This window comes from Amycolatopsis sp. CA-128772 (assembly GCF_002904295.1).
In the GTDB taxonomy this organism is placed as follows: domain Bacteria; phylum Actinomycetota; class Actinomycetes; order Mycobacteriales; family Pseudonocardiaceae; genus Amycolatopsis.
In genome coordinates this window covers 1-57671 of sequence record NZ_PPHG01000087.1, presented here as the reverse complement: position 1 = coordinate 57671, position 57671 = coordinate 1, and the positions used below count along the sequence as shown (strand labels likewise).

The window sequence follows — 57671 nt, the reverse complement described above, 5'->3', positions numbered from 1 at the left end:
CACGCGGGTGAAGGTCCGCGGCCTGCAGGCGCTCGGCGAACCCCGCGAGCGGGTCGGCGCGGTGGCCCGGGTGGCGGTGAACCTGCGCGGCACCGCGCGCGGCGACGTCCGCCGCGGGGACGTCCTGCTCACCCCCGGCCGCTGGCGCACCACGGCGGAGTTCGACGTCCGGCTGCGCGGCGCGGCCGCCGGGGACCTGCACCGCGAACTCGTCCTGCACCTGGGCACGGTGGCCGTGCCGGTCCGGGTCCGTCCGTTGGGGACGGACACCGCGCGGCTCGTCACGGCCACCGCGCTGCCGCTGCGCGTCGGGGACCGCGGCTTGGTGCGCGACCCGGGCGAGCACCGGATCGCCGCCGGGTTCGACGTCCTCGACGTCGACCCGCCGTCGCTGTCCCGCCGAGGCGCGGCGCGCGCCCGGGGACGCGAGCTGACCGAACCCGGCCTGGCGCGGACCTACCTGCGCCGCAAGGGTTTCGTGCGCGCGGGGGACTTCACGGCGATGGGGTTGCCGGAGACGGGGGAGCGGCTGGGCGAGTGGTGCGCGGACCACGGACGGTTCGCCGCGTTGCGGGCGCAGGCGGCCGAGATCGTCGGCGCGTGGGACGCCACGGCCGCGGGCGTGCCGGTGGAGGCGCTGCGGCAGCGGCTCGGCCTGCCCGTCCCGGAGCTGGTCGTGCCCGTCCTCGCGGGAACGGGGTTCGAGGTCGCGGGCGGGCTCGTCCGCCGTCCCGGCGCCGGGCTCGCGCCGGCGGTGGAGAAGGCACTGGAGACGGTACTGAAGCGGCTCGCGGAGGACCCGTTCCGCGCGCCCGAAGCCGACGAGCTGCGAGCGCTGGGCCTCGGCCGCCGGGAGCTGGCGGCCGCCGTCCGCCTCGGGCGCCTGACGGCGATCGCCGAAGGGATCGTGCTCGGCCCGCACGCGGAGGACCGAGCGGCGGACGAGCTGCAGCGGTTGCCGCAGCCGTTCACGGTTTCCGAGGCGCGCCGGGCCCTGGGCAGCACCCGCCGCGTGATGATCCCGCTGCTGGAACGCCTGGATGCGAGCGGCCGGACCGAGCCACTGGGCGATGGCACCCGGCGCATGCCGGGCTAACGCTGTTCCTCGACGAGCGGGTGGATCCCGGTAACGCCCAGCAGTGCCGGCCGGTTGTCCTGGTACCGCCGTTCCCAGGAAAACCCGGCCCCTTCCTGAGCACGCGCGGCGCGCCGATAGTCGGGAGGAGACCGAAAGGAACCCCATGAAGCAGCTCGCCCTCGTCACCGGCGCCACCTCCGGCATCGGCCGCGCCTTCGCCGAACGGCTCGCCGCCGACGGCTATGCCCTGATCGTCACCGGCCGCCGTGAAGACCGGCTCGCGGAGTTCGCCGCCGCGCATCCCGGTACCGAGGTCCGCACGGTGGCCGCCGACCTGTCCACCGGCGCCGGTGTCGACGCGGTGGCCGCGATCTGCGCCGCCGAGCCGCTGACGATGCTCGTCAACAACGCCGGCGTCGCCCACTACATGCCGCTGGCCGAGCTGCCCGCGGACAAGGCCCGCGAGCTCGTCCACGTCAAGGTCACCGCGCCGACCATGCTGACCCGCGCCGCGGTCGCGGGCATGCGGGAACGGGGCGCGGGGCGGATCGTCAACGTGGCCGGGATGATCGCGTTCAGCGGCCCCGCGGACGCCGCCGTCCTGCCTCGCCGGGCGGTGTACGCCGGCTCGCTCGCCTACCTGGTTGCGCTGTCGCAGACGCTGAACGCCGAGCTCGAGGGCACCGGCGTCCGGGTGCAGGTGCTGTGCCCGGGTGTCGTCGCCACGGAGTTCCACGAGCGGCAGGGGCTGGACCTGAGCGCCGTGCCCCGGATGTCCGCGGCCGACGTCGTCACCGCCGGCCTGCGCGGCTTCGAGCTCGGCGAGGTGGTCACCGCCCCCGGCGTCGAGGACGCGAGCCTGCTGGCCGCCGTCTTCCGGGCCGACCTGGCCGCCTTCGGGGGCCAGCGGCCGGAACTCGCGTCCCGCTACCGCTGAAGGCCGCCGAAGAACGCGGCGAGTGCGGCGGCGAGGGCTTCGGGATTCTCCTCGGCCACGTGGTGCCCGGACTTGATGGCGTGCCCGCGCAGGTCGGTCGCCCACGGGCGCCAGACGGCCAGGACGTCGCCGTAGAGGTCTTCCAGGTCGTCGTCGCTCGACCAGAGGACCAGGGCGGGGCAGGTGATCCGCCGCCCGGCGGCTTGGTCGGCGTCGTCGTGGGCGCGGTCGACGCCCAGGCCGGCGCGGTAGTCCTCGAGCATCGCGGTGACCGTGGCGGGGTCGTGGATGGCGCGGTGGAAGTCGGCGAAGTTCTCTTCGCCGAGGCGTTCGGGTGTGTTCTTCGCCTCGACTTCGTACCAGGCGTCGGGGTCGGCGGTGATCGCCCGCTCCGGTTTCCCGGGCTGGGCGAAGAAGAACCAGTGGAACCACTCGCGCGCGAACCGCGCGTCGCAGCGGGCGAGGGCTTCGCCGATCGGGACGGCGTCGAGGATCGCGGCGCCGAGGATCACCTGCGGGTGGTCGAGCGCCAGCCGGGTCGCCACGTACGCACCGCGGTCGTGACCGGCCACGAAGAACCGGTCGTGCCCGAGGTGCCGCATCAACGCGATGCAGTCCGCCGCCATGGCGCGTTTGCTGTAGGGGGTGTGGGCTTCGTCGGTCGGCGGCTTGGTCGACTCGCCGTAGCCGCGGGTGTCGGCGCACACCACGGTGAACCGCTCCGCGAGCCGCGGGGCCACCCGGTGCCACGTCGTGTGCGTGCGCGGGTGGCCGTGCACCAGCAGCAGCGGGGGTCCCGAGCCGCCGTGGCGCACCCGGAGCGTCACCTCGCCGACGTCGACGCGGTCCAGCGTGAAGCCCTCGAACACCTGCTGCCCTCCCGGAAAGAGTGCTGCCGCACCCCGGAAGCCGGGGTGCGGCAGCGGAAAAACCAGGTCAGTCCTTGTCGGTGACGCCCTTGACGGCGTCCTTGACCTTCTCACCGGCCTGCTTGAGCGAGCCCTTGGCCTGGTCCGCCTTGCCCTCGGCCTGCCACTGCTCGTTGCCCGTGGCGTCGCCGACGGCTTCCTTGGCCCGGCCCTTGAACTCTTCGCCCTTGTTTTCCAGCTTGTCGTTCATCGAGTGCACCTTCCGTCGCGGCGACATTTCCGGATCGGCCAGTCGCCAAAAGGGCCTTGCCGTAGGGTTACCCACTGGTTCGCGGCTTACACATCGGCCGGCAGATGACCGCCCATCCGCTCGATCCGCTGGATCGCCGGCTCGGCGAGAACACCGTGGACGATCACCGAAACGGCGATGGCCAGCGCGCCGACCCGCCACAGCACGTCCTGCTGCGGGACCGGTTGCCGGTCGAGGGCGTAGGCCAGGTAGAACAGCGTGCCGATGCCGCGCACGCCGAAGAACGCGATCGCCGCCGTCGCCGGCCGTCCGGGCGACGGCGCGCCGAGCAGGGAGAGCCAGCCCACCAGCGGCCGGACCACCAGGACCGCGACGACCGCGAGCACCACCTCCAGGGGACGCAGGCCGCGCAGCAGGCCGTCGCCGAGCGCCAGGCCCAGCCCGAGCAGCGCGATCGGGACGAACAGCCGTTCCAGCTGGTGGCCGAACGCGTGCAGGACGCCGTGGTAATCGTGCTCGCGTTCCTGCGTGCGCACCGCGACGGCGGCGACGAACACGGCCACGAACCCGTTGCCGTGGGCCGCTTCCGCGAGCGCGTAGGGCACGAAGGCGAGCGCGAGCAGGACCAGCCCGTCGGCGTACTCGGCCAGCCGCAGCCGGTCCGACGGCGTCCGGAAGATCGCCCAGCCCAGCACCCGGCCGGTGACCAGGCCGGCGACGACGCCGATGACCAGCGGCAGCAGGAGGTCCACCAGGACCCAGGTCAGGTCCAGGCTCGGCTCGCTGCCCACCATGGCCAGGCCGAGCAGGACGAACGGCATGGTCAGGCCGTCGTTGAGCCCGGCCTCGGTGGTCAGGGTGAAGCGGATCTCGTTGTTCCGGGCCAGGTCCGGCTCGACGTCGGGGTGCGGGACGCCGATGTCGCCCGCCAGCACCGGGTCCGTCGGCGCCAGGGCCGCGGCCAGCAGCAGCGCCACCCCGGGCGCCAGGGCGAGCCACCAGTACCCGAGCACGGCGATGGCCAGGATGGACACCGGCATGGTCAGGGCCAGCAACCGCCAGGTCGAGCCCCACCGGCGCAGCCCGAACGGACGGTCGACGGACAAGCCCGCGCCGGCGAGCGCGACCAGGATGCCCAGCTGCGCGAACGACTCCACGCCGTGCAGGTGGGCGGCCGGGTCGCTCCAGCCGTCACCGTAGGGCGCGGGCAGCGGCAGCAGGCCGAGCACGATCCCGGCCGCGAGCATCACCAGCGGCACCGAGAACGGCCGGTCGGCGACCAGCTTCGGCACGATCGCCGCGGCGAGCGCGAGCAGGCCCGCCACCCCGAACAACACCGTCAACGACGACAAAACTCTCCTCCTGATCGCTCATCCCGCCGCACCGGGATCGGCCGGCTGCCCGGAAGCCGGGTAGCGTGGCCGGGGAGAGGCGCGCCGCGGCCCGGATTCCCGGCGCGCGAGCGGCGAAACCGAGGAGGCCGCGGTGACGGCGACGAACGGCGCGGGCGCACCGTGCCGGTTCTGCGGCAGGCGGCGCGACCCCCGGGTCCCCGGCCGGAACGGGCCGATCTGCGTGGACTGCGCCCGCGCCGGCCTGCGGGTGGTGCGCGACGGCGCGGACCGGGAGACCCCGGTGGGGGACGTGCTGGCCGCGGTGACGTCGCCGCTGGCCGCGGTCTGCGACTTCTGCGGCCGCCGCGAGCGCCGGACGTTCCTCGGGCTCCGCCGCCCGCTGCTGCGGGTGGACTGCGCTGCGCGGGACGCGGTGATCTGTGTGGACTGCCTGGACCACGCCGGCGACGTGCTGAACGTCGCCCTGCGCGGCTGAGGGGCGTTTCGGGCTGATCAGCGCGGGTAGCCGGGCACCATGACGTCCACTCGGGAGCATCGCACGCGACCGGAGACCGCTTCGGTGGCTGAAACCCTGCGCGTCGCGGTCCAGGTGGCGCTGCCCACTTTGGCCCGTGGGGTGATCAAGCGCCGCCCGGCGGCGATGGCGGTGGCCGGGAAGCTGCAGTTCGACCGCCCGGCCGTGCGCCTGCTGCGTCACCTGCGTGACCGCCACTACGGCCGCCCGCTCCGGTTGCGCGTGCCCGGCCGGACGGTCGAGCTCGCTCTGTCCGGTGCGGACGTGAAGCGCGTGCTGGCCGGCGCGCCGACGCCGTTCAGTCCACAGTGGAGAAGCGGGCGGCGCTGAGCCACTTCCAGCCGCACGGCGTGCTGATCTCCGACGCGGCCGGCCGCCCGGCCCGCCGGGCGTTCACCGAGGCCGTCCTGCAGCCGGGCCGTCCGCTGCACGAGCTGGCGGCCCCGTTCGCCCGGGTGATCGCCGAGGAGGCGGCCGGCTTGCCGTCCGCCGCAACGCTCGACTGGGACACGTTCAACGTCACCTGGTGGCGCGTGGTCCGGCGCGTCGTGCTCGGCTCGGCCGCCCGGGACGACACGACGCTGACCGACCAGCTCGAACGCCTGCGGCTCGACGCGAACTGGGCGTACGCGCACCCGAAGCGCAAGCAGCTGCGCGAGGAGTTCCGGCGCCGGCTGACCGGGCACCTGGACCGCGCCGAGCCGGGCAGCCTGGCCGCGGTGATCGCCGCGACCGACGCGGTGGACGCGCCCGACCAGGTGGCGCACTGGCTGTTCGCGTTCGACGCGGCGGGCATGGCCACCTACCGGACGCTGGCCCTGCTGGCGAGCCACCCGGCGGAGCAGGACCGCGCCCGTTCGGAGATCGACGGGACGGAACCGGCGCAGCTGAGCTACCTGCGCGCGTGCGTCCTGGAGTCGGTGCGCCTGTGGCCGACGACACCGATGATCCTCCGCGAGACGACGGAAGAGACGGCGTGGGGCCCGGCGGGAACGACGGTGCTGATCTTCACGCCGTTCTTCCACCGCGACCCGGGCCTGCCCTACGCGGACCGCTTCGAGCCGGACCTCTGGCTCGACGGCCGGGCGGCGGAGAACCCGGCGCTGGTCCCGTTCAGCGCGGGCCCGGCGATCTGCCCGGGCCGCGACCTGGTCCAGTTCTGCGCGAGCACGATGCTGGCCGCCCTGCTGCGTGACCACGGGTACGAGCAGGCGTCGGGCCCGGTCCTGTCTCCCGAACGCCCGCTCCCGGCGACCCTGGACAACTTCCACCTGAAGCTCAAGCCGGTCGGCTGAGCCGCCTCCGCCGCACCCGGAGGGCCGCGATCACCATCGCGGAACCCGACAGCACCAGCACGATCGCACCCGGAGGCGGCGTCACCCCGCGCGTCGCCCCCGGAACGGCCGCGCACCAGCGGAAACCGGCCGCGCCGAGCACCAGCGCGAGCGCCCGCAGGTTGACCACGAAGGCGTTCACACGGCCGTTCGACGCCCCGGCGCTTACGCTGGAATCGACGGCGAGGCCGATACGGGGGTTTGACATCGATGTCAGTGCTCTGGGGCGTGTCCTTCGACGCCACTCCGCTGTCCGGGGTCGTGGTCGAGTTCCTCAAGACGGCGCGCCGCTTCGCCGCCCGCGGGCACCGCGTCCACCTGGACCTCGGGTACGACGTCAAGGCCGACAAGGGCGCCTTCTTCCGCCCCTACCGCGACGAAGGGCAGCTGCTGCCGGACTGGGTCACGCTCGACCGCGTCGAACGCGTCGACGAGATCCGCGGCTACGACCGGGAGTTCGTCGAACGCGTCCTGCGCGGAGTCGTGCAGGGCGGCGACAACACCCTGCGGCCCGAGATCGACCGGATCGCCGGCGAGCTGGCGGACCGGATCGTGGCCACCTGGGAACGCCTCGGTGTCACGATGGTGATGGTGGAGAACGGCACCCTGCCCGAGAACATCGCCTACACCGAAGGGCTGTACCGGGCGATCGACCGCTACGGCGCCCGCCACCGGCTCGGCCGGTTCGTGTTCTGGCGCGACCACGACCTGATGTGGCAGAGCGAACCGGGGATCGCCAAGTACGGCCGCTTCCCGTACCCCGGCGTCCCGGCGCCGCGCAACTCCCCGCACATCCACTACTTCGCCCTCCACGAACAGGCGAAGGCACGGACCCTGGAATGGGTGCCGGAGCTGGCGAACATCGACGTCCTGCCCAACAGCTTCGCCATCGCCCCCGCGCGGATCGACGAACGCAACGCGGCCTTCCGGCGTGACCACTCCATTCCCGACGGCGTCCCGCTGCTGGCCCGGATCACGCGGATCATCCCGCAGAAGCGCATCGACCGCGATCTCCACCTCCTCGCGTTGCTGCCGGACGCGTGGCTGTTCGTCGCCGGCGACGTCGGCGAGACGCCCACCGAGCACGCCCGGCTGGCCGGCCTCGCGACGCGCCTCGGCGTGCGCGAGCGGGTCGTGTTCGGCGGCTGGCTGACCCCGTACGACACGACGGTCCCCGGCCGGTACTCCGTGCGCGACCTGCTCGCGCACGCGACCGTCGTGTCGTTCCTGACCTCCTACGACTACGAGAGCTACGGCAACCCGGTCAGCGAGGCGATCGCCTCCGGGACGCCGTACATCACCAGCGGGTACGAGCTGTACGACGTCGTCTACGGCCGGTTCCGGGCCCCGGTGCTGGACATCCGGGCCCGCGACCTGCCGGACGCGGCGTTCGCCCGCGAAGTCGCCGAGCTGATCACCGACGAACGAAAGCGGGCCGAAGTGGTGCGGGTGAACTCGGAACTCGGGCAGGCGCGGTTCGGCGCGCGGGTGGTCGACGACCTGGTCGACCGGCTGTACCCGCCGCCGATGGGCGCGGCGACGCGGCTGAGCGTCGTGCTGCCGGTGTACAACGAAGCCGCGAACCTGCCGGAGGTGCTGCGGACGCTGCACGACCAGCGCGACGGCGACGCGCCCCTGGACAAAGGCCGGTACGAGGTCGTGCTCGTCGACAACAACTCCACCGACGACACCGTGGCCGTCGCCCGGGCCTTCGCGGCCGCGCACCCGGACCTGGCCCTGCACGTCATCCACGAGCCGGAGCAGGGCGTCTCGTGCGCGCGGCGGGCCGGGATGGACTTCGCCGCGGCCCGCAGCCGGAACCGGCCCGAGTCCGACCCGGGGGAGCGGTTCTACCTCGTCTCCGCCGACGCCGACTGCCGCGTCGACCCGCACTGGCTGAGCGAGCTGTTCGCCGCGATGGAGTCGAGCAAGGCCGCGATCGGCGTCTGCGACTACTACTACAACGCCGGCCACTTCACCGGACGGCCGCGGCTGTGGGACGCGATCCAGCGGACCCTGCGCTGCCGCGCGGTCACCTTCGCGCTCTTCGGCGGCTTTCCCGACGGCAAGGGCTTCGCCGTCGAGCGCGACGCCTACGAGCGCGCCGGCGGCATCGAGATCTTCTACCAGCTGCAGGACGGGAAGTTCGTCAACCACCTCTCCGACGACTGGGACTTCGGGATCAGGGTCGCCAGCGGCGGCGACGCGATCACCTACGCCCCGCGTTCGCGCGTCGAGATCAACCCGCGGCGCGTCGACCACGCCATCGACGAGGTCATCGCCGGGCGCGCCTACGGTTCGGACGGCATCATCGTCATGCGCGACATCCGCCCGTCGGGGCCGTCCGCGCCGGCCGACCTCACCGAAGCCGAGGCGCGGCAGGCGTGGGAGTTCTCCATCAAGGACTTCACGCCGAAGAACACGCTCCTGCCGGTGCTGCTGACCCCGGCGCTGCTGGAGGACGACGCCGTCATCGCGTTCTTCGGCGCCGGCCTGGCCGCGCGGCTGGCCCGGCGGATCGCCGAGATCCGGCACGAAATGCGCGTCGTCGACTTCACCCCGATCCACGCCTACAAGACGCCGTCGTACCGGCTGTACTTCGAGTTCGCCGACGAGCTGTTCGCCTGCCTGCGCCGGCACGTCGGCGAGGACATCGGGCACCCGCCGCCGCTGCCGCCGTGCCTGGCGGAGGTCCCGGCCGCGCGGTTCGCCGAGTTCGTCCGCTACTACTGCGAAGACCGCGAGTCCGGCGAGGCCCACAACTACTTCGGCAACGGAGGGGTGTTCTGATGTCCCTGGGCTACGAAGAGGCGATCGGCTCGCTGCACACGATCGACCCCGGGTGGCCGCGGCCCGCGGTGCTCGACGTCCTCGAAGCGCCCGAAAACCGCCACCTGCTGGACTTCGTGCAGGAAGACCCGTTCGGCGCGCACGTCTTCCCGGGCAACGTCCCCGGTACCCCGGAGGACTTCCTGCGTGACCTGGACGCGCAGCTGGCCTCGTCCGGGCCGATCCACCTGTGGTCCTACATCCCGACGTGTGCCTACCGCTGCCGGTTCTGCCAGTACCCGGTGGTGCTGGTCAAGGGCAACCCCGAAGTGGCGTACGAAAAGGCGAAGTCCTGGGTCGACCTCAACATCGCCGAGGCGCGGCTGTGGCTCGACGCCGTGCCCCGCCTGGCCGGTGCCGAGGTGGGGGAGTTCAACGTCTTCGGCGGCACGCCGTCGCTGCTGCCGGAGCCGGAGATCCGCCGCCTGCTGGAGTTCTACCGGTCGAACTTCGGGTTCACGCCGTCGACGACGATCCGGTTCGAGGGCGACCCCAGCACGTTCACCCCGGCCAAGCTCGACCTCCTGCGGGAGCTGGGCTGCACCAAGCTGTCCAGCGGCGTCCAGTCGTTCGACGACCACGTGCTGCGGCTGTGCGGGCGGGAGCACACGGCGTCGATGTGCGTGGACTTCGTCCGCAACGCGACGGCGGCGGGTTTCGAGTGGGTCAGCATCGACCTGATGTACGGCCTGCTCGATCAGAACCTCGACAGCGTCCGCCGCGACCTGGACGTCGTGCTGGAGAACGAGGTCACGGCGGTGGTCTGCACGAAGCTGCACCTGGCCTCCTACAGCGACACCCGCACCGGCGTCACCGGCGAGAAGCCGGCGGCGTGGCAGCTGCCGTCCTACCGGGACAAGCTGGTGCGCGACGGCCACCGCTGGCCCACCCTCGGCGAGCAGTACCAGATGCGGGAGCTGCTCACCGAGGGCCTGCGGGCGGCCGGGTACACCGAGCACCCGACGATGTACTTCGCGCGCGACGGCCGCGGGCCGGAGAAGTGGAAGTCCATCATGGTCGACCAGGACAAGCAGGAAGCCGAGGTGGCGATCGGGCTGGGCGGCAGCTCGAGCTGCCGCGCGTCCGAGGCGATCACCGACGTGAACTCCCGCCGCTACCCCGAAACCGTGCTGGCCGGCCGGATCCCGCTGGGGTCGGCGACGCGGTTCACGCCCGAGGCGCAGGAGGCCCGGGCCGTCAAGATGGCGCTGACGACGTTGCAGCCGCTGCGCGATTCCCTGCACCGGGACCGGTTCCCGGGCCGCTCGCTGTTCGCGGAGCCGTGGCTGGGCCGGTTCCGGTCGCTGGCCGCGCGCGGGCTCGTCGAGCTGCGTCCCGCGGACGGCGTGGTCGCGCTGACGCCGCCGGGGGAGACGCTCGTGGAGGCGATCATCACCACCGAACTCTGATCACTACATCGGGTGACATGACGCTCGCGGGGAGCGACGCGGGCAGGCACCATGGATCTCGGACGTGCCAGGACCGAGATCGGAGCGTGGATGAGCCGAACCGTTGCCGGACACGACGAACCCCGGCGGTGGCGAGCCTGGCTCGCCGGCGTGCTGGCCGTGCTCGCACCGGTGGTCGCGCCCCCGCCCGCGTCGGCCGCGCCCGACTACTCGCTGGCCGCGGCGAACTTCGCCGGCACGCAGATCGCGCGGCACGAAGGCGTGCACGGGACACCTCGCGCCGAAGCGCCCGAACAGACGCTCGGGCACGACGTCAGCGGGCACCAGGGCCCGGTCGACTGGACCGCGGCGGCCGGCGCGGGGGCGAAGTTCACCTACGTCAAGGCGACCGAGGGCACCGGGTTCGTCAACCCGCAGTTCGGCCAGCAGTACGACGGCGCGCACGCGGCCGGCCTCATCCGCGGGGCGTACCACTTCGGCCGCCCGGACATTTCCGGCGGCGCCGAGCAGGCGGAGTACTTCATCGCGAACGGCGGCGGCTGGCGGGGGGACGGCACCACCCTGCCCGGCGCCCTGGACATCGAATACAACCCGTACGGCGACGTCTGCTACGGCAAGAACCCGGCGGACATGACGACGTGGATCGCCGACTTCACGCGCACGTACCTGGCGAAGGTCAAGCGCAGCGCGCTGATCTACACGAGCACGGCGTGGTGGAAGCAGTGCACGGGCAACACCGGCCGCTTCGGTGAGACGGACCCGCTGTGGCTCGCGCGCTACGGCCCGGAGGTCGGCGAGCTCCCGGCGGGCTGGGACAAGCACAGCATCTGGCAGTTCGCCCGGGGCGGCGGCCTGCCGGGCGACCAGAACTACTACAACGGCCCGATCGGCCGCGTCCAGGCGCTGGCGAAGGGTTAGTGCCGCCGGCGCAGGTCGGGCCACGGCGGCCGGTGCACCATGGCGATGCCGGCGAGGGTGGCGGCGACGAGCCCGACACCGACCCCCAGCAGGGCGACGCGCGTGGCGTCGACCGCCGGCGCCCACTGGGCCTGGCCCTCGCGGACGGCGAACACCCCGACCGGCCGGTGGACCGGAACCACCGTGGTCCCGTCCGGGGTCTCGTACGGATCGCCGAAGAGGCGTGGTTCGGTCATGCCGCCATCGAATCGGAATCCGCCGCCGCTGACAAGATCGGACAAAACCTTGTCGCCCGCGTGACCGCCTGCCTACGATCAGCCGGGAGCTGTTCGTCGTTCGTCCTTTGTGGACTCGGGAGGCGCCGTGCGCAGGTTCGCCCTTCTCGCTGCGGTTTCCGTGGCCGCGGCCGTCGTCGTCTCCGCACCGGGGGCCGCCGGGGCCGGGCGGGCGTGGTTCACGTCGTGGGCGCAGTCGCAGGACGGCCGGGCCGACGCCGCGGTGAGCGGGCAGTCCCTGCGGATGCTCACCCACCTCAGCTAGGGCGGCGACGCGGTTCGCGTCCGGTTCCAGAACACCTTCGGCACCGGCCCGCTGACCATCGGGCACGCCACCGCCGGGCCGGGCGCGGGCGGCGCGGCCGTCTCCTACGCGCGTGAGCTGACCTTCGCCGGCCGTCCGGCGGTGACGATTCCCGCCGGTGGCGAGGTCTGGAGCGACGAGACCCGGCTCGCGACGCGCCCGGACTCCGACCTCGCGGTCAGCATGTCGGTCGAGGGCACCGCCGTCCCCGGCCGCCACGGCGCGGCGTTGCGGGACAACTACCTGACGCCGCCGGGCTCGGGCGACCACACCGGCGACGTCTCGGGCGGCGCCTTCACCTCGACGGTCGGGTCGACGTACGTGGTCAGCGCCGTCGACGTGCACAACACGGCGCTGAACGGTGTCGTCGTCCCGTACGGCAGCTCGGTCGTCGACGGCATCGGCAGCACGAACTGCGGTCCCGGCTGCACCCGGCCGGGCGCCAACCGGCGGTGGACCGACGACCTGGCGCGGCGGATCGTCGCGTCGCCGGTCCCGCTCGCGGTGGCCAACGCCGGCGTGTCGGGGACGACCAGCGCGCGGTCGTGCCCGGGGATGCCGCCGTCGGTGGCGGGCCTGGACGCGTCGAGCCGGCTGGACCGGGACGTCCTGGCGCTGCACGGCGTCACGGCCGTCATCTATTACTACGGCACGAACGACCTGGCGTACGGCTGCGACGCGGCGACGATCCTCGACAGCTACCGCTCGGTGTTCGCGCGGCTGCGGGCGGCCGGGATCCCGGTCTACGTCACACCGAGCACGCCCCGGCCGGGCTACGGCGACCAGGCGAACCTGGACCGGCACGAGATCGCGCTGTTCGTGAAACGCTGGAACACCTGCGGCGGCACGTGTTCCGGCGTGGTGGACTTCGACACGGTGCTGGCGGACCCGCTGAAGCCGAACAGCATCCTGCCGGCGTACGACAACGGCGACGGCATCCACGCGAACGCCGCCGGCCAGCAGGCGCTCGCGGACTTCGTCTCGCTGCCGATGCTCGCCCGATCCGGGCCGGTTTTCCACACGATGGGGTGACCGGGCGCGTCGGAACGGCGGACTTGTGCCCGCGGGTCCGCAGAGTACGCCGGGTGATGAACGAGTCGATGGACGACGCCGGGTGCTGCCTGCTGTCGGTGGCCTGGAACGTCGCCCCGCTGGCCGAAGGGGCGCCGGGTTCCCGCCGGGCCGACCTCCGCCGGACGGTGGCGTCGGTGTGCCGGACGGCCGGCCACGGCGCCCGCGACTGGGCGGCGCGGCACGGGACGGGCACGGAGACCGAGTACCGGCCGTTCCTGCAGCTCGCCGACGTCGCCTACGAGATCGCCACGCTCCTGTTGCTGGTGGAGGACTTCCTGGTGCCGGACGTGGAGCGGGAGCACCGCCGCTGGGCCGAGATCGAGGAGCTGACCGGCCGGCTGACGGAGCTGGCCGGCTGGACGTCGGCGTTCCTCTTGTCAGGCGCTCCCTTACGTTTGTAGTGCTGCATGGGGCTTCCGCCCGACCCCGGCGTAGAGGCCGTCCGCTTCGGGATCGACCACGGCGGCGAGCCGATCGGGCCGCCAGTTCGCGGAGGTGGTCAGCCCGGGCTCGACGAGCTCGAAGCCGTCGAAGAGGGCAAGCACCTCGTCTTTCGTGCGCGGGTAGATGTTGTCCTGGGTGCTGCGCATGGTCTCGGCGACGCGAGGGTCGCTGAGGACGGCGAAGTCGTTGGTGAGGTGGGTGAGCGCGAGGTAGCTGCCGGGCGCGAGAGCGTCCCGGTAGGCCGCGAAGACCCCGCGAACCTCGGGCAGGTAGTGCCCGAGGGTGATGGCGAGCAGCCCGATGGGCCGGCTCAGGTCGAGCAGTTCGGTGACCGGCGCCGACTTGAGGACGGCGCCGGTATCGGTGGCATCGGCTTCGACGGCTGCGGCGTGCGGGTTGCCCTTGAGCAGCATGACGCTGTGGGCGACGGCAACGGGTTCGTAGTCGACGTAGACGACTTTGGCCTCGGGATCGACCTCCTGGGCAACCTCGTGCACGTTGCCGACGGTGGGGATGCCGGAGCCGAGGTCGAGGAACTGCCGGACGCCCTGCTCGAGCAGGAACCGCACCACCCGCCTGAGGAACGCACGGTTGCGTCTGGCCACACCGGCAACTTGCGGCTGGATGGCCTCGAGCCTCCGGGCGACTTCCCGATCGGGGGCGAGGTTGTGCGCCCCGCCGAGCAGGTAGTCGTAGATCCGAGCGGCACTGGGTCGCGAGAGATCAGCCCCGGCCGGAATCCAGTCGGCATCGGTTTCTTCGTTCACGCAGCCTCCCACCCTCGACGACGGCGAACACCTTAGCGGTTCGCGGGCCGCTCCCGGTTGAGCCGGACGGGCGTACCCCCGGTCTCCAGGACGGGGGGCGGGTTTTCCCCATTCAGTTCGCTGCCGAAGGACCCCGGTGTTCGCAATGTGGTTGGCCCTTACGAGAACCGGGTACAGGCAGAGGCGTGCGATCACCCACGATCGCCCGCAACCTGGAGGGGAACCCGTGAACTTCACTCGCCGCCGCTCGCCCCGAAGACTTGCCGGCGCGGTTGCGCTCGTCGCGACCGCAACCACCACGCTGCTGCCCGCGGCCGCGCCGGCGTCGGCAGCGACCGGTTCACCGGCATACAGCTACACCAGCGAGGTCGGCGACTACCTCGGCCAAGGAAACGCCGAGCACTACAGCACCGCCACCGCGGATTTCGTGCTGGAGAACTACTGGGGCAACACGGCCGTTCGCTTCAACGTCCTCGAACCTCGCCACGGCGGGCCGTACGCCGGCACGTACTGGGCGGTCTACCTGAGCCCGCCCAGCGGACAGCGGCTGCACGCCGGCCACTACACCAACGCAACCAGCTACCCCGGCGCCACGGCGACCGCCCCCGGGCTGAGGGTCGACGGTGAAGGCCGCGGATGCGGCACCACCTACGGCGAGTTCACCGTCCGCAGCATCAGTTTCGATGCGGCGGGTGAACCGACGCACCTCGACGCCACCGTGATCGCCCGCTGCGACTCGACAAGCGCACCGGCCTACACCGCGACGCTGAACTACTGAACACAGGCGCACCCTGCGAGCCCACTTCCGCCCGCAGGGTGCCTTCGGCTCGCCGATCACTGTCTTCACCCGGCCTCGTCCCGTACGCCAAGCCCGGACAACGGAGAAGCGAACCAGGCGGAAGATCAACTTTCCTGGGGCGAGGAAGTCAACACAAAGGGCCCGTGAGCGGTGGATGCTCACGGGCCCTGCAAGTGCGTCCGTCGGGCTGACAGGATTTGAACCTGCGACCCCTTGACCCCCAGTCAAGTGCGCTACCAAACTGCGCCACAGCCCGGACCCGCACTGCCTGAGTGCGTGAAAGTACTTTAGCGTGCCCCTCAACCCCCCGTGCAACCAGGGTGCCCAGTCGTCCTGACCTGCGAAAACAGGCCAAGGTCACCCCTGATTGCGGGGCGCGCGTCCAGCCCGCTGGATACGGTGATCCAGCGGGCTGAACGACTACCTCAGCCGAGCCCGGCGCTCACCGCGTTCATCAACGCGCCGGTGTCGCCCGACATCTCCCACGCCATTACGCCGAGCAGGCCGCGCGACTTCAGCCACGTTGTCTTCAGCCCGATGGACCAGGCGTCGTCGTACGTCCACCACTGGCCGCCGTTGCCGGTGTAGCACGATGTTGCCACCGCGGCCGTGTCGTGGTGGACCGTGCAGTTGGGGACGCTGGCCAGCAGGTTCGCGTAGCCGCGGGTGCCCGCTTCCTCGGCGAACTGGCCCGGGGCCGCGCCGGTGGCCGACTGCCATTCGCCGCTCTTGCCGCCGTCGGTGACGCCCTGCCAGCCGCGGCCGTAGAACGCCAGGCCGAGCGTCAGGCGCCGGGGGTCGACGCCGGCGTTCGTGTACGCGTTGATCGCGCTTTCCGCACTGAAGTGGAAGTTGTACGGGTCGTCCGCGTCGGCGTACAGGTTGCCCTGGTGACCGGTGCGGTTCGGCTCCCACGAGTTGTCGCTGCCCGAACCGTGGAAGTCGTACCCCTGCACGTTCGCCACGTCCAGGTAGTCGAACACCTTCGGCAGGTCCCAGCCCGACGCGACCTTGGCCGGGTCGGCTGGGGTGAACGCGTGCAGCTGGTAACGCTTGCCGGTCGTCGCGCCGTACGCGTCCAGCTGCGTGCGGAACTCGGCCAGCAGCGCGGTCAGGTTCGCCTTGTCGTTCGGGCTCCAGTGGTTGCCCGGGTGCCCGTCGCCGCTCGCCGGCCACTCCCAGTCGATATCGATGCCGTCGAAGATGCCGGCCGCCGTGCCGGGGCCGCCCGCGCCGCCGTACGAAGCGATGTTGCCCTTCAGCCAGGTGTCCACACAGGACGCGACGAACTTCTTGCGCGACGCGTCCGTGGCCGCGACGTCCGAAAAGTACTTCGAGTACGTCCAGCCGCCCAGCGACACCAGCACCTTCAGGTTCGGGTGCTTCGCCTTGAGCTTCTTGAGCTGGTTGAAGTTGCCGCGCAACGACTCCCAGCCCGTGTCGGCCACACCGTCGACCGACTGCGCCGCCGAGAACGGCCGTGAGTAGTCGGCTTCGGCGTCCCCGGCGCCGTCACCCTGGTTCGGGTCCTGGGGGTTCGCCGTGGTGCCCTTCGTGACCCCGGACAGGCAGGTCAGGTTCACCGGATCGATGTTCTCGAACGCGTACAGCAGGTGCGTCAGCTTCGCCGCCGCGCCCGAAGTCTCCAGGTTCTTCACGAAGAACTGGCGTCCGTAGATGCCCCACTGCACGAAGTACCCGACCTTCGCGTAGCCCGAAACGATGTCGCCGGTCTTCGCGGTGACGGCCGCGCTGGGCGGCGACACGTTGTCGTAGCCGTCGCGCGCCCGGACCGTGAAGGTGTACGAAGTGGACGGTGCCAGGCCGGTCACCACCGCACCCGTCGTCGTCACCGTCGTGGCCAAAGTGGAACCGCGGTAGACGTCGTAGCTGACCACGCCGGTGTTGTCGGTCGACGCGGTCCACGTCAGGGAAACGCTGGCCGAGTCCGCGGCCGTCGAGCGCAGCCCGGTCGGCGCCGACGGCGGCTGGGTGTCGTCGGCCGGGTTGTTGGTCGTGACGGCCAGTGCGCCGCTCGCCGGGGACGTGTTCCCCTTGGCGTCCTTGGCCTTCACCGTGAACGAGTACGCGGTACCCGGCGTGAGCCCGGAAATCGTGGCGCTCGTGCCGCTCACCGACGTGGCGAGGACGGTGCCCTGGTAGACGTCGTACCCGGTCACCGGCAGCGAGCCGGCGGTGGACGCGTTCCAGGCCAGCGCGACCGTCTTGGTCGTCTTCGCGACCAGGCGGAGGTTCGCCGGCGCGCCCGGTGGCGTGTCCGGTGATCCGTCGCAGTTGGCGTTGTCGACGCGGCACTGCGCCGGCGTGGCGGCCGCGCTGAGCCGGAACGTCGGGCTGTACGGGTAGGTCGTGCGGCCCGGCGCCAGTGTCGCGATGTAGTAGGCGGGGGTCAGCGTGACCTGGGTGCCGTTCTGGGTGATCGTGCCGTTTTCGCCGGTCGACGCGGTGACGCCGGCGGGCAGCGTGAAGGTGATGGCCCAGTTGCTCACCGACGCCGTGCCGGTGTTGGCGACGGTGTACGTGCCGGTGGTGCCGCTCATCGCCAGGGTGGCGGTCAGCGAACCGGCGGCGGCAGCGGGTGGCGCGAGCGCCGCGGTGCCGCCGGCTGCGATCAGCAAGGCGGCGAGCGCGGAGCGTAGTCGTGCGGGAGTGCGTCTCATGGCGGTTCTCCAAGCGGCACGAGGCGGGGACGACGTGGTCTAGACCACGTCGAATGTAACCCGGGCCGGGGAGAACCGCGCACGCCCGAACGGCGGAAACCGCTGTCCGAACGGACTGTTAACGTCCCGAGAACGTCGCTTTCCCCGGCCCCTCGGCCAAGAACGACTTCACGGCGTGGCGGAGATCTTCGGTTTCGAAGAGCTCGGCCGCGATCGTGGTGATGTGCGCGTTCGCCTCCGGGACGCCGCCGGCGGCGAAGTGGTCGAGGACGCGCTTGGTCGCCGCGTGGGCGCGGGTCGGGCCGTCGGCCAGCCGCCGGGCGAACGCCCGCGCCGCGTCGTCGAACCCCTCGTCCGGCAGCACGCGGTTGACGACGTTCCAGCGCTCGAGCGTCGCGGCGTCGTAGGTGTCGCCGGTCATCACGAACTCCTTCGCGCGCCCGACGCCCGCCCGGGCCGCGAGCCGCTGCGTGCCGCCCATGGTCGGCGTCAGGCCGACGACCTTCTCGACCAGGCCGAACTTCGCGCGCGTGGCGGCGAGGATGAGGTCGCAGGCCACCGCGACCTCGAACGCCCAGGTCAGGCACAGGCCGTGCGCCGCGAAGACGGTCGGGAACGGCAGCGCCGCGATCCGGTCCGGCACCGCCAGCATCTCGTCGAACAGCACCTTCGCCTCGGCGGGCGAACCCTGGGCGTCGAACAGGGAGACGTCGACGCCGCCGCTGACGATCTTGCCCTCGGCGCGGATCAGCAGCGCCCGCGCGGGTTCGGCCTCCAGCTCGCCGATCGCCACGGCGAGTTCGGACTGCAGCGAGGCCGTGTAGAGGTTCAACGGCGGAGCGTCGACGGTCAGGACGGCGAGCCCGCCGTCACGATCGAGGCGGACCTGCTGAGTCATGTTCACCCTGCTTCTTCGGCTTCGACGATGTCGTCCCAATACTGCTGGGCCTCGGGGCGCCAGTCGACGTGTTTGTGATGGAACAGTTCCGCCGCTTTCGTCCCGCTCCACTTCGCCGGCAGGAGCTCGGCGGGCAGCTGCGGGTCGAGGAACGGGAACCGCCGCCACTCGTGGACGAGCTCGGTCTGCGCCCGCAGCACCGCCCGGCCGCCGGTCGGGTGCAGGCCGGTGAACCGGTCGATGAAGTCCTCGTAGCGGTCCTTGAGCTCGGTCAGGTCCCACGACCGGGCGACCATCGACTCCTGCTCGCCCACCTCGCCGTACGCCGCGGTGAACGACATCGCCTGCGCGTCGAGGCCCAGTTCGCTGACGATCTGCTGGGCCTCCCGCTGGCGGGACAGGTCCGGGCTCACCCACACACCGGCCACCGGCGAGCCGAAGCCCGCCCAGGTCAGCCGCGTGCGCAGGCGGTGCCGCAGGTCGCGCTTGGCCTCGGGCACCGAGACGATCAGCATCAGCCACTGCCCGTTCCAGCGGCGTTCTTCGCGGCCGAACGCGTAGATCCGGTCGGCGCCCTCGGTCAGCAGGCGGCGCCCCGGCGGGGTCAGCGACCAGCGCACGCGGCGCCCGACGCGTTCGGAGACCACCCAGCCTTCGGCGGCCGAGCGGGCGAGGGCCTGCCGCGCCGACTTTTCCTCGATGTCGAGGATGCCCAGCACCTCGACGAGCATCGACGTCCAGACCGGGGTGTCGCGCGGCAGCGCGTACTCGCCGAGCACGGTCATCAGCAGCGACCGCGCGCTGGCGTGGCTGACCTCCCGGCGCCGGCTCACGGTGGGCCGGGGCGCGGACGACCGGCCTTCCCTCGGCTTCGGCCTGCGGCCGAGGGTGACCGGGGGAGCGGGCTCGCCCATGCTGTTCACCGACCTCACTGCGCTGCGGGACTGACAACCGAACAGGGTACCCACAGTGAGTGATCAAAGCGCCACGGGACACACACTGTCGGTGGTTTTGACCTTGATCTGACAGTTCGCCGCGGGGTCGTAGACTCGGCTACCTCATGAGCGCAACACTCGTCGCGAAGGACCTGGCCGCGGGCCACGGTGACCGCATCCTCTTCTCCGGCTTGGACCTCGTCGTGGCGCCGGGGGACGTCGTCGGCCTGGTCGGCGTCAACGGCGCCGGCAAGTCGACCCTCCTGCGGACGCTGGCCGGGCTGGCCAGACCGGACAGCGGCGAGATCCGGCTGAACCCGCCGTCGGCGACCGTCGGGCACCTGCCGCAGGAACCGGAACGGCGGGAGGGCGAGTCGGTGCGGGCCTTCCTGGCGCGCCGCACCGGCGTCTCGGCGGCGCAGGCCGACCTCGATTCGGCGACTTCGGCGCTCACCGCCGGCGAAGCGGGCGCGGACGACGAGTACGCCGCGGCCCTCGACCGGTGGCTCGCCCTCGGCGGCGCCGACCTCGACGACCGGGCCGCCGAAGTGGCCGCTGACCTGGGCCTCGACGTCGATCTCGAGCAGCCGATGACGTCGCTGTCGGGCGGCCAGGCGGCGCGCGCGGGGCTCGCGTCGCTGCTGCTGAGCCGCTACGACGTCTTCCTGCTCGACGAGCCGACCAACGACCTCGACCTGGACGGCCTGGCCCGCCTCGAGCGGTTCGTGTCCGGCCTGCGCGCGGCGACCGTGCTCGTCAGCCACGACCGCGAGTTCCTGGCCCGGACCGTCGACCGCGTCGTCGAGCTGGACCTGGCGCAGCAGCAGGTCAACGTCTACGGCGGAGGGTACGAGGCGTACCTCGAGGAGCGCGAAGTCGCCCGGCGGCACGCGCGCGAGGAGTACGAGGAGTACGCCGACACGAAGGCTTCGCTGGAGGCGCGGGGGCGGATGCAGCGGGCGTGGATGGAGAAGGGCGTCAAGAACGCCCGCCGGAAGCAGCCCGACAACGACAAGGTGGCGCGTAAGTTTCGCAGCGAGGCCACCGAGAAGCAGGCGTCGAAGGCGCGGCAGACCGACCGGATGATCGAGCGGCTGGACGTTGTGGAGGAGCCCCGCAAGGAGTGGGAGCTGCGGATGGAGATCGCCGCGGCGCCGCGGGCGGGGGCGGTGGTCGCGACGCTGCGCGAGGCGCAGGTCCGGCGGGGCGGGTTCACGCTCGGGCCGGTCGACCTGCAGATCGACTGGGCGGACAAGGTCGCCATCACGGGCGCGAACGGGTCCGGCAAGTCGACGCTCTTGGCGGCGCTGCTGGGCCGGGTCGAGCTTTCGGCGGGTTCGTCCGCGCTCGGGCCGGGCGTTGTGGTCGGCGAGGTCGACCAGGCCCGGCGGCTGTTCCTGGACGACGTGCCGCTGGCTTCGGCGTTCGCGCGGGAGGTGCCGGAGCTGGCCGACGCCGAGGTCCGGACGCTGCTGGCGAAGTTCGGGTTGAAGGCCGCGCACGTGCTGCGCTCGGCGGCGACGCTGTCCCCGGGGGAGCGGACGCGGGCGGCGTTGGCCCTGCTGCAGGCGCGGGGGGTGAACCTGCTGGTGCTGGACGAGCCGACGAACCACCTGGACCTGCCGGCGATCGAGCAGCTGGAGGCGGCGCTGGACAAGTACCCGGGGACGCTGCTCCTGGTGACCCACGACCGCCGCATGCTGGACGCGGTCCACGTGACGCGGCGGCTGGAGGTTGACGGGGGGAAGGTCCGCGAGCTTTGACGGCTTGAGGTTCGGCTTGTCGGCGGTGTGAGCGGTGCTCTCGGTTTCGTGCAGTGCTCGTTGGGGTGCGTGAGCGGTGCTCTCTCACAAGAGCACTGCTCAACCCTTCGTCGCCCCTCCCGTCAGGCCCTTCACAAACTGCTTCTGCAGCGCCAGGTAGAAGATCAGCACCGGCAGCGTCGCCAGGAACATCAACGCGAACACGCTTCCGAGGTCCGCCTGGTACTGGCCGATCGACCGGTAGATCCCCGTCGTGATCGTCGTTCCCTGGCTCGGGCCCAGGATGATCAGCGGGTCGATGAAGTCGTTCCAGATCCACACGCCCAGGAAGATGAGCACCGAGGCCGTTGCCGGGCGGAGCAGCGGGAACACCACTCGCCAGAACACCTGCATGCGGCCGGCGCCGTCGAGCAGGGCCGCCTCCTCCAGGTCCACCGGTACGCCGCGGATGAACCCCGTGAACACGAACACGCCGAACGGTACGTAATACCCGACGTTGAACAGGATCAGCCCCTGCAGCGTCGCCATCAGGTGGGTGATGCGGAGGACGTCCGTGATCGGGATCAGGATCACCTGCGGCGGGATCATCAGCCCGGCCAGGAGCACCAGGGTCAGCACCTTCGTCCACCGCCGGCCCGAACGCGCCAGGTAGTGGCCCAGCATGGCCGACAACACCGTGAGGACCAGGATCGACAGCACCGTCACCACGATGCTGTTGGTGAGGCTCACCCAGAACAGGCCGTCCGGGCGGGTCAGGACCGCGTGGATGTTCGCCAGCGTCGGCGGCACCGGCAGCGACGCCGGTTCCCTCGCGATCAGGGAACCTTCCTTGACCACGTTGGCCAGCACCAGGTACAGCGGCACGAAGAACACCGCACCGACCACCACGGCGACCGTGGGCCGCACCCACGACCGCGTCACAGGTCCACCTCCCGGCGACGCAGGAAGGTGAGCACCACCGTCGTCACCACCGCGACGATCACCAGCATCGACACCGCCATCGCCGACGCGTAGCCGACGTGGTTCGAGTCGAAACCCGTCTGCAGGACGTCGAACGCGATCGTGGCCGTTGCTCCGGAACCCGGGCCGCCGTTGGTGATCACCTTGACGTAGTCGTAGGTCTTGAACGCCGAGATCAGGAGCACCACCGTGGTGATTGTCAGTGACGGCGCCAGCAGCGGCCACGTGACCGCGCGGAAGCGGCGCACCGGCCCCGCGCCGTCGATCTCCGCGGCCTCCAGCAGTTCCGCCGGCACGCCTTGGAGGCCGGCCAGGTAGACCACCACGCAGAACCCGAGCATCTGCCAGCACACGATCGACGCCACCGAATACAGGGCCAGGTCCGGATCGGACAGCCAGCCCGGTGGGTGGGCCACGCCCAGCGCGCGGAGGAGGCTGTTGAGCGGCCCGCGGTCGTCGAGCAGGCGGGACCAGACGATGGAGACCACCACCGAGCTGAGGATCACCGGCGTGAAGAACACGCTCCGCAAAGCGTTGTACAGCCGGCCTTTCCGGTCCAGCAGCAGCGCCACGCCGAGGCCCAGGACGTTGGGGACGATCACCACGATCAAGGTCAGGATCGTCGTCACCTGCAACGCGGTGAGGAACTGCGAGTCGGTGAAGAGCAGGCCGTAGTTGTCGAAGCCGACGAACTTCACGGGAGGGTTGAACGGGTTGTAGTTCGTCAGGCTGTAGCCGAAGCTGATCAAAATCGGTGCCATCACGAAACACAGGTAGACGAGCACGCCCGGCGCGCCGAACGACGCGAAGTGCGCCAGCCGCGGCAGGACCGGGCGGCGGCGCCGGCGGCGGGCGAGAGGCCGGGGCGGGGACGGCGGAGAGACGACGGCGGTCAAGGACGTCAGCCCGCCTTCGCCCACTCGGTGTCCAGGAACGCGCACGCGTCGGCCACCGGCTTGCGGCCGGTGATGACGTCCTGGGCGGCCTGGTCGACCTTGTCCTTCATGCCCGGCAGCAGGCCGTCGTCCGCGGTCTCCCAGCGGAACGCGTGCACCACCGCGTTCTGCCGCACGGCCTGGGAATACAGCTCGTAGCCGGCCTTGAACGTCGCGCCGGCGTCGGACGGCGGTGTGTAGCCCTTGATCGCCGGGAACAGGCCGTCGGCCTTCACCGAGGCGTCCAGCTGATCCTTGTCGAGCTGGAAGCCCAGGGCGAACTTCCGGGCCGCGTCGAGGTTCGCGGCCTTGGCGTTCACGATCATGCCGCCGCCGGTGTAGGCCGGGACGACGAGTTTGCCGTCCTCGGTGGGGAAGTTGAACACACCCACATCGAAGCCGTGCTTCTTCGAGTCGGCGTTGGCGGAGAACCAGTTGCCCATCGGGTACATCGCGCTCTGGCCGTCGAGGAACGCCTGCTCGGTCGCCGCGTAGTCGCGGGACACGCTGGTCTTGTCCACGTACCCCTTCGCCGCGAGGTCGGCGAGCTTCGCGAACGCGTGCTGGAACGCGGGATCGGTGAACTTCACCTTGCCCTGGCGGCGCTGGGTCAGCCAGTCCGGCATCGTGTTGTAGACCTCGGTGCTGACCAGGCCGGAAAGGATCATCGACGACGGGAAGCCGTCCTTGCCGCCGCCGATGGCGAACGGCGAGAAGCCCTTCTCCTTGAGCTTGCCGGCGTCCGCGACCAGCTCGTCCCAGGTTTTCGGGGGCGTCGCGATGCCGGCGTCGGCGAACATCTTCTTGTTGTAGTAGATCGGCGGAATCGTCTGGGTGTTGGCCGGCAGCTGGTAGTACTGGCCGTTGACCGGATTGGCCTGCGGGAACTGGAAGTCCTTTAGCTCGTCCGGCGTCCACGCGTAGAGGTTGCCCGCTTCGGCGAAGCCGGCCGAGTCGACGGCGATCAGCACGTCCGGGAACTGGCCCGACTGCAGCAGTTGCTTCGCGTACGACGTCCGCCCGTCGGCGGTCGGCGCGACGAGCTTCTTGACCTTGATCCCCGGGTTCTTGTCCGTGACGCGCTTGATCGCGGCGTCCCAGTAGGCCGGCGTGAGGTTCGGGGTTTCGAACGTCAGGAAGGTGATCTCCGCGCCGCCGCCGCTGCCACCGGTGTCCGACCCGACCGAGCACCCGCTCACCGCCAGGAGCACCGCTGCTCCCAGCGCCAGGGACCTTCTCATGTCCAGCCACCTTCCTTGACCCACCATATGTGATGTATGACGCATCTCATCGGACCTATTCGATGATGTCAAGCGTCAGACGGCGGCTGAACCCCAGAAAACCGCAAGATAGATCAGATCTTTATCCGGTCGAGCCGGATGACGACGCTGGCGAAGTCCCCGGCGGGCAGGTCGAGGGGCAGCCCGTGCGCGAGCAGGACGGCCCCGCTGTGCGTGCGCCCCGAATCCGGGTCGAGGTACTTCGCAGCCGGGTCGAGGCCGTCGAGCCGTAGCGGCCGCTCGGGCGCGTTGAAGTGCGCGGACTGCCGGTAGGCGAAGACGACCGCCCGGTCGGCGAGGACGTACTGGACGGCCGTGACGCCGTCGTCGACGGGTGGCCGCAGCCGGTACAACGCGCCGTGCTGCACGACGGCCCGGATGTTCTTGTATCGCGCGACAAGCTCCCGGGCCAGCGCGAGGTCGTCCTCGGACCACTGCACGATGTCGCCGCCGAGCCCGAGCACGCCGGCCATGGCGACGTGGAACCGGAACCCAAGGGGAATCGACCGCGCCGTCACGAAGTTCGGGTTGTCGGTGACCCACGCCGACATCGCGCGGGCCGGGTAGAGCTGGCCGTAGCCGTGCTGGATCCGCAGCCGGTCGAGGGCGTCGGTGTTGTCGGAGGTCCAGACCTGGTCGGTGCGGGCGAGCACGCCGAGGTCGATCCGTCCGCCGCCGCCGGCGCACGACTCGATCCGCAGGCCCGGGTGATCCGCGCGCAGCCGGTCGAGCAGCGCGTACACCGCGCGGGTGTGGTCGACCCACAGCCGGTCCTGGTCGGCTTCGCCGGGCCAGCCGGCCTCGCTGAACGGCCGGTTCATGTCCCACTTCAGGAAGTCGGCGGTGCCGGCGAGCCGGTCGAGCCACTCGTGCGCCCACGCGGCGACGTCGGGGCGCGCGAAGTTGAGCACCAGTTGCCGCTGCAGCTCCGACCGGCGCCGGTGCGGGTGGTGCAGCACCCAGTCCGGGTGCGCGCGGTAGAGGTCGCTGTCGGGGTTGACCATCTCGGGTTCGACCCAGATGCCGAACTGCATGCCGAGCCCGTGCACCGCGTCGACCAGCGGTTTCAGGCCGTCGGGGAACCGGGAGCGGTTGACGTGCCAGTCGCCGAGGCCGGCGTGGTCGCCGGTGCGGGCGCCGAACCAGCCGTCGTCCATGACGAACAGCTCCACGCCGAGCGCCGCGGCCCGCTCGGCGAGCGCGAGCTGCCCGGCCTCGGTGACGTCGAACCCGGTCGCCTCCCACGAGTTGTAGAGCACCGGACGCAGTTCGCCCGGGTGCGGCAGGACGTGGGCCCGGACGTAGGCGTGCCACGCGCGGCTCGCGGCGCCGAACCCGCCGGCTGTGTACAGCCCGGCGGAGACCGGGGTGGTCAGCGGACGTCCGGGCCCGACGCGGTGCACGACGCCGTCCTGGCCGAAGCCGCCGCTCACCGTCAGCCGGCCGGTCGACGCGCGCGTGGTCGTCAGCCGCCACGACCCGCTCCAGGCCAGCGCGACGCCGTAGACCTCGCCGTGGCGCTCGGTCGCCGTGCCGTCGTCCACCATCACCCACGGGTTGGCGTGGTGGCCGGTGATCCCGCGCCGGCTGGCGAAAACCGTTTCGCCGTGGTGCGCAAACCCGCGCTGCAGCCGGGTTTCCGCCGCCCACCGGCCGGTGACGTGGCTGAGCCGGTAGTCCTCGAAGATCGGCAACGCCCAGGTGGCCGAGTCGGCCCGGACCACCTCGACGTCGGTGCCGGCGCTCAGCTCGGTCCAGCGTTCCAGGACGTCGCCGCGCAGCCGGTAGTGCAGGGTGATCCGCAGGGGGTAGTGCCGGTCGGCGAAGGACAGGCGCAGGTGCCCGGCGGCGATGTGGTGGCTTTCGTACCGCCATTCGAGGGCCCGCGTCCCGTCGGCGAACCGCACCTGCAGCGCGGGCGTCCAGTACCGGGTGCCGCCGTCGGCGGCGAGCTCGTCGACGCCCTCGCCGGGGTCGTTGAAGCCGTCCCACCAGGGAAGCGTTTTCCCGATCAGCTCCACGACGGCGGTCGCGGGCAGCGCGGGTCCCCAGTAGACGTGGACCGGGACGTCGTCTTCGCCGAGCCGCAGCGCGTAGGTGCTCGTTTCCCCGGTGAGGACCCAGGTGCGGTGCTCGTCGAGGAAGCTGATCCCGGCCATGCGGGACATCCTGCTCACCGGCGTGGCCGCCGCCAAGGGATGTCCCGCTCACCGGTCACGGGCGGTCGGTGAGGTACCCGCCCATCGTCTTGAAGTACTCGGCCGCCGGCAGGTCGGTCCCGTCGGCGGTGCGGACGCGCTCGACCAGCAGACCGGGGGACTGACCGCGGCGGGCCTCCGGCCCGGCGACGATCACCACGCCGTCGCCCTCGCGGATGAAGATCCGGCCGGGCGTGCCGCCGTAGTTGCCCTGCGACACCGACGCCTTCGTGATCCGTAGCTGCTCGCCGCGGTGGTAGGTGAACGCGTTCGGGTACGGGTCCGGCAGCGCGCGCACGAACCGCTCGAGGTCGGCGGGCGGCAGCGTCCAGTCGATCAGGCTGTCCCGCTGGGCGCGTTTGTGGAAGAAGCTGGCCTTCGACCGGTCCTGCGGCACCGGCGTGTAGCCGGTCTCGATCAGGGAGATCGCCTCGGCGGTGATCGGCGCGATGAGGTCCACCGTGCGGTGGAAGAGGTCGGTCGTCGTGTCGGCGGGCCCGGCCGGAATCGCGCGCTGCAGCACGATGTCCCCGGCGTCGAGCTCGCCGTCCATCATGTGGGCGGTGACGCCGACCTCCGGCTCGCCGTTGATCATGGCCCAGATGAGCGGCGAGAAACCCGCGTACGCCGGCAGCAGCGAGTCGTGGATGTTGAGGGTGCCGTGCCGCGGCAGCGCGAAGATCTCCGGCGGCAGCCAGGTGCGCCAGTTGTTCGCCACGATCAGGTCGAGGTCCGCGGCCTTGAGCTCGGCCAGCAGCTCGGCGTCGTCGGGGCGGTCGCGCAGCAGGACGCGGATGCCGTGCGCGGACGCGAGGTCGGCGACCGAGTCGGCCCAGATCCGCTCGTAGGCGTGGTCGCTCTTCGGGTGCGTGACCACGAGGGCGACCTCGTGGCCGGCGTCGATGAGCGCCTGGAGGGTCCGGTGCCCCCAGGTCTGGTAGCCGAACATCGCCACGCGCATTCGAGAGTGCCTTTCATGGTCGGGGACGAACATCACCACGAACGTACTAGGCGAGGCTCGCCTAACTTAGGTTAGGGTTCCCTGAACCGTACCGGAGCGCGCGAGGGAGCAACATGACTGCAGAGGTCCCGATCTACGACATCGTCGGCGTGGGCTTCGGACCTTCGAACCTGGCCCTCGCGATCGCCCTCGCGGAACACAACGCGGGCCCGGGCGAGCCGGTGACCGCGCACTTCCTCGAGCGGCAGCCCCGGTTCGGCTGGCACCGCGGGATGCTGATCGACACGGCCACGATGCAGGTGTCGTTCCTGAAGGACCTGGTCACCATGCGCAACCCGACCAGCGAGTTCAGCTTCCTGAACTACCTGCACGCGGCCGGCCGGCTGGTCGACTTCATCAACCACAAGAACCTCTTCCCGCTGCGGGTCGAGTTCCACGACTACTTCGAATGGGCGGCCGCGAAGGTCGACGACGTCGTCTCGTACGGCACCGAGGTGGTCGCGGTGAAGCCGGTGTACGACGGTTCCGAGGTGGCCTACTTCGACGTCGAGGCGTCGGACGGTTCGGCGTTGCGGGCCCGCAACCTCGTGGTGGGCACCGGGCTGCGCCCGCAGCTGCCCGAGGGGATCACCGCCGGGCCGCGGATCTGGCACAACAGCGAGCTGCTGTTCCGCGTGGACGCCCTGCGCGACGCCGATCCGGAGCGGTTCGTCGTGGTCGGGGCCGGCCAGAGCGCCGCCGAGGTCGCCGCGCTGCTGCACGACGAGTTCCCGCGCGCCGAGGTGTGCGCGGTGTTCGCGCGCTACGGCTACAGCCCGGCCGACGACAGCTCGTTCGCGAACCGGATCTTCGACCCGGAGGCGGTCGACCAGTTCTACGGCGCGGGCGAGCCGGTCAAGGACCGCCTGATGCGCTACCACGGCGCGACGAACTATTCGGCCGTCGACATCGACCTGATCGACGAGCTGTACCGGCGCGTCTACCGCGAGAAGGTGCTGGGCGTGGAACGGTTGCGGCTGTTCAACGTCTCGCGCCCGCTCGAGGTGACCGACGCGGGAACGGTGACGGTCGAGTCCCTGACGACCGGCGCGCAGACGGTGCTGGAGGCCGACGCGGTCGTCTACGCGACGGGCTACCGGCCCGCGGACCCGACGCCGCTGCTCGGCGAGCTGGGCCCGCGGTGCCTGCGTGACGCCGAAGGCCGCCTGCGCGTCGAGCGCGACTACCGCCTGACCACGGACTTCCCGCTGCGCGGCGGGATCTACCTGCAGGGCGGCACCGAGCACACGCACGGCATCACGTCGTCGCTGCTGTCGAACACCGCGGTGCGGGTGGGGGAGATCCTTGCGTCCGTTGTGGACCGCCGGGTTGTGGCGGAGCCGGCGGGGGAGTACGCGGTCAGCAGCTGTTGAGCGGGGGTGCTCCGGCGGTCCCGTGCGGACCGCCGGGACACGCCGATCAGCCCGCCGTGATCTGTTCTCGCAGGATGTCGCCGTGCCCGGTGTGGCGGGCGAACTCCTCGATCAGGAACAGGTAGATGAACCGGAGGCTGACCTCGCCGACCACCGGGTGCGTCCACCGGTCCTCGAGCGAGAAGCCCGCCGCGATTTCGCGGGAGCGGGCGCTGGTGCGCTCGTACTCGGCGATCACGTCGGCCACCGTTTCGTCGTCGGTGACGGCGAAACTGGCGTCGCCCGGGGTCGACGGGCCGTCGATTTCGGCTTCGTCGAGGCCGGCCACCAGCCACTGGAACCAGCGGCGCTCGGCAACGGCGGCGTGCTTGACCAGGCTGATCGGCGTGGTCAGGGACGAAACCAGCCGGCGCCGGGCGTCGGTCTCCGACAGGCCTCGCGTGTTCTCGACGAGGGCGAGCCGGTTGCGGTCGAGCATGGCTTCCAGGAGCTCACGCTCGGCGCCGATGGTCTTTTCGGGCAGCGCATACATGGGTCCAGCTTGCCGGAGAATCAGGCCTGGTGCACCGGTGCCGGGTGGTGGCGGCTGATCGGGATCACCATCGGCGTCCCGCTCACCGGGTCCGGGGTCACCCGGCAGCGGACGTCGAAGACCTCGTCGACCAGTTCCTCGGTGATCACCGACGCCGGCTCGCCGGCCGCCACCACGCGGCCCGCCTTCATCGCGATCACGTGGTCGGCGTAGCGGCACGCCTGCGGGAGATCGTGCAGCACCATCACCACCGTCCGGCCCTCGCCGCGGTTGAGGTCGACCACCAGGTCCAGCACGTCGATCTGGTGCGCCAGGTCCAGGTACGTCGTCGGCTCGTCGAGCAGCAGCACCGGGGTGCCCTGGGCGACCGCCATGGCGATCCACGCGCGCTGCCGCTGGCCGCCGGACAGCTCGTCCACCGGGCGGTCGGCCAGGTCCGTCGTCCCGGTGGCCGCCAGGGCGGCGCGCACCGCGTCTTCGTCCGATGTGGACCACTGCCGCCACCAGCTCTGGTGCGGGGCGCGGCCGCGGCCGACGAGGTCGGCGACCGTCATGCCTTCGGGCGCCACCGGTGACTGCGGCAGGATCCCGAGCTGCTGGGCCACCTGCCGGGTGGGCAGGTCGTGGATCGAGCGGCCGTCGAGGTACACCCCGCCCGCCTTCGGCGTGAGCAGCCGGGCCAGCGTCCGCAGCAGCGTCGACTTCCCGCACGCGTTGGCGCCGACGATCGCGGTGATCTGCCCGGGCGGGATGTCGAGGTCGAGGCCGTCGATGACGACCCGGTCGTCGTAGGCGACGCGCAGGTCCCGCACGCGCAGGGACGGTGTCATCTTTCAGCCTCCGGAGCCGGATCGGTTGGCCCTGGCCAGCAGCCAGAGCAGCAGGGGGGCGCCGAGCGCGCCGGTCACGATGCCGACCGGCAGCGGGGACGCGGTGAGCGTGCGGGCCAGGATGTCGCTGCCCAGCACCACGACCGCGCCGGTGAGCGCGGACGCCGTCAGCGGCGGGGATGCCTGGCGCGCCAGGCGTTGCGCGATCTGCGGTGCGGTGAGCGCGACGAACGAAACCGGGCCCGCGGACGCCGTCGCGAAGGCGACCAGCCCGGCGCCGGACAGCAGCAGCCCGAGCCGGACCGGCTGCACCGGCGTGCCGAGCCCGGCCGCCACGTCGTCGCCGAGCTGCAGCGTGCGCATCCACCGCGAGAGGGCCAGCACGAGCGGCAGCAGCACCGCCAGCGCGCAGGCCAGCGGGACGACGTGCGCCCAGCCGCGGTTGGCCAGGTTGCCGACGAGCCAGCCGATCGACGCCTGGGCTTCGGTGATCTGCGCGCGGCTCAGCAGGTAGTCGGTCAGGCTGGTGCACATCGCGAAGATGCCGATGCCGACGAGGATGATCCGGTAGCCGGTGGTGCCGCGCCGCCACGCGAGGACGTACACGAGCACGCCGGTCAGCAGCCCGCCGAGCAGGCCGAGCGTGGTGGTGCCGAGGCCGCCGCCGAAGCCGAAGGAGATGCCGGCGACGACGGCGGTGGCCGCGCCCGCGTTGATGCCGATCATGTCCGGGCTGGCCAGCGGGTTGCGCGTGATGGTCTGGAACACCGCGCCGGACGCGCCGAACGCCAGCCCGGCCAGCAGCCCCGTGAGCGCCCGCGGCAACCGCAGTTCCTGCACGATGTAGCCGGTGCCGCTGTCGCCGCCGCCGAACACGGCGGACAGGACGTCGGACACGCTCAGCGGGACGTCGCCGATCGTCATGCCCACGCAGAAGAACGCGAACGCGAGCACGGCGAGGACCAGCGAAACGGCGACCGGCCGGAGCCGGACCTGGCCGGACACCGCGGGTTTCGCGAGGCGGAAGGTGACGCGGTCGCGCCGCACCTGCAGCAGGCTCATCAGGACTCCACCAGCTTGCGGCGGCGGACCAGGTAGATGAAGAAGGGTGCGCCGAGGAAGGCGACGATCACCCCGGCGCGGACTTCGCCGGGGCGCGCCATGATCCGGCCGAGGATGTCGGCGGCCAGCAGCAGGCTCGGCGCGAGGACCGCGGTGTAGGGCAGCAGCCACCGGTGGTCGGGCCCGACCACGAACCGCACGGCGTGCGGGACGATCAGCCCGAGGAACACGATCGGGCCGGCGACCGCGACGGAAGCGCCGGTCAGGAGCGTGATGGCCAGCGCGCCGCGCAGCCGCAGGGGGCCGAGCCGCCGGCCGAGCGCGACCGCGACGTCGTCGCCGAGGGCGAGGCTGTTCAACGCGGGCCCGCTCGCGATCGCCAGCACCACGCCGGCGACGAGGAAGGGCAGGACCCGCAGCAGCGAACCGCTGTCGACGCCGGCGAGCGAACCGGCGGACCAGAAGCGGAACCGGTTGAGCGCCACCGGGTCCTTCAGCACCATCGCGCTGGTGAACGACCCGAGCAGCGCCGTGACGGCGGCCCCGGCGAGGGCGAGCTTGACCGGGCTCGAGCCGGTGCGGCCGCGGGTGCCGAGGAAGTAGACGGCCGCGGTCGCGGCGAGCGCGCCGGCGAAGGCGAACCAGAGGTAGCCGTAGAGGGAACCGACGCCGAGCACCGTGATCGAGAAGACGATGGCGAACGCGGCGCCGGCGCTGATCCCGAGCAGGCCCGGGTCGGCCAGGGGGTTGCGGGTCAGCGCCTGCATGAGGGTGCCGGCCAGGCCCAGCGCGGCGCCGACCAGCACCGCCAGCAGAGTCCGCGGGATCCGGACACTGTGGATGATCACGGCGTCGGCCGAACCGTCGTCGTGCCAGAGCACCTGCCAGACGGCGCCGAACGAGATCTCCTTGGACCCGAGCCAAATGCTCAGCAGGCACAGGAAGACGAGGACACCGAGGGCGGCCAGGAGCCCGAGCGCGCGGCCCGTGTGTGGCGGGCGTCGCTTGAGAGCGATCCCTCCGGGGTCTGTTCGCACCGCACCTCCGACTGGTACTGATTTTAGGTAAGGCTAACCGATGGTACAGGAGTGCATCCTCACCATCCGTTTGTTAGGGTCACCTAATTCAGCGCCCCGATGGGGGTGCCGTGAGCAGCGGGAGGCTGGTCTACCGGTGAGTAACGGTGACGCTGTGCAGCAGGTGTCGGGGCTCGGGTTCTGGCGTGACCGCCTCGCCTCGGCGCCGAAGGAGCTGTCGCTGCCGATCGACCGGCCCTATCCGGCGGAGGCCGCCGCCCCGGTGGTGCTCGCCCGGCCGTTACCCGATGCGGACGAGCTGACCCTGCTGGCGGCGTTCACCGTGGTGTTGTCCCGTTATGCGGGAACCACCGACGTCCAGCTGGGAATCGGCTCGCTGGTGCCGCTGCGGGTGGACCTGGGTGGCTCGCCCGGGTTCGCCGACGTGGTGGCCCGGGTGCGCGAGGCGCGCGAGGAAGCGCTGGCGCACGAGGTGCCGTTCGCCGACCTCGTCGCCGAGCTGGAGCCCGAGCCCGGTCGCGGGGGAGCGCCGCTCGTCAACGTCGGCTTCGGCGCCGAAACGGACCTCCCGCTGGACCTGAACCTGACCGCCGGCGGCCTGCGCTACCGCGCCGACGTTTTCAACGAGTCCACTGTGGACCGCATGCTCGGACACCTGCGGCACCTCCTCGCCGAGGCGGCCGAGCGTCCACAGTGGCCGGTCGGCCGGCTCGCCCTGATGACCGCGCCGGAGCTGCACGAGATCCTGGACGCCTGGAACGACACGGACCTCGCCGCCCCGCCGGCCACGTTCCCGGAGCTGTTCGCGGCCCGCGTCCGCGAGCACCCGGACGCCGTCGCGCTCGTCTTCGAAGACGAGGAGCTGACCTACGCCGAACTGGACGCGCGCGCGAACCGGCTCGCCCACGTCCTCATCGGACGCGGCGCCGGTCCGGAGCGGGTGGTCGCGCTCGCCGTGCCGCGGTCGGTCGAGATGATCGTGGCCGAGCTGGCGGTGCTCAAGGCCGGTGCCGCGTACCTGCCGCTGGACCAGGACTACCCGGCCGAGCGGATCGCGTTCATGGTCGCCGACGCCCGGCCGGTGTGCGTGGTCACCACCCGTGCTCTGGCCGACCGGTTCGACGGTGCGGTACTGCTGCTGGACGAGGTGCACACCGGCGACGTCCCGGCGACGGATCCGGCCGCCGCGATCGTCCCGGCCAACGCCGCCTACGTCATCTACACCTCCGGATCCACCGGACGCCCCAAGGGCGTCGTCGTTTCGCACGCGGGCGTGGCGAAGCTCGTGGCGACGCAGTCCGGGCGGTTCGGCGTGGGCCCGCACAGCCGGGTGCTGCAGTTCGCGTCGCCGAGTTTCGACGTCGCCTTCTGGGACCTGTGCCTCGGCCTGCTCTCCGGCGGGCGCCTGGTGGTCGTCCCGGCCGAGCGCCGGGTGCCCGGCCCCGAACTGGCCGGATACGCGCACGCCCACGGCGTCGACTTCATGATCCTGCCGCCCGCGCTGCTCGCCGAGTTCCCCGACGACTGCGACTTGCCGCGGAACAGCGTCCTGCTGGCGGGCACCGAACGGGTGTCGCCGGAGCTGGTGCGGCGGTGGGCGCCGGGGCGGCGGATGTTCAACGCCTACGGACCCACCGAGGCCACCACCAACTCGACGCTCGGCCTCTGCGACCCGGAGCTCGCGCCCGGCTCGGCCGTGCCGATCGGCGTCCCGGACCCCGGCACCCGCGCCTACGTCCTCGACGCGCACCTCGCCCCGGTCCCGGTCGGGGTGGTGGGGGAGCTGTACCTCGCCGGAAGCGGCCTGGCGCGCGGCTACCTCGGGCGGCCGGGGTTGACGGCGGAACGGTTCGTGGCGGACCCGTTCGGTTCGGGCGGACGGCTCTACCGGACCGGTGACCTGGTCAAGTGGCTGCCGGACGGCCGGCTGGTGTTCCTCGGCCGGGCGGATGACCAGGTCAAGATCCGCGGCTACCGGATCGAACCGGGCGAGATCGAGTCCGTCCTCGCCGGACACCCGCGCGTCGGGCAGTCGGTTGTCGTCGCGCAGGACGGGCAGCTGATCGCGTACGCCGTGCCGGTGCCCGACCGCGACCAGGCGGCCGAGCAGGGCCACGTCGACGAGTGGCGCGACGTCCACGAGGAGATGCTCGCCGGCTCCCACGGCATCGAGGAGAACTTCGCGGGCTGGAACTCCAGCTACGACGGCTCCGGGCTCCCGCTCGGCGAGATGCGGGAGTGGCACGCGGCGACGATCGAGCGTATCCGGGCGTTGCGGCCGAAGCGGGTGCTGGAGATCGGGGTCGGCAGCGGGCTGATCCTTTCACGGATCGCTCCGGACGCCGAAGCCTATTGGGGCGTCGACCTTTCCGAGAGCGCGATCGAGAACGTCCGGCGCGAAGTCGCGGCGATGCCGTTCGCGGGCAAGGTGCACCTGGCGGCCCGGCCCGCGCACGATCTCGGCGAGCTGCCGGAGTTCGACACGGTGATCATCAACTCGGTCGCCCAGTACTTCCCGAGCGCGGACTACCTCGCGGAGGTCGTCAAGACCGCCGCGGGCGTGCTGGAGCCGGGCGGGACGATCTTCCTCGGCGACATCCGCAACCTGCGTTCGCTGCGGGCGTTCCGGACCGCCGTCGAGCTGCACCGCGGCCGGGCCGACGTCGCCGCGGTCGACCAGGCCATCGCCCGCGAAGGCGAGCTCGTCCTCGATCCGGACTTCTTCCCGGCCCTGGCCCGGGAGCTCGACGGCTTCGGCGACGTCGACCTGTGGGTCAAGCGCGGCGAGGCGCACAACGAGCTGACCCGGCACCGCTACGACGTCGTCCTGCGCAAGGCGCCGCGGCCCGCCGCGGTCGAAGAGCAGGTCGTCGCGTTCGGCGACCTCGCTGCGGTGGAACGGTTCCTGGCCGCCGAGACGCCGGAGCGGCTGCGGGTCACCGCGATCCCGGACGCGCGGCTGGCCGGTGAGCTGGCCGCGGTCCGCGCCCTGGACACCGGCGACGCCGAGGCAGCCCTGGCCGCGCTCGGCCGCCGGGACGGCGTCGACCCGGAAGCGCTGTACCGGTTCGGCGAGCGGGCCGGCTACCGCGTGGCGGTCACCTTGGCGGCCGAAGGACTGGAAGCCGTCTTCACGAAGGGTGAAGCCGGCCAGGCCTACCGCCCGGTGCGGCCGGCGGGCACGCCAGGGTCCTACGCCAACAACCCGGCGGCCCGGCGGGAAACCGGGGCCCTCGTGGCGTCGCTGCGCGCCCACGTGCGCGACCGGCTGCCGCGGTACATGGTGCCGTCGGCGTTCGTCGTCCTGGACAAGCTGCCGGTGCTCGCCTCGGGCAAGCTCGACCGCAAGGCCCTGCCGAGCCCCGAGCGGTTCACCGCCGGACCCGGCCGCGCGCCGCGCAACCCGGTCGAGCAGCTGCTGTGCGAGCTGTTCGCCGACGTCCTCGGCGTCCCGCAGGCCGGGCCGGACGACGACTTCTTCGCCCTGGGCGGGCATTCGCTGCTGGCCACGCGGCTGATCCAGCGCATCCGCGCGGCCGTCGGCGCCGAGGTGCCGGTGCGGGCGGTGTTCGACGCGCCGACCCCGGCCGCGCTCGCGGACGTCCTGGCCGGTGCGGTGACCGGCACCGAACGGCGGCCGCTCGGGCGCGTCACCGAACGGCCCGGACGGTTGCCCCTGTCGTTCGCGCAGCAGCGGCTGTGGTTCCTGCACGGCCTGGAAGGCGGCTCGGCGACCTACAACGTCCCGCTCGTCATGCGCCTGGCCGGCGAGCTGGACGTCGACGCGCTGCGTGCGGCGCTCAACGACGTCCTGGACCGGCACGAGGCGCTGCGGACGGTGTTCCCGGTCGTCGACGGCGTCCCGTACCAGGAGATCCTGGCCGAAGGGACGGTGGAACTCACCGTCCGGGCCGTGTCCGATGTGGACGCGGAGGTCGATCTGCTGGTGCGGGCGGTGTTCGACCTCGGTGCCGGCGTGCCGGTGCGCGCGGAACTGCTCACCGCCGACCCGCGCCGGCACGTGCTGGTCCTGATCGTGCACCACATCGCCGCCGACGGCTGGTCGCTGTCCCCGCTCTGGCGGGACATCGCCACCGCCTACCGCGCCCGCCTCCGCGGTGACGCTCCACAGTGGACGCCGCTGCCGGTGCAGTACGCGGACTACACGCTGTGGCAGCGTGAGCTCCTGGCCACCGAAGAGCCGGCCCAGCTCGCGTACTGGCGCGAAACGCTGGCCGGCCTGCCCGACCGGATCCCGCTGCCGCTCGACCGGCCCCACCCGGCGGTGTCGGCCTACCGCGGCGGGTTCTTCACCTTCACCTGGGACGCCGGGCTCCAGGCCGCGGTCGCCGACCTCGCGCGGGCCTGCGGCGCCAGCCCGTTCATGGTCGTGCACGCGGGCCTGACGGCCCTGCTGTCCCGGCTCGGCGCGGGCACCGACATCCCGATCGGCACCCCGATCGCCGGCCGCACCGACCCGGCGCTGGACGACCTCGTCGGCTTCTTCGTCAACACGCTGGTCCTGCGCGTCGACGCCGGGGGCGACCCGTCGTTCCGCGACCTCGTCGCCCGCGTGCGCGAGCGCAGCCTCGACGCCTACGCCCACCAGGACGTCCCGTTCGAGCGACTGGTCGAAGCGCTCAACCCGGCGCGGTCGCTGGCGCACCACCCGCTGTTCCAGACCATGCTGGCCTGGCAGAACACCCCCGGCGCCGGCGTCGAGCTGCCCGGCCTGACCGTCACCGGGCAGCCCGTGGGCACCGGCACGGCGAAGTTCGACCTCTGGTTTTCCTTCACCGAGCGGGCCGACGGCCTGCACGGCCAGGCCGAGTTCAACGCCGAGGTGTTCGACCGGTCCACCGTCACCGGCCTCCTCGACCGCCTGGAAGCCCTGCTCCGGCAGGTCGCCGCGGCCCCGGACCGCCGCCTCGGCACCCTGGACGTGCTCACCCGGGCCGAGCGCGACGGACTCGAAAAGATCTGGTCAGGGCCGGTCCGGGAGATTCCCGCGGTCACCGTGCCCGAGCTGTTCGCGGCCCAGGTCGCGCGGACGCCGGACCACCCGGCCCTGGTCTTCGAGGACGAGGAACTCACCTACGCCGAACTCGACGCCGTCTCCACCCGCCTCGCCGGGGTGCTGGCCGGGCGGGGCGCCGGGCCCGAGCGCGTGGTCGCTCTGGCCCTGCCGCGCTCGACGCACCTGGTCACCGCCATCCTCGCCGTCCTCAAGACGGGCGCGGCCTACCTGCCGCTCGACCCCGGCTACCCGGCCGACCGCATCGCCTTCATGCTCGAAGACGCGGACCCGGCGCTGGTGCTGGCCGTCGCGGAGACCGCCGTCGCGGGCGCGCTGCTGCTCGACGACCCGGCCACCCTCGCCGGGGTTTCGGACGCACCCCTGGACGTCGTGCTGCGGCCGGAGCACCCGGCGTACGTCATCTACACGTCCGGATCGACGGGCCGGCCGAAGGGCGTCGTCGTCCCGCACGCCGGGATCGTCAACCGGCTGCTGTGGATGCAGGCCGAATACGGCCTCACCGGCGACGACCGCGTGCTGCAGAAGACGCCGTCCAGCTTCGACGTGTCGGTGTGGGAGTTCCTCTGGCCGCTGATCACCGGGGCCACCGAAGTGCTGGCCCGGCCGGACGGCCACAAGGACCCCGCCTACCTCGCCCGGCTCATCCGCGACCGCGCGGTCACGACCGTCCACTTCGTCCCGTCGATGCTCCAGGTGTTCCTCCAGGAACCGGCGGCGGCCGGCTGCACCGCCCTGCGCCGCGTGCTGTGCAGCGGCGAAGCCCTGCCCCTCGACGCCGTCGCCCGGTTCGGCGAGGTGCTGGACGCCGAGCTGCACAACCTCTACGGCCCGACGGAAGCCTCGGTCGACGTCACCTCCTGGCGGACGTCCGGTGCGGACACCTCCGTCCCGATCGGACGTCCGGTGTGGAACACGCGGACGTACGTGCTCGACGCCGCCCTGCGCCCGGTGCCGCCGGGCACCCCCGGTGAGCTGTACCTCGCCGGTGTCCAGCTGGCTCGCGGCTACCTCGGCCGCGCCGGGCTCACTGCCGAGCGGTTCGTCGCCTCGCCGTTCGAGCCGGGCGAGCGGATGTACCGCACCGGCGACCTGGCCCGGTTCCGCCCCGACGGGGTCCTCGAATTCCTCGGCCGCGGCGACGAGCAGGTCAAGATCCGCGGCTTCCGCGTCGAACCCGGCGAGATCGCCGCGACGCTGGCCGCGCACGACGACGTCGCCCACGCCGTCGTCGTCGCCCGCGAAGACCGCCCCGGTGACGTCCGCCTGGTCGGGTATGTCGTCCCGGCCGACGCCTCCGGTACGGCCGAGGAGGAATCCGCGCAGGTCGGCGAGTGGCGCGAGCTGTACGACTCGATGTACTCCGGCGACGGCGACGAGTTCTCCGGCTGGAACTCCAGCTACACCGGCGAGCCGATCCCGCGCGCGGAGATGCGCGAATGGCGCGACGCCATCGTCACGCGGATCCGCGAGCTGTCGCCGCGGCGGGTCCTGGAAATCGGCGTCGGCAGCGGCCTGCTGCTGACCGAGCTGGCCCCGGACTGCGAGACGTACTGGGGCACGGACTTCTCCGCCGAGGTCATCGCTTCCCTGGGCGAGCGCGTCGCGGCCGACCCGGCCCTCGCCGGGCGCGTCGAACTGCGTACCGGCGACGCGGCCGACGTCACCGGCCTGCCGCCGGGGTTCTTCGACACCATCGTGCTCAACTCCGTCGTCCAGTACTTCCCGAGCGGGGCGTACCTCCTGGACGTCGTGCGCAAGGCCCTCGCGCTCCTCGCCCCCGGTGGCTCGGTGTTCGTCGGCGACGTGCGGGACCTGCGCCAGGTCCGGGCGTTCCACACCGCCGTGGCCCAGGCGCGCGGCGGCGGCGTCGAACAGCGCCTGCTGCGGGAGAAGGAACTGCTCGTCGCGCCGGAGTTCTTCGCGGGCCTCGACGGGGTCGCCGCGGACATCCGGGTCAAGCGCGGCCGGGCGGTCAACGAACTCACCCAGTACCGCTACGACGTCGTCCTGCGCCCCGGCACCGCCGCCGCGCCCCAGGTCGAGACGCTGACGTGGGGCACCGATGTGTCCGCTGTGGACGATGTGGTCGCAGGGCGTTGCGACGGCCTGCGCGTCGAAGGTGTCCCGAACGGACGGCTCACCGACGGCGTGAACCCGGAGGAGTGGTACGCCCTGGGTGCGGTCGTCACCTGGTCCGCGGCCGGCGACGGCTCGGTCGACGTCCTGTTCACCGGTGGTGATCCGGCCGGCGCGTTCCGGCCCGGTCCGGATCCGGTCCTGGCCTACACCGGCAACCCCCGCCGGTCGCGGCTGAGCACGGCGTTGCCGGCGCAGCTGCGGGCCCTCGCCGCCGAACGGCTGCCGGAGCACATGGTGCCGTCGGCGATCGTCGTGCTCGACACGCTGCCGGTGACGGCCAACGGCAAGCTCGACCAGCGCGCGCTGCCGGCCCCGGACCGGAGTGCCCCGGTCTCGGACCGCGAGCCGCGGACCCCGGCCGAGCGGCAGCTGTGCGAGCTGTTCGCCGACGTCCTCGGCCTGCCGCGGGTCGGTCCGGACGACAGCTTCTTCGCCCTGGGCGGGCATTCCCTGCTGGCCACCCGGCTGATCGCCCGCGTCCGCACGGAGTTGCGCGCCGAGCTCGAAGTGCGGTCGGTCTTCGAGACGCCGACCCCGGCGGGCCTGGCCGCGGTGCTCGCCACCGCCCGCGGCACCGCGCGGCCACCGCTGGTCCCCGCCCGCCGGCCGGACCTCGTCCCGCTGTCCGGCGCCCAGCGGCGGCTGTGGTTCCTGCACCACCTCGAAGGACCGTCGGCCACCTACAACGTCCCGCTGGTCATGCGGCTGGAAGGCGAACTCGACGTCGACGCGCTGCGCACGGCTCTGTCCGATGTGGCCGCCCGGCACGAGGCCCTGCGCACCCGGTTCCCGCAGCGGGACGGCGTCCCGTACCAGGACATCCTCCCGCCCGGGGGCATCGACCTGCCGGTGCGCGCGGTCGACGACCTCGGCGCGGCGCTGACCGGCCTGGTCCGGGGTTCGTTCGACCTCGAGGAGCACGTGCCGGTGCGCGCGGAGCTGCTGCGGCTCGGTGCTCGCGAGCACGTCTTCGCGCTGGTGTTCCACCACATCGCCTCCGACGGCTGGTCGATGGCCCCGCTGTGGCGGGACATCGCCACGGCCTACGCCGCCCGCTCCGCCGGCGAAGCTCCACGGTGGACGCCCCTGCCGGTGCAGTACGCGGACTACACGCTCTGGCAACAGGACCTGCTCGGCCGCGAGGACGACCCCGGCAGCGTGCTGAACACGCAGCTGGACTACTGGCGGGAGACCCTCGACGGGCTGCCGGACCGGATCGAGCTGCCCCTGGACCGGCCGCACCCGGCGACCGCGACGTTCCGCGGCGAACTGCACACCTTCACCTGGGACGCCGGCCTGCACACGCGGCTGGCCGAGCTGGCCCGGGAGAGCGGCGCCAGCGTGTTCATGGTCGTGCACGCGGCCCTCGCCGCCCTGCTCACCCGCCTGGGCGCGGGCACCGACGTCCCGATCGGCTCGCCCATCGCCGGCCGCACCGACCCGGCCCTGGACGACCTCGTCGGCTTCTTCGTCAACACCCTGGTGCTGCGCGTGGACACCGGCGGCGAGCCGTCGTTCCGCGACCTCCTGGCCCGGGTCCGGGAGCGCAACCTGGACGCGTACGCGCACCAGGACGTGCCGTTCGAGCGACTGGTCGAGGTGCTCAACCCGGCGCGGTCGCTGTCGTACCACCCCCTGTTCCAGGTCATGCTGGCCGGCCAGAACAACGCCCGCGCCGAGGTGACCCTGCCCGGCCTGGCCGTCACCGAGATCCCGGTGACCACCGGCACCGCCAAGTTCGACCTGTCGATCTCGCTGACCGAACGCGCCGCCGGGATCGACGGCGTGCTGGAGTTCAACGCCGACGTCTTCGACCACGAGGGCGCGAACGCGATCCTGCGCCGCCTCGAAGTGCTGCTGCGTGCGGCCTTGGCCGAGCCCGACCGGCCGGTCGGCGCCCTGGACCTCCTCGAGGGTGACGAGCGCGAACGGGTGCTGACCCGGTGGGCCGGATCCCCCGAACCGGCCGGCACCGAGACCTTCCCCGGGATGTTCGCCCGCCGCGTCGCCGAGGCACCCGACGCCGTGGCGCTCGTCTTCGAGGACGTCGAGCTCACCTACGCCGAGGTCAACACCCGCGCCAACCGGCTCGCGCACCTGCTGCGCGACCGCGGAGCCGGGCCGGAGCGGGTGGTCGCGCTGGCCGTGCCGCGGTCGGCGGACATGATCGTCGCCGAGCTGGCGGTGCTCAAGGCCGGCGCCGCCTACCTGCCGATCGACGTCGACTACCCGGGCGACCGCATCGCCTACCTGACCGGGGACGCGGCGCCGGTGTGCGTGGTGACGACCGCGGACGTCGAGGCGAAGCTGCCCGCGGCCCTGCCGCGGGTCCTCCTCGACGACGCGGCGCTCGCCGGGATGTCCACAGAGGACCCGCAGGTCGCGATCGCGCCGGAGAACGCGGCGTACGTCATCTACACGTCCGGCTCGTCCGGCCGGCCGAAGGGGGTCGTCCTCCAGCATTCGGGGGTCGCCAAACTGGTCGCCACCCAGGTCGAACGGTTCGGCGTGGGCCCGCACAGCCGGGTGCTGCAGTTCGCGTCGCCGAGTTTCGACGTCGCCTTCTGGGACCTGTGCCTCGGCCTGCTCTCGGGCGGTCGGCTCGTCGTGGTCCCGGCCGAGCGGCGGGTCGCGGGCCCGGCGCTGACCGAGTACGCGCACGCCCACGGCGTCGACTTCATGATCCTCCCGCCGGCGCTGCTCGACGCCATGCCGGCGGACCTCGACCTGCCGCGCGACAGCGTCCTGCTCGCGGGCACCGAGCGGGTGTCGCCCGAGCTGGTCCGCCGGTGGGCGCCGGGGCGGCGGATGTTCAACGCCTACGGCCCCACTGAGGCGACCACCAACTCGACCCTCGGCGAGAGCGACCCGGCCGAGCTGGCGGACGCGACCGTCGTCCCGATCGGCGTCCCCGACCCCGGCACCCGGGCGTACGTGCTCGACGCCGGGCTGCGGCCGGTCCCGCCGGGCGTGGTGGGGGAGCTGTACCTCGCCGGCTCGGGCCTCGCGCGCGGGTACCTCGGGCGGCCGGCGTTGACCGCCGAGCGGTTCGTGGCGGACCCGTTCGGCTCGGGTGGACGCCTTTACCGGACCGGTGACCTGGTGAAATGGCTGCCGGACGGCCGCCTGGTCTTCCTCGGCCGGGCGGATGACCAGGTCAAGATCCGCGGCTACCGGATCGAACCGGGCGAGATCGAGTCCGTGCTGGCCGAGCACCCGGCCGTCGGGCAGTCGGTGGTCGTCGCGCGGGACGGGCGGCTCATCGCCTACGCCGTGCCCTCGGCCGGGCGGGACGAAGAAGCGGAACTGGACCACGTCGGCGAGTGGCGCGAGCTGCACGAGAACGTCTTCACCGAAGCCGCCTCCGGCGGCCTGGAGGAGAACTTCACCGGCTGGAACTCCAGCTACGACGGCTCCGAAATCCCCTTCGACGAGATGCGGGAGTGGCACGCGGCCACGATCGACCGGATCCGCGCGCTGCAGCCGAAGCGGGTCCTGGAGATCGGGGTCGGCAGCGGCCTGATCCTGTCGCGGATCGCGCCGGACGCCGAGGAGTACTGGGGCGTCGATCTGTCCGAAAAGGCCATCGCCAACCTGCGGCGAGAACTCGCGGCGACGCCGTTCGCGAGCAAGGTGCACCTGGCCGCGCGCCCGGCGCACGACCTGGGTGAACTGCCGGAGTTCGACACGGTGATCATCAACTCGGTCGCCCAGTACTTCCCGAGCGTCGGCTACCTCGCCGAGGTCGTCCGCACGGCCGCGGCGCACGTCCGGCCGGGTGGCGTGGTCTTCCTCGGCGACATCCGGAACCTGCGTTCGCTGCGGGCGTTCCGGACGGCGACCGAGCTGCGCCACGGCCGGCGGGACGTCGCCGCGGTGGACCAGGCCATCGCCCGCGAGGGCGAGCTGGTGCTCGACCCGGACTTCTTCCGGGCCCTGGATCTCGACGGCTTCGGCGACGTCGACCTGTGGGTCAAACGCGGCCACGCGCACAACGAACTGACCCGGCACCGCTACGACGTCGTCCTGCGCAAGGCGCCGCGACCCGCCACCCCCGAAGAGCTGGTCGTTTCCCTGGACGAGCTGGAACAGGCCTTGGCGGCCCGCCCGGCCCGGCTGCGCGTGACCGGCGTGCCGAACGCCCGGCTGTCCGGTGAACTCGCCGCCGTGACCGCGCTGGCCGCGGGCGACCCCGAGGCGGCGCTGTCCGCTTTGGAGGATCGGTCCGGCGTGGATCCCGAGACCCTGCACGACCTCGGCGAGCGGCACGGTTACCGCGTGTACGCGACCCTCGGTACCGACGAGGGTGCCCTGGAAGTCGTGTTCACCACGGGCGAGGCGACGCGGATTCACCGCGGCCGTCCGGTCCGGGCCGCGCTCGAGGCGCTGGGCAACCACCCGGCCGGCCAGCGGGACACGAGCGCGCTCGTGTCGGCGTTGCGGGCGCACGTCCGCGACCGGCTGCCGCAGTACATGGTGCCCTCGGCGGTCGTGCTCCTGGACCGGCTGCCGCTGCTGGCTTCGGGCAAGCTGGACCGCCGGGCCCTGCCGAGCCCCGACAAGCAGGCGGCCGCCGGCGGCCGGGCCCCGCGGACGCCGGTCGAGGAAGTCCTGTGCGGACTGTTCGCGGAGGTCCTCGACACGTCCGTCGGCGTCGACGACGACTTCTTCGCCCTCGGCGGGCATTCGCTGATGGCGACGCGGCTGGTCGCGCGGCTGCGTCCGGTGTTCGGCGTCGAACTGCAGGTGCGGTCGGTGTTCGAGACGCCGACGGTCGCCGGGCTGGCCGCGCTGCTGTCCACCTCGGCTGCGTCGGCCGCCCGGCCGGCCCTCGTCCGCGCCGACCCGCGGCCGGACGTGCTGCCGCTGTCGTTCGCCCAGCAGCGCCTGTGGTTCCTGCACCGTCTGGAAGGCCCCTCGGCGACGTACAACATGCCGACGGCCGTCCGGCTGACCGGCGAGCTCGACGTCGACGCGCTGCGCACGGCTCTGTCCGATGTGGTCGGGCGCCACGAAGCCCTGCGCACGGTCTTCCCGGAAATCGACGGGGAAGCCCGGCAGCTCGTGCTCGACGACGGCACGATCCCGCTGCCGGTCAGCGTCGTCACCGAGGCCACCCTGGCCGACGCGGTGTCCGAGGCGGCCGGTGCGGTGTTCGAGCTGGAGTCGGAAATTCCGCTGCGGGCGGCGCTGCTCCGCCTCGGCGCCCGCGAGCACGTCCTGGTGCTGGTCTTCCACCACATCGCCTCCGACGGCTGGTCGACCGCGCCGCTGTGGCGGGACCTGGCGACGGCCTACACCGCCCGGCGCGCCGGTGATCCTCCACAGTGGACGCCGCTGCCGGTGCAGTACGCGGACTACACGCTGTGGCAGCGGGATGTCCTGGGCGAGCCGGTGATCGAGCCGCAGCTGGCCTACTGGCGCGAGGTGCTGGCGGACCTGCCGGAGCGCATCGAGCTGCCGACCGACCGGCCGCACCCGGCGGAGGCGTCCTACCGCGGCGAGCAGTTCGCCTTCGGCTGGGACGCCCGGCTCCACAGTGGACTCGTCGAGCTGGCCCGCGCCTGCGGCGCCAGCGTGTTCATGGTCGTGCACGCCGGGCTGACCGCGGTGCTCACCCGGCTCGGCGCGGGCACCGACATCCCGCTCGGCACGTCCATCGCCGGCCGCACCGACGCCGCCCTCGACGACCTCGTCGGGTTCTTCGTCAACACCCTCGTCCTGCGCGTGGACACCGGCGGCGACCCGTCGTTCCGCGACCTGGTCGCCCGGGTGCGGGACCGCAGCCTCGACGCCTACGCCCACCAGGACGTGCCGTTCGAGCGCCTGGTCGAAGCGCTGAACCCGGTCCGGTCGCTGGCCTACCACCCGCTGTTCCAGACGATGCTCGCCTGGCAGAACAACGCCGTCGCCGACCTGGCCCTGCCGGGCCTCACCGTCGCGGAGGAACCGGTCCGCACCGGCACCGCGCGCGCGGACCTGACGTTCTTCGTCGGGGAGCGGCCCGGGCACCAGGCCGGGATCCACGGCACCGCGGAGTACAACAGCGACGTCTTCGACCGCGCGAGCGTCGAGGCCATCCTGGAGCGGCTCCGGATGCTCCTGGCCGCCGTCGTCGCCGACCCGGACACCCGCATCGGCGCCGTCGACCTGCTCACCGCGGCCGAACACGAGCAGCTCACACCCGCGCCCGCGACCCCGCTGCCCGCGGAGACGGCAGCCGGGCTGTTCGCGGCCCAGGCCGCGCGGACCCCGGACGCGCCGGCCCTGGTGTCCGGCACCGAACGGCTCACCTACGCCGAGCTGGACGCGCGAGCCACCGCGCTGGCCGGAGCCCTGCTCGTGCGGGGCGCGGGCCCGGAACGCGTGGTGGCGGTCGCGTTGCCGCGGTCGGCCGAGCTGGTCGTCGCCCTCCTGGCGGTGCTCAAGACCGGCGCCGCCTACCTGCCGCTCGACCTGAACCATCCGGCCGAGCGCATCGAGCTGATGCGCACCGACGCCGACCCGCACCTGGTCGTCGCCCGCGAAGGCTTCGGGGACCGGCTCGTCCGGCCGGGTGACACCGGACCGGAACCGGCCTGGCCGCCGATCAGCCCGGACCACCCGGCGTACGTCATCTTCACGTCCGGCTCGACCGGCCGCCCGAAGGCGGTCGCCGGTACCCAGCGCGCCCTGGCCAACCGGCTGCACTGGGGCCGGGACGTCGCTCGGGGCGTGCGCGTGGCCAAGAGCGCACTGACGTTCATCGACGGCTCGACCGAGCTGCTCGGCGGCCTGGTCGCGGGTGACCCGGTGGTCCTCGCCGACGACGTGACGGCCACCGATCCGCATGCCCTCGCCGCGCTGGTGCGGGAGACCGGCGCCCAGGTGCTGACCGTGGTCCCCAGCCTCCTCGACACCTTTGCCGAAGACGCCGAGGCCGGCGCGTTCGGCTCGGTGACCACGTGGATCACCAGCGGCGAACCGCTTTCCGAAGCCTTGGCCGGGAAGGTCGCGGCCCGGTGGCCGTCGGCGAAGCTGGTCAACCTCTACGGCTGTTCGGAGGTCGCGGGCGACAGCCTGGCCCAGGTCTGCGGCCCGGTGGCGATCGGGCGCCCGATCGCGAACACCCGCGCGTACGTCCTCGATGCCGCGTTGCGGCCGGTGCCGCCGGGCGTGCGCGGGGAGCTGTACCTGGCCGGCGCCGGGCTCGCGCGCGGCTACCTCGGCCGGCCGGCGCTCACCGCCGAACGGTTCGTCGCCTCGCCGTTCGAGCCGGGGGAGCGGCTGTACCGCACCGGCGACCTCGTCCGCCGCCGCGCCGACGGGGCGTGCGAGTTCCTCGGCCGCGCCGACCAGCAGATCAAGATCCGCGGGTTCCGCGTCGAGCCGGGCGAGGTGGAAGCCGCGCTCACGGCCGACGCGTCGGTGGCCCGCGCCGCCGTGATCGCCCGGGAGAACCGGCTGATCGCCTACGTGGCGCCGTCGGGTGACCCGGTCGCGCTGCGGGCGTCCCTGGCCGCGCGGCTGCCGGAGTATCTGGTGCCCTCGGCGATCGTCGTCCTGCCCGAGTTGCCCGTGAACGCCCACGGCAAGCTGGACCGCGCCGCCCTGCCCGACCCGGAGGTGCGCACGTCCGGGCGGGTCGCGCGGACCCCGGCCGAACAGGCGTTGTGCGAACTGTTCGCCGACGTCCTCGGCGTCGGTCCGGTCGGCCCGGACGACGGGTTCTTCGCCCTCGGCGGGCATTCCCTGCTGGCGACGCGGCTGGTCAGCCGGATCCGCGCGCTGCTCGGCGTCGAGGTGCCGATCCGGGCGGTGTTCGACGCGCCGACCCCGGCCCGCCTCGCCGAGCTCCTGGACCCGGGCCGGCGCGGCCGGCCCGCGCTGGTGCCGGTGCCGCGCCCCGAGGTGCTGCCGCTGTCGTTCGCGCAGCAGCGGCTGTGGTTCCTCGACCGGCTGGACGGACCGGCCGCGACCTACAACATCCCGTGGGCGTGGGAACTCACCGGCCCGGTCGACGTCGTCGCCCTGCGGGCCGCGCTCGGCGACGTCGTGGAGCGCCACGAGATCCTCCGCACGCTGCTGGTCGAAGCGCAGGGCACGCCGCGGCAGGTCGTGCTCGACCGGGCCCGCCCGGTACTGGTCACCGAGACCATGGCCGCGGCCGACGTCGCCGGGCGCGTCACGGCCGCCGCGTCGTACTGCTTCGCCCTCGACGCCGAGATCCCGGTCCGGGCGACCCTCGTCTCGGCCGGGCCCGACCGGCACGTGTTCGTGCTGCTGGTGCACCACACCGCGGGCGACGGCTGGTCGCTGCCGCCGCTGAAGCGGGACCTCGACACCGCCTACGCGGCCCGGCTCCGCGGTGAGCGTCCACAGTGGACGCCGTTGCCGGTGCAGTACGCGGACTACACGCTGTGGCAACGGCAGCTGTTCGGCCGCGCCGACGACCCGGACAGCGTGCTGGGCCGCCAGGCGGCGTTCTGGCGCGACACCCTCGCGGGGATCCCCGACGAGCTGGCCCTCCCGGCGGACCGGCCGCGCCCGGCGCGGTCGACCGGCCGCGGGGCCGCGGTGCCGTTCACCGTGCCCGCGTCCGTCCACCGGGGACTGCGGGAACTGGCCCACCGCAGCGCCACCAGCACGTTCATGGTCCTGCAGGCCGCGCTGGCCGCGCTGCTCACCCGGCTCGGCGCGGGCACCGACATCCCCCTCGGGACGCCGGTGGCCGGCCGCTCCGACCACGCCCTGGAGGACCTCGCCGGGTTCTTCGTCAACACCCTCGTCCTGCGCACGGACACCGGCGGCGACCCGACGTTCCGCGAGCTCCTGGGCCGCGTCCGTGAGGCCGACCTGGCCGCGTACGCCCACCAGGACCTGCCGTTCGAGCACCTCGTCGAACTGCTCAACCCGCCCCGGTCGCTGGCCCGGCACCCGCTGTTCCAGGTCATGCTCGCGGTCTACCACTCGGGTGCGGAGCCGGAACGGCTGCTCGGGCTGCCCGCGGCCTACCGGGACACCGGGCTGCGGCAGGCGAAGTTCGACCTCTCGTTCGACCTGGTCGAGACAGCCGAAGGCATCGACGGCGACCTCGGATTCAGCCTCGACCTCTTCGACGAGCCGACCGCGCGGACCCTCACCGAGCGCCTGGTGCGGCTGATGACCGCCGTCGTCGCGGACCCGGACCGGCCGCTGAGCCGGATCGACGTCCTCGATGCCCCGGAGCGGGAGCGCATCCTGCGCGGCTGGGGTGCCGGGGCGCCGCTGACGCTCGCGGCGCCGACGGTGGTGGACCGGCTGGCTGCCCAGGTGGCGGCGACCCCGGACGCGACCGCCTTGAGCGACGCCGGTTCGAGCGTCACGTTCGCGGAGTTCGCCGCGCGGACCGACCGCCTCGCCCGCTGGCTGGCGTCGCACGGCGCGGCCCCGGAGCAGGTCGTGGCGCTCGTGCTGCCGCGCTCGGCGGCGGTCGTCGAGGCGATCTTCGGGGTCTTCAAGACGGGCGCGGCCTACCTGCCGGTGGACCCGGACCAGCCTGCGGACCGGATCGCGGCGATCCTCGCCGACGCCGGTCCCGCCTTGGTGCTGACGAGCCGCTCGCTGGCTTCGCCGGTGCCCGGCGCACTGTTCGTCGAGGACATTGTGGACAGTGCGGCGGCGCTGACTCCGCCGTCGCCCGCGAACCCGGCGTACGTGCTCTACACCTCCGGGTCCACGGGCAAGCCCAAGGGTGTGGTCATCCCGCACGCCGGGCTGGTCAACCTGTTCCACAGCCACCGCGAGACGCTCTACCGCCCGGCCGTCGCCGCGGCGGGCGGGCGGCGGCTGCGGGTCGGGCACGCGTGGGCGTTCTTCTTCGACGCGTCCTGGCAGCCGCAGCTGTGGCTGCTCGACGGGCACGAGGTGCACGTCGTCGACGACGACACCCGCCGCGACCCGGACCGGCTGGCGGCGGTGGTGCGCGAGCGCGGGCTCGACTTCCTCGAGCTCACGCCGTCGCACTTCGCGCAGCTGGCCGCGGCCGGGGTGATCGCGGACGGCCGGTGTGCTCTGGGTGTCGTCGGCGTCGGCGGTGAAGCCGTTTCGCAGCCGCTGTGGGAAACCCTGGGCTCGATGCCGGGCACCGAGGCGTACAACCTCTACGGCCCGACCGAGGCCACTGTGGACGCTCTGGTCGGCCGCTTCGGCGACGCCGACCGGCCGGTGATCGGCCGTCCGGTGCACAACACGCGGGCGTACGTGCTCGACGGCGGCCTCTCTCCGGTCCCGGCCGGGGTGCCGGGTGAGCTGTACCTGGCCGGCGCCGGGCTGGCCCGCGGCTACCACGGGCGGCCGGGGCTCACCGCCGACCGGTTCGTTGCCTCGCCCTTCGAGCCGGGGGAGCGGATGTACCGCACCGGCGACCTGGTGCGCTGGCGGCCCGACGGGCAGCTGGACTACCTCGGCCGCACCGACGACCAGGTCAAGGTCCGCGGCTTCCGGATCGAACCGGGCGAGATCGAGACGGCCCTGACCCGGCACGACGACGTCACGCAGGCGCTCGTCGTCGTCCGTGAGGACCGGGGCAAGCGGCTGGTCGCGTACACGACCCCGGCGACCGCAAATCCCGTGCGGCTGCGGGAGTTCCTCGCCCGGTCGCTGCCGGAGTACATGGTGCCGGCGGCGATCGTGCCCCTCGGCGCCTTCCCCGTGACTCCCAACGGGAAGCTGGACCGGGCGGCGTTGCCGGCGCCGGAGTTCGAAACCCGCGGGCGGGCGCCCGGGACGCCCGTGGAGAAGGCCCTCTGCGAGATCTTCGCGGAGGTTCTGGACGTCGCCGCCGTCGGCGCCGACGACAACCTGTTCACTCTCGGCGGCCACTCGATGCTGCTGGTGGTCCTGCGCAACCGGATCACCGAGCGGCTCGGGACCGAGCTGGCCATCGCCGAGTTCTTCCGTACCCCCACTGCGGCGGGCCTCGCCGCGCTGCTGACCCGAGACCCGGAGTAGACGTGCACCGCACCCTGATGAACGCCAAGATCCACCGCGCCACCGTCACCCAGGCCGACCTGCACTACGTCGGCTCGCTGACCATCGACGCCGACCTGATGGCCGCCGCGGACATCGTCGAGGGGGAACGGGTCCAGGTCGTCGACATCACCAACGGCGCCCGGCTGGAGACCTACGCCATCACCGGCGATCCGGGCTCGGGGGTCATCGGCGTCAACGGCGCGGCCGCGCACCTCGTGCACCCCGGCGACCTCGTCATCATCATCACCTACGCGCAGGTCGACGAGGCCGAGCGCGCCGGGCACCGGCCGCGGGTGGTGCACGTGGACGGCGACAACCGGCAGGTCCACTTCGGACACGACCCGGCCGAGCCGGTGCCGGGTGCGCCCGCGCAGCTGTCCGGCCGTGGGCGTTGACACAGTTGCTTTTGCCAGCCTTACCTAAATAAGGTGTGCCTAAGTTGATGGTCTGCGAGAGGTGCTCATGTCCGTGTTCCAAGGCGCTGGGCTCAGCCGGCGTGGCTTCCTGATCGGGGCGGGTGGCGTCGCGGCCGCTGCGGCCCTCACCGCGTGCGGCAGCGGCGATAAGCCGGCGGCCGGGGGTGCGTCCGGCCCGTGGGAGTTCACCGATGACCGCGGCCAGAAGGCGACGCGCGACCAGCGTCCGGCCCGCGTGGTCGCCTACGCCAGCTCGGCCGCGGCGCTGTGGGACTACGGCGTCCGCCCGGCCGGCGTGTTCGGCCCGCAGAAGACGGCCGACGGCGGCAAGGAGATCCAGGCCGGCAACATCGACCTGAACACCGTCACGTCGATCGGCAACGCCTGGGACGACTTCAGCATGGAGAAGTTCGCGGCGCTGAAGCCGGACCTGGTCGTCACCGGCCTGACCGGCACCAAGCCTACGGACATGTGGGTGCTCACCGGCGACCTCGGGCCCAAGGTGCAGCAGGTGGCGCCGGTCGTCGCGCTGTCGGAGTACAAGGTCACGCTGCCGAAGGTGATCGAGCGCTACGCGCAGCTGGCCGTCGCGCTGGGCGGCGACGCGAACTCGGAGACCATGAAGAAGGCCAAGGAGGACTTCGACAAGGCGTCCGAGGACCTGCGCGCGGCGGCGAAGGAGAAGGCCGGCCTGAAGGTCCTGGTGCTGTACGGCGACAAGGACGGCCTGTACATCGCGAAGCCGGAGTTCTTCGCCGACCTCGCGTACTACCGCGAGCTCGGCCTGGAGATCGTGTCCGGCGGCGGCAGCGAGGACTACTGGGAGCAGCTGTCCTGGGAGCAGGCGGGCAAGTACCCGGCGGACCTGATCCTGACCGACTCGCGCTCGTACGCGCTGCCGCGTGCCCAGATGACGCAGTTCCCGACCTGGAACCAGCTGCCCGCCGTGAAGGCCGGCCAGCTCGGCGACTGGTCGGCCGAGCCGCGCTTCAACCACCTGCTCGCCACGCCGGTCATCCAGAAGCTGACCGCGCTGGTGAAGGGTGCCCGCACGGACATCACCGCCTGAGGAGGCCCGCGATGACCAACCCGTTCGAAGACCCGGCCGGGACGTACCTGGTGCTGGTCAACGCCGAGAACCAGCACAGCCTGTGGCCGGAGGCCACCGAGGTCCCGGCCGGCTGGACGACGGCCTTCGGCCCGGCGTCCCGCCAGGACTGCCTGGATTACGTCGAAGCGAACTGGACGGACATGCGCCCCAAGTCCCTGGCCGACGCCATGGACGCCTGACCCTTCCCCCAACCGACACGCCGGGAGCCACGAGCTCCCGGCGTGTCGTCGTCCCACCCCACCCTCCCGGCACGCGAGCCGACCCTCCCGGCACGCGAGTTCCGCCTTCGATCACGCGAGTTCCGTGCCGGATCACGCGAGTTCCGTGCCGGATCACGCGAGTTCCGCGTACCGCAACGGCCGGCTCGCGTGAGCAGAGGGGCGACTCGCGTGCTCGGAGGGGCGTCACGTGTGATCGGGGGGACGACACGGGGTCAGGTGCGTTGGCCGGACCAGGCCGCCCACAGCTTTGCGTACTGGCCTCCCGCCGCGACCAGCTCGTCGTGGGTTCCGGACTCCGCGACCGCGCCCGCGTCCAGGACCACGATGCGGTCCGACGCCGCGGCCTGGGTCAGGCGGTGGGCGACCACCAGCGCCGTGCGGCCTTCGAGGGCCGCCGCGGCGGCCGACTCCAGGACCCGCGAACCCGCGCTGCCCGCCTCGGCCGTGGCCTCGTCGAGGATCGCGATCGGCGGGTCGGCCAGCACCAGCCGGGCCAGGGCCAGCTGCTGCGCCTGCGTCACCGTCAGCTGGTGACCGCCTTCGCCGACGACCGTCGCGAGGCCGTCCGGCAGGGACGACGCCCAGGTCAACGCCCCCACCTTGGCCAGCGCGGCCCGCAGTTCGGCGTCGGTCGCCGACGGGCGGGCGAGCCGCAGGTCGTCGGCCAGCGGGCCCGCGAAGACGTGGACCTCCTGGCTGATCAGCCCGACCGTCCGGCGGGTGCCCTCCGGCCCCAGCTCGGCCAGGGCCACGCCGCCGAGCGTGACCGACCCCGCGCCCGGGCGGTGGATGCCGGCGATCAGCTTGGCCAGCGTCGTCTTCCCGGCGCCGCTCGCGCCCACCAGCGCCACCCGCTCACCCGGGTCGACGCCGAGGTCGACGTCCCGCAGCACCGGGTGACCGTCCACATAGGAGTAGCCGAGGCCCGCGGTCTTCACCGACGCATCCGCCGGCCGTGACGGCTGCGAAGGCGACGCCTCGGCGGGCAGGTCGGCGACGCCGATCAGCCGCGCGAGGCTGGCCGCGGCCGCTTGGGCGTCGTCGACCAGCGCCAGGGCGGTCGTGATCGGCCCGAACAGGCTGTGGAAGTACAGGGCCGCCGCCGTCGCGACGCCGACCGTCACCGCGTCCGTCCCCACCAGCAGGAACCCCGTCGCCAGCACGGCCGACAGCCCGACGAACTCGGCCAGGTTCAGCCGCGCGTAGAACCGCGTCACCAGCCGGATCCCGCGCAGCGCCAGGGAAACCGCGGCGTCGGACCGGTCGCGCACCCGCGCGAGGTGGGTGTCCGCCAGCCGGAACGCCCGGACCGTCTTCGCGCCGCCGACGGTGTCCAGCAGCTGCTGTTGCTGCGCGCCGACAGCCTCGCGCTGGGCGGCGTACAACGGCTTCGCGCGCGGCACGTACCACCGCACGGTCCACAGCTGGATCGGCACGGCCAGCAGCGCGGCCGGCAGGAACCGCCAGTCGAGCACGGCCAGCGCGCCGAACGTCAGTACCACCGTCAGCACCGACCGGCCCAGCTCGGGCAGCGCCTGCCGGACGCCCTCGGCGACCACCGAGACGTCGTTGGTCACGCGGGCGGTGAGATCACCGGACCCGGCGCGCTCGAGCTGTTCCAGCGGCAGGCCCAGGGCACGCTCGACGAACCGTTCGCGCAGCTCGGCCAGGATCGTCTCGCCCAGCCGGGCGACCAGCGAAACACCGATCGCGGTCGCGACGGCCTGCGCGACCGCGACGAGCACCAGCCCCACCACCGGCGTCACCAGCTCGGCCGCGGACCGCCGGGTGGCGACCAGGTCGACGACCCGGCCGAGCAGCGGGGCGGTGAGCAGGCCGATCGCGGTGGCCGCGACGAGCGTCGTGAACGCGGCGGCCGCGCGGCCCTTCTGCCGGCCGGCCAGCTCGCCGACGACGGCGCGGATCCGGCGGCCGTCGGCCACGGGCAGGAGTTCGCGGGTCATGACAGCACCGCCGCTCGGTAGTCGGGACGGGCGGCCAGCTCGGCGTGACTGCCTTCGCCCGCCACGCGCCCGTCGTCGAGCAGGACGACGCGGTCGGCGGCGGCCAGCAGCGCCGGGCTGGTGGTCACCAGGATCGTGGTGCGGCCGCGCCGCAGTTCGGTGAGCCCGGCGGCGATCCGGGCCTCGGTGACCGTGTCGACGGCGGTCGTCGGGTCGTGCAGCACCAGCACCGGCGCGTCGGCGGCGAGCGCCCGCGCGAGGGCCACCCGCTGACGCTGGCCGCCCGACAGGGACCGCCCGCGTTCGGTGACGGCGGTCGCGGCGCCCTCGGGCAGCGCGCTCGCCACCTCGTCGACGGCGGCCGCGGTCATCGCCTCGGCGGCCAGCGGCCCGGCCGTCACGTTTTCCGCGACCGTCCCGGCGAACAGGTCGGCGTCGTGCGCGGCGACCAGCACCACCTCGCGGACCCGGCCGGGGTCCACAGTGGACAGGTCGACCGAGTCGACCGACACCGAGCCGCCCGCGGGATCGGCCGCGCGGCCGAGGCAGTCCAGCAGGTCCGTCGCGGCGGCCGGGTCGGTGGCGACGACCCCGAGCAGCTCACCCGGGCGCGCCTCGAAGCCGACGTCACGCAGGGCGCCGCGGCTCAGCGCGGACAGCTTGACGTGCCCGGCCGCCGGGGCCGGCAGCGTGGCGTCCCCGGCGCCGACGGCGGGCGGCGCGTCGAGGACGCCGGCGATGCGCGCGGCCGACGCCCGGCCCTGCGCGAGTTCGCCGTTGACCCACGAGAAGATCGTGAACGGCGTGATCAGGTACTGCGCCAGCCCGACCGCGGCGACCAGGTCGCCGACGCTGATTTCGCCCGCCGCGGCCAGGTTGCCGCCGACGAGCGCGACCACGGCGATGAAGATCCCGGTGAGCGCGAGCAGCGCGCCGTTGTGCCACGCCTGCGCGCGGGCGGCGCGCAGCGTCGCCCGCAGGGAATCCTGGCTGGTGCGGCGGTAGCGGTCGACGGCGGCGCGTTCGGCGCCGACCCCCTTCAGCACGCGCAGGCCGGCGACGAGGTCGGTGGCGATGCCGGAGGCGAACGCCGAGCGCTCCTGCTCGGCTTCGCTGCGGCGCTCCAGCGGCTTGCCGATCAGGTGCGCCAGGTACAGCATCGGCGGCGTGCCGAGCAGCACGAGCAGGCCCAGGGGCAGCGACATGGTGAGCAGCGCGACGGCGCTGACCAGCAGCCCGGCCAGGCCGGCGACGCCGAACGGCAGCACGCCGTTGACCGTGCCGACCCGCTTCGCGTCCGACGTCGCGATGCTCACCAGCTCGCCCGCGAGGGTGCCGGAGTCGGCGACGCCGCCGGGGTGCAGGACCCGGCGGCCGAGGTCGAGGCGCAGGTCGTGGGCGGCGCGTTCGGCGGCGCGCTCGCCGAAGCGGGCCCCCAGGCGGTAGCTGGTCGACAGCGCGGCGAAGAGCACGCCCAGCACCGCCAGCCACACCAGCAGCGTGCCGATCGAGCCGTTCGCGACGGCTTGGTCGATGATCACGCCGATCACCACCGGTACCAGTGCTTCGCCGCCTTGGTGGCCCGCGGTCAGCAGCGCCGCCGGCACCACCGATCGTCGTTGCCCGGCAACCGACCGGCGGAGGACCTGCCGTCCCGTCGTGCTCACCCGCGCCTCCCTGTCCAGAGCTGGGATAGGTAAGGCTAGTCTAAGTAAAGAAGTTACGGGAATACGGTCGGCTTCGTCTCAGTCCGCGGTTCGGTCGCCGGTTCGCCGAACCGGGCCAGCGCGAGCGCGGCCACGACGGCGAGGGCGAACCCGGCGATCGCGACGCCCGCGAACCCCGGCCGGGTGCGGTCGCCGAGGACCAGCACCCCGACCAGCGACGGGAACACCGTTTCGCCCAGCACCATCATCGCGGTCGAGGTGGTGACGCTCCCGCGTTGCAACGCCGTCGCGTAGAACAGCATGGCCAGCCCGCCGGCGACCGCGACGGTGTAGGTCGCGGGGTCGGTGAGCAGGTCCAGCGGCGCGAGGCTGGGGATGATCCGGCCGGCGATCGCGACGACCCCGAAGCACAGCCCGGCGACGAGCCCGAGGGCGGGCGTCCGGATCCGGCGGTTCGCCTTGCCCGCGACGACTCCGGCCACGCCGAGCACGGCGACCGCGCCGATCAGGGTGAACCGGAAGCCGAGCCCGACCGGATCGGAGCCTTCGCTTTCGGCGGCGGCGCCGAGCAGGGCCAGTCCGGCGCACACGACGGCGACGGCCCCCCATTCCCGGCGGCCGAGCCGCACGCCGAGGAACCGCGCGGCGACGGCGGTCACGGCGAGGCTCGCGGCGAGCGCGGCCTGCACGACGAACAGCGGCAGCACGTGCAGGGCGGCGATCTGCGCGACGAACCCCAGCACGTCGAGCGAGAGCCCCAGCACGAACTTCCACTGGCCGAGCACCCGGGCCAGCAGTTTCGGGTCGACGCCGTCGGCCCCGGTGTCCGTGGCCCGCGCGGCGACGGACTGCATCACCGAAGCCACGCCGTACGCGCATGCCGCGCCGAGGGCGCAGAGCAGTCCCCACCACATGCGGGTCACTCTATTTGGCGCGGATTCTGTCGGACCGGTGCGGTACGTTGCGGCCATGTCGAACACGAGTTCGAAGACCTACCGTCGCTGGCCGGCTCGGCTGGCCGGCGACGAGCTGCGCCTGCAGCTGGAGTTCCTGCAGTTCCTCCGCGCGACGGCGGTGAACAAGCTGGCGGGCCTGCCGCGCGAGCAGGCGGTGGCGACCCTGCTGCCGACGTCGCCGCGGACGAGCGCGCTGGGCGTGGTGAAGCACCTGACGGCGGTCGAGCGCTGGTGGCTGTGCATCGAGGCGGGCGGGGTGGACCTGCCGTCGCTGTGGGCGGGCAGCCCGGACCCGAGCTGGGACGTGTCGGAGCAGGACACCCCGGCCTCGGTGGTGGCGGCGTACAAGGCGGAGTGGGCGAGGGCGGAGAAGGCTCTGCGCGGCCTGGGCCCGGACGACCGGACGCGGCGGCGGTCGGAGTTCACGGTGCGGTGGGTGGTGGCGCACGTCGTGCAGGAGACCGCGCGGCACGTGGGGCATTTGGACGTGCTGCGGGAGCTGGTCGATGGGGAGGTGGGTGAGTGAG

38 protein-coding genes, 1 tRNA gene and 1 pseudogene (1 of these 40 running past the window's edge) are annotated in these 57671 nt (G+C 72.6%); 18 read left to right on the top strand and 22 right to left on the bottom strand.

Going from position 1 to position 57671, the window contains the following annotated elements; translation table 11 throughout:
* On the top strand, nucleotides 1–1096 hold the 3' portion of the coding sequence (locus C2L59_RS37940) for a SelB C-terminal domain-containing protein (RefSeq protein ID WP_103354424.1). 629 nt of this gene lie to the left of the window's left edge; 1096 of the gene's 1725 nt are visible here — the last part of the coding sequence; the start codon falls outside the window, past its left edge; it ends in the stop codon at nucleotides 1094–1096.
* Between the two features lie 145 nt (nucleotides 1097–1241).
* Nucleotides 1242–2015: an SDR family oxidoreductase gene (locus C2L59_RS37935; protein ID WP_103354423.1), complete on the top strand. Its 774-nt coding sequence runs from the start codon at nucleotides 1242–1244 to the stop codon at nucleotides 2013–2015.
* On the opposite strand, the gene C2L59_RS37930 is transcribed toward C2L59_RS37935, so the two are convergent.
* From C2L59_RS37930 to C2L59_RS37920, 3 genes are all read right to left on the bottom strand, one after another.
* Nucleotides 2006–2884 carry an alpha/beta fold hydrolase gene (locus tag C2L59_RS37930; RefSeq protein WP_103354422.1) on the bottom strand — a complete coding sequence of 293 codons (879 nt, stop codon included), beginning with the start codon at nucleotides 2882–2884 and terminating at the stop codon, nucleotides 2006–2008. The genes C2L59_RS37935 and C2L59_RS37930 overlap by 10 nt on opposite strands.
* Before the next feature lie 67 nt (nucleotides 2885–2951).
* Nucleotides 2952–3134, bottom strand: a complete 183-nt coding sequence (locus tag C2L59_RS37925; protein WP_103354562.1) for a CsbD family protein — start codon at nucleotides 3132–3134, stop codon at nucleotides 2952–2954.
* A gap of 86 nt (nucleotides 3135–3220) precedes the next feature.
* Nucleotides 3221–4486 carry a cation:proton antiporter gene (locus tag C2L59_RS37920; protein ID WP_103354421.1) on the bottom strand — a complete coding sequence of 422 codons (1266 nt, stop codon included), beginning with the start codon at nucleotides 4484–4486 and terminating at the stop codon, nucleotides 3221–3223.
* A gap of 133 nt (nucleotides 4487–4619) precedes the next feature.
* On the opposite strand from C2L59_RS37920, the gene C2L59_RS37915 reads away from it, so the two are divergent.
* Complete coding sequence (locus C2L59_RS37915; protein WP_103354420.1) at nucleotides 4620–4964, top strand: hypothetical protein; 345 nt, start codon at nucleotides 4620–4622, stop codon at nucleotides 4962–4964.
* 39 nt (nucleotides 4965–5003) lie between these two features.
* Nucleotides 5004–6298: pseudogene (locus C2L59_RS37910) on the top strand (cytochrome P450).
* On the opposite strand, the gene C2L59_RS37905 reads toward C2L59_RS37910, so the two are convergent.
* On the bottom strand, nucleotides 6282–6479 hold the full coding sequence (locus C2L59_RS37905) for a hypothetical protein (protein ID WP_103354419.1): 198 nt from the start codon (nucleotides 6477–6479) through the stop codon (nucleotides 6282–6284). The pseudogene C2L59_RS37910 and the gene C2L59_RS37905 sit on opposite strands and share 17 nt — an antisense overlap.
* Before the next feature lie 68 nt (nucleotides 6480–6547).
* Between C2L59_RS37905 and C2L59_RS37900 the strand changes: the two genes are divergently transcribed.
* The 3 genes from C2L59_RS37900 to C2L59_RS37890 all read left to right on the top strand — a co-directional run bounded on the left by C2L59_RS37900 (nucleotide 6548) and on the right by C2L59_RS37890 (nucleotide 11493).
* On the top strand, nucleotides 6548–9127 hold the full coding sequence (locus tag C2L59_RS37900) for a glycosyltransferase (RefSeq protein ID WP_233223909.1): 2580 nt from the start codon (nucleotides 6548–6550) through the stop codon (nucleotides 9125–9127).
* Nucleotides 9127–10575, top strand: coding sequence for a radical SAM protein (locus C2L59_RS37895; protein WP_103354417.1), 1449 nt, complete (start codon nucleotides 9127–9129; stop codon nucleotides 10573–10575). The genes C2L59_RS37900 and C2L59_RS37895 overlap by 1 nt, the downstream gene beginning before the upstream one ends.
* 90 nt (nucleotides 10576–10665) lie before the next feature.
* Nucleotides 10666–11493, top strand: a complete 828-nt coding sequence (locus C2L59_RS37890; protein ID WP_103354416.1) for a lysozyme — start codon at nucleotides 10666–10668, stop codon at nucleotides 11491–11493.
* Here the strand turns inward: C2L59_RS37890 and C2L59_RS37885 are convergent.
* Nucleotides 11490–11729: a hypothetical protein gene (locus tag C2L59_RS37885; RefSeq protein WP_233223908.1), complete on the bottom strand. Its 240-nt coding sequence runs from the start codon at nucleotides 11727–11729 to the stop codon at nucleotides 11490–11492. The two genes, C2L59_RS37890 and C2L59_RS37885, sit on opposite strands and share 4 nt — an antisense overlap.
* 127 nt (nucleotides 11730–11856) lie before the next feature.
* On the opposite strand from C2L59_RS37885, the gene C2L59_RS49525 reads away from it, so the two are divergent.
* From C2L59_RS49525 to C2L59_RS37875, 3 genes are all read left to right on the top strand, one after another.
* Nucleotides 11857–12033, top strand: coding sequence for a hypothetical protein (locus C2L59_RS49525; RefSeq protein WP_233223907.1), 177 nt, complete (start codon nucleotides 11857–11859; stop codon nucleotides 12031–12033).
* A gap of 141 nt (nucleotides 12034–12174) precedes the next feature.
* Nucleotides 12175–13104, top strand: a complete 930-nt coding sequence (locus C2L59_RS37880; RefSeq protein ID WP_233223906.1) for a GDSL-type esterase/lipase family protein — start codon at nucleotides 12175–12177, stop codon at nucleotides 13102–13104.
* Nucleotides 13105–13160: 56 nt separating this feature from the next.
* A complete protein-coding gene (locus C2L59_RS37875) occupies nucleotides 13161–13547 on the top strand; it encodes a hypothetical protein (protein ID WP_199199480.1) in 387 nt (128 codons plus the stop codon).
* Here the strand turns inward: C2L59_RS37875 and C2L59_RS37870 are convergent.
* On the bottom strand, nucleotides 13536–14357 hold the full coding sequence (locus C2L59_RS37870) for an SAM-dependent methyltransferase (protein WP_103354413.1): 822 nt from the start codon (nucleotides 14355–14357) through the stop codon (nucleotides 13536–13538). The two genes, C2L59_RS37875 and C2L59_RS37870, sit on opposite strands and share 12 nt — an antisense overlap.
* A gap of 226 nt (nucleotides 14358–14583) precedes the next feature.
* Between C2L59_RS37870 and C2L59_RS37865 the strand changes: the two genes are divergently transcribed.
* Nucleotides 14584–15135, top strand: coding sequence for a hypothetical protein (locus tag C2L59_RS37865; RefSeq protein WP_103354412.1), 552 nt, complete (start codon nucleotides 14584–14586; stop codon nucleotides 15133–15135).
* Nucleotides 15136–15338: 203 nt separating this feature from the next.
* Here the strand turns inward: C2L59_RS37865 and C2L59_RS37860 are convergent.
* From C2L59_RS37860 to C2L59_RS37845, 4 genes are all read right to left on the bottom strand, one after another.
* Nucleotides 15339–15412 (bottom strand) — tRNA-Pro (locus C2L59_RS37860).
* 169 nt (nucleotides 15413–15581) lie between these two features.
* Nucleotides 15582–17837, bottom strand: coding sequence for a glycosyl hydrolase family 18 protein (locus C2L59_RS37855; RefSeq protein WP_233223905.1), 2256 nt, complete (start codon nucleotides 17835–17837; stop codon nucleotides 15582–15584).
* 118 nt (nucleotides 17838–17955) lie between these two features.
* Entirely contained in the window at nucleotides 17956–18735 is a 780-nt protein-coding gene (locus C2L59_RS37850) for an enoyl-CoA hydratase/isomerase family protein (protein WP_199199478.1), read from the bottom strand.
* 2 nt (nucleotides 18736–18737) lie between these two features.
* Nucleotides 18738–19649 (bottom strand): PaaX family transcriptional regulator C-terminal domain-containing protein, encoded by a 912-nt coding sequence (locus tag C2L59_RS37845; protein ID WP_103354409.1) that lies wholly within the window; start codon nucleotides 19647–19649, stop codon nucleotides 18738–18740.
* A 146-nt stretch (nucleotides 19650–19795) separates the two neighbouring features.
* Here C2L59_RS37845 and C2L59_RS37840 point away from each other — a divergent pair, with 146 nt between their 5' ends.
* Complete coding sequence (locus tag C2L59_RS37840; RefSeq protein WP_103354408.1) at nucleotides 19796–21433, top strand: ABC-F family ATP-binding cassette domain-containing protein; 1638 nt, start codon at nucleotides 19796–19798, stop codon at nucleotides 21431–21433.
* Between the two features lie 99 nt (nucleotides 21434–21532).
* Here C2L59_RS37840 and C2L59_RS37835 read toward each other — a convergent pair whose 3' ends face one another.
* From C2L59_RS37835 to C2L59_RS37815, 5 genes are all read right to left on the bottom strand, one after another.
* A complete protein-coding gene (locus C2L59_RS37835; RefSeq protein WP_103354407.1) occupies nucleotides 21533–22354 on the bottom strand; it encodes a carbohydrate ABC transporter permease in 822 nt (273 codons plus the stop codon).
* Nucleotides 22351–23313, bottom strand: coding sequence for a carbohydrate ABC transporter permease (locus C2L59_RS37830; protein ID WP_103354406.1), 963 nt, complete (start codon nucleotides 23311–23313; stop codon nucleotides 22351–22353). The genes C2L59_RS37835 and C2L59_RS37830 overlap by 4 nt, the downstream gene beginning before the upstream one ends.
* Nucleotides 23295–24569 (bottom strand): extracellular solute-binding protein, encoded by a 1275-nt coding sequence (locus C2L59_RS37825; RefSeq protein ID WP_103354405.1) that lies wholly within the window; start codon nucleotides 24567–24569, stop codon nucleotides 23295–23297. The genes C2L59_RS37830 and C2L59_RS37825 overlap by 19 nt, the downstream gene beginning before the upstream one ends.
* Nucleotides 24570–24682: 113 nt before the next feature.
* Nucleotides 24683–26767 carry an alpha-galactosidase gene (locus tag C2L59_RS37820; protein WP_103354404.1) on the bottom strand — a complete coding sequence of 695 codons (2085 nt, stop codon included), beginning with the start codon at nucleotides 26765–26767 and terminating at the stop codon, nucleotides 24683–24685.
* 55 nt (nucleotides 26768–26822) lie between these two features.
* The gene (locus C2L59_RS37815; protein ID WP_103354403.1) at nucleotides 26823–27767 is read right to left on the bottom strand and encodes a methionyl-tRNA formyltransferase; all 945 of its coding nucleotides are present in this window, start codon (nucleotides 27765–27767) and stop codon (nucleotides 26823–26825) included.
* 113 nt (nucleotides 27768–27880) lie between these two features.
* Between C2L59_RS37815 and C2L59_RS37810 the strand changes: the two genes are divergently transcribed.
* Nucleotides 27881–29179 carry a lysine N(6)-hydroxylase/L-ornithine N(5)-oxygenase family protein gene (locus tag C2L59_RS37810; protein ID WP_103354402.1) on the top strand — a complete coding sequence of 433 codons (1299 nt, stop codon included), beginning with the start codon at nucleotides 27881–27883 and terminating at the stop codon, nucleotides 29177–29179.
* Between the two features lie 46 nt (nucleotides 29180–29225).
* Here the strand turns inward: C2L59_RS37810 and C2L59_RS37805 are convergent, their stop codons facing one another.
* From C2L59_RS37805 to C2L59_RS37790, 4 genes are read right to left on the bottom strand one after another with little or no spacing between them, the layout of a single operon-like run.
* Nucleotides 29226–29711 carry a DinB family protein gene (locus C2L59_RS37805; protein WP_103354401.1) on the bottom strand — a complete coding sequence of 162 codons (486 nt, stop codon included), beginning with the start codon at nucleotides 29709–29711 and terminating at the stop codon, nucleotides 29226–29228.
* Between the two features lie 20 nt (nucleotides 29712–29731).
* Nucleotides 29732–30541 carry an ABC transporter ATP-binding protein gene (locus C2L59_RS37800; RefSeq protein ID WP_103354400.1) on the bottom strand — a complete coding sequence of 270 codons (810 nt, stop codon included), beginning with the start codon at nucleotides 30539–30541 and terminating at the stop codon, nucleotides 29732–29734.
* Nucleotides 30542–30544: 3 nt separating this feature from the next.
* Nucleotides 30545–31603 (bottom strand): iron chelate uptake ABC transporter family permease subunit, encoded by a 1059-nt coding sequence (locus tag C2L59_RS37795; RefSeq protein ID WP_103354399.1) that lies wholly within the window; start codon nucleotides 31601–31603, stop codon nucleotides 30545–30547.
* On the bottom strand, nucleotides 31603–32640 hold the full coding sequence (locus C2L59_RS37790) for an iron ABC transporter permease (RefSeq protein WP_103354398.1): 1038 nt from the start codon (nucleotides 32638–32640) through the stop codon (nucleotides 31603–31605). Before C2L59_RS37790 ends, C2L59_RS37795 begins: the two co-directional genes overlap by 1 nt.
* 136 nt (nucleotides 32641–32776) lie before the next feature.
* Between C2L59_RS37790 and C2L59_RS37785 the strand changes: the two genes are divergently transcribed.
* The 4 genes from C2L59_RS37785 (at nucleotide 32777) to C2L59_RS37770 (ending at nucleotide 52515) form a co-directional block, all read left to right on the top strand.
* The gene (locus tag C2L59_RS37785; protein ID WP_103354397.1) at nucleotides 32777–50788 is read left to right on the top strand and encodes a non-ribosomal peptide synthetase; all 18012 of its coding nucleotides are present in this window, start codon (nucleotides 32777–32779) and stop codon (nucleotides 50786–50788) included.
* Nucleotides 50789–50790: 2 nt separating this feature from the next.
* Nucleotides 50791–51204, top strand: a complete 414-nt coding sequence (gene panD, locus C2L59_RS37780; protein ID WP_103354396.1) for an aspartate 1-decarboxylase — start codon at nucleotides 50791–50793, stop codon at nucleotides 51202–51204.
* Between the two features lie 67 nt (nucleotides 51205–51271).
* Entirely contained in the window at nucleotides 51272–52294 is a 1023-nt protein-coding gene (locus tag C2L59_RS37775; protein WP_103354395.1) for an ABC transporter substrate-binding protein, read from the top strand.
* An 11-nt stretch (nucleotides 52295–52305) separates the two neighbouring features.
* Nucleotides 52306–52515 (top strand): MbtH family protein, encoded by a 210-nt coding sequence (locus tag C2L59_RS37770; protein WP_103354394.1) that lies wholly within the window; start codon nucleotides 52306–52308, stop codon nucleotides 52513–52515.
* Nucleotides 52516–52769: 254 nt separating this feature from the next.
* On the opposite strand, the gene C2L59_RS37765 is transcribed toward C2L59_RS37770, so the two are convergent.
* From C2L59_RS37765 to C2L59_RS37755, 3 genes are read right to left on the bottom strand one after another with little or no spacing between them, the layout of a single operon-like run.
* Complete coding sequence (locus C2L59_RS37765; protein WP_103354393.1) at nucleotides 52770–54521, bottom strand: ABC transporter ATP-binding protein; 1752 nt, start codon at nucleotides 54519–54521, stop codon at nucleotides 52770–52772.
* On the bottom strand, nucleotides 54518–56188 hold the full coding sequence (locus C2L59_RS37760) for an ABC transporter ATP-binding protein (RefSeq protein WP_103354392.1): 1671 nt from the start codon (nucleotides 56186–56188) through the stop codon (nucleotides 54518–54520). The genes C2L59_RS37765 and C2L59_RS37760 overlap by 4 nt, the downstream gene beginning before the upstream one ends.
* Before the next feature lie 53 nt (nucleotides 56189–56241).
* Entirely contained in the window at nucleotides 56242–57102 is an 861-nt protein-coding gene (locus C2L59_RS37755) for a DMT family transporter (RefSeq protein ID WP_199199476.1), read from the bottom strand.
* A 55-nt stretch (nucleotides 57103–57157) separates the two neighbouring features.
* On the opposite strand from C2L59_RS37755, the gene C2L59_RS37750 reads away from it, so the two are divergent.
* On the top strand, nucleotides 57158–57670 hold the full coding sequence (locus tag C2L59_RS37750; protein WP_199199474.1) for a DinB family protein: 513 nt from the start codon (nucleotides 57158–57160) through the stop codon (nucleotides 57668–57670).
* Nucleotide 57671: the final 1 nt, after the last annotated feature.

What these genes read in the sequence shown, in the direction of transcription:
- C2L59_RS37935 (WP_103354423.1), top strand. Translation starts at nt 1,242, where the DNA reads ATGAAGCAGCTCGCCCTCGTCACCGGCGCCACCTCCGGCATCGGCCGC.
- C2L59_RS37925 (WP_103354562.1), bottom strand. Translation starts at nt 3,134, where the DNA reads ATGAACGACAAGCTGGAAAACAAGGGCGAAGAGTTCAAGGGCCGGGCC.
- C2L59_RS37900 (WP_233223909.1), top strand. Translation starts at nt 6,548, where the DNA reads ATGTCAGTGCTCTGGGGCGTGTCCTTCGACGCCACTCCGCTGTCCGGG.
- C2L59_RS37895 (WP_103354417.1), top strand. Translation starts at nt 9,127, where the DNA reads ATGTCCCTGGGCTACGAAGAGGCGATCGGCTCGCTGCACACGATCGAC.
- C2L59_RS37890 (WP_103354416.1), top strand. Translation starts at nt 10,666, where the DNA reads ATGAGCCGAACCGTTGCCGGACACGACGAACCCCGGCGGTGGCGAGCC.
- C2L59_RS37885 (WP_233223908.1), bottom strand. Translation starts at nt 11,729, where the DNA reads ATGACCGAACCACGCCTCTTCGGCGATCCGTACGAGACCCCGGACGGG.
- C2L59_RS37875 (WP_199199480.1), top strand. Translation starts at nt 13,161, where the DNA reads ATGAACGAGTCGATGGACGACGCCGGGTGCTGCCTGCTGTCGGTGGCC.
- C2L59_RS37855 (WP_233223905.1), bottom strand. Translation starts at nt 17,837, where the DNA reads ATGAGACGCACTCCCGCACGACTACGCTCCGCGCTCGCCGCCTTGCTG.
- C2L59_RS37850 (WP_199199478.1), bottom strand. Translation starts at nt 18,735, where the DNA reads ATGACTCAGCAGGTCCGCCTCGATCGTGACGGCGGGCTCGCCGTCCTG.
- C2L59_RS37845 (WP_103354409.1), bottom strand. Translation starts at nt 19,649, where the DNA reads ATGGGCGAGCCCGCTCCCCCGGTCACCCTCGGCCGCAGGCCGAAGCCG.
- C2L59_RS37840 (WP_103354408.1), top strand. Translation starts at nt 19,796, where the DNA reads ATGAGCGCAACACTCGTCGCGAAGGACCTGGCCGCGGGCCACGGTGAC.
- C2L59_RS37825 (WP_103354405.1), bottom strand. Translation starts at nt 24,569, where the DNA reads ATGAGAAGGTCCCTGGCGCTGGGAGCAGCGGTGCTCCTGGCGGTGAGC.
- C2L59_RS37820 (WP_103354404.1), bottom strand. Translation starts at nt 26,767, where the DNA reads ATGGCCGGGATCAGCTTCCTCGACGAGCACCGCACCTGGGTCCTCACC.
- C2L59_RS37815 (WP_103354403.1), bottom strand. Translation starts at nt 27,767, where the DNA reads ATGCGCGTGGCGATGTTCGGCTACCAGACCTGGGGGCACCGGACCCTC.
- C2L59_RS37810 (WP_103354402.1), top strand. Translation starts at nt 27,881, where the DNA reads ATGACTGCAGAGGTCCCGATCTACGACATCGTCGGCGTGGGCTTCGGA.
- C2L59_RS37805 (WP_103354401.1), bottom strand. Translation starts at nt 29,711, where the DNA reads ATGTATGCGCTGCCCGAAAAGACCATCGGCGCCGAGCGTGAGCTCCTG.
- C2L59_RS37800 (WP_103354400.1), bottom strand. Translation starts at nt 30,541, where the DNA reads ATGACACCGTCCCTGCGCGTGCGGGACCTGCGCGTCGCCTACGACGAC.
- C2L59_RS37795 (WP_103354399.1), bottom strand. Translation starts at nt 31,603, where the DNA reads ATGAGCCTGCTGCAGGTGCGGCGCGACCGCGTCACCTTCCGCCTCGCG.
- C2L59_RS37775 (WP_103354395.1), top strand. Translation starts at nt 51,272, where the DNA reads ATGTCCGTGTTCCAAGGCGCTGGGCTCAGCCGGCGTGGCTTCCTGATC.
- C2L59_RS37770 (WP_103354394.1), top strand. Translation starts at nt 52,306, where the DNA reads ATGACCAACCCGTTCGAAGACCCGGCCGGGACGTACCTGGTGCTGGTC.
- C2L59_RS37765 (WP_103354393.1), bottom strand. Translation starts at nt 54,521, where the DNA reads ATGACCCGCGAACTCCTGCCCGTGGCCGACGGCCGCCGGATCCGCGCC.
- C2L59_RS37755 (WP_199199476.1), bottom strand. Translation starts at nt 57,102, where the DNA reads ATGTGGTGGGGACTGCTCTGCGCCCTCGGCGCGGCATGCGCGTACGGC.
- C2L59_RS37750 (WP_199199474.1), top strand. Translation starts at nt 57,158, where the DNA reads ATGTCGAACACGAGTTCGAAGACCTACCGTCGCTGGCCGGCTCGGCTG.